The organism is Pseudomonas sp. 05N432 (assembly GCF_056396945.1).
On sequence record NZ_JBFTMM010000001.1, the window covers coordinates 113896 to 169526 of the forward strand.

The following is a 55631-nucleotide window of genomic DNA, read 5'->3' on the forward strand; positions in this document are numbered from 1 at the left end:
GCTGTATGGCTTGCTGCGCGGCAGCGACCCGGCGCGGCAACTGCACGCGGCCGAGGGTTGGTTGAAGGACCATCCGGGCGACCCAAGCTTGCTGCTGACCTTGGGACGGTTGTGTTTGCAAAGCAGCCTGTGGGGCAAGGCGCGGGACTATCTGGAAAGCAGCCTGCGGGTTCAGCGCAACCCCGAGGCCTGTGCCGAGCTCGCACGTCTGCTGGCTCAGTTGGGTGATACCGAGCGCAGCAATCAGCTCTTCCAGGAAGGCCTGGGGCTGCTGGACAAGCGCCTGCTGGCCTCGCCTTTGCCGGTGCCCGCCCGCGCATAAGATGCTGGACGACCGGGTCGCCCGAACGGGCGCCCCGGCGTTTGAATACCGTAAAATTCTTCCTCGTCGCGCCGGGTATAGGCAGCGTCTTACAAGGGACTACATTTGGTCCTGTCTCTTCTGTCGGGAATTCCCTACATCTTTGGCGAAGTCTCCGCACTGCCTTGCCTTGAAAGGCCAGAGGGCTTTCCTCTACCGTAACTGCCTGTCTCTTCTGTTACGGATAAGCCATGTCTTTGGCCTGCACACGTTCCTTGTTTTTCATGGCTTTCATAGCGGGCGCCCTGGCCTTGGGCGCTTCGTACTATCTGGAGTTCTCTATCGGGCTCAAGCCCTGCGGGCTGTGCCTGTTGCAGCGGCTTTTTCTGGCCCTGTTCACGATGGTCTGCCTGATTGCCGCGCTGCACGGGCCCAAGCGCCTGGGCTGTTTACTTTATTGGCTGCTCGGTCTGTTCTGCAGCCTGGCGGGAATGGTGACAGCGTGGCGCCAGGTGGTAGTGCAAAGCGATTCGGTTCAACACGTGTCGGGATGCTCTCCCGGTCTGGAAGGCCTGTTCACCAACATGCCCTGGCAGTGTGTTGTGGAGCGGGTATTCAGCGAAGCGGCTGACTGCGCGGAAATTTCCTGGACGCTGTTCGACCTGAGTATTCCCGAATGGAGTCTGTTGTTTTTTGTCGGAGTGACGATTCTCGGGGCTTATCAGATCGTGCGGCTGGTCTGGTATGCGTATCAGCGACCGCCCAGCGACGGGTCGTCGCACCGGGGCAGGGTGGGTGATTAAACACTTGTATGAACTTTATCTCCTGCGTACCTTGAAGCTCTTGGCGTGCGGGCATAATCTGGCCCGCACGTATCATTGGAATTGTTGCCCGATGGTGCTTTGCCTGGCCAAATCTTGATTTTCAAGTCTTGCGGCGAGTGCGGGCGGCATTACCCATAAGGGAAGAGAGATCACCATGCTCGAAAGTTGTCAGAATGCTCAGGAACGCTGGGGTGGAGTGCATCTGCTGATCGATCGTTGGTTGCAGGAGCGTCACGAACTGGTTCGAGCCTATGATGCTCTCGGCGCCAAGCCCGAGGCTCTGGGCGAAAACCGCAAGCCGTTGCAGGAGTTCTGTGGTGTCCTGGTCGATTACGTCTCTGCCGGCCACTTCGAAATCTACGAACAGCTGACGGGCGAAGCCAAGGCGTTCGGTGATACACGCGGGCTTGAATTGGCTGAAACCATTTACCCGCGCATCGACGTGATCACCGAGAAGCTGTTGGCGTTCAACGATCTCTGCGATGCAGGCAAGTGCGTTGCCGAGAAATTCCAGGAGCTTGGCGGTCTGTTGCACGAGCGCTTCGAACTGGAAGATTGCCTGATCGAAGTGCTGCACACGGCCCACAAGGAAGAAACTCCAGAGCAAGCCTGAGTTTCTCCTCGATACAAACGATCCCTGAAACGGTGCGCACTGCGCACCGTTTTTCGTTTGGGCGATTGCTCAGCCCGTCGCGCCGAGCAGTTCGATTTCAAACACCAGAGGTGTGAACGGTGCGATCAGGTCCCCTGCGCCATCGGCACCGTAGGCTTGCGCGGATGGAATCACCAGGCGCCATTTCGCGCCCACCGGCATCTGTTGCAACGCACTGCGCCAGCCACTGATCACGCTGTCGAGGCTGAACCATTGCGCCTGGTTGTTCTGATCGAACACCGTGCCATCGGGTAGCTTGCCAATGTAGCGAACCTGCACCTTGCCATTGGGCCCGGCCTTGGCGCCGTTGCCCGCGACCAGTTCGGTCAGCAGGATGCCATCCGCCAGTTCGCGAACTCCGGGTTTTGCTTTCTCGGCTGTCAGGAAGCGTTGTTCCTTGTCCAGGGCAACTTCGCTTTGCGGTACGGCGGGTTGCTCGGCCATTTGTGCTTCGTGCTCGGCCAGGATCTGCTCGATTTGCTGATCTTTCAGCGCCAGTGGCTTGCCTTGATAGGCTTGTTGCAAACCTTCCACCAGTGCCTGGATTTGCAGATCGGGAGCCTCCAGGCGCAGACGTTCACCCAGACTGGCACCGAGGCTGTAGGCGAGATCATGGGCGTCAGTTTCCGTGGCTTTTTCTGCGGCTTGAGCCATTGAAAAAAACACGCACAAGGGTAAAAAAAGGTAACGCGACATGGGCACTCTCCAGCCTGAGATGGGGAGGATTATGCCAGTGAGAATGCCGTGACCGGTGAACTGCTTTTAAGTGTGCGCAGAACATTTTCAAATCGCTGCAACGCCCGGCACTCGATACTGTCAACATGCCCTAGCGGCGGTAGCAGCAGAGGTCTAGTATGAGCCGCACTCACGTCAGCCAGGAGGTAAACCATGTCGGCCAATAAGAAGCCTGTAAATACTCCGTTGCACTTACTCCATCAGCTGTCGGGCAGCTTGCTCGAGCATTTGGAAAACGCTTGTTCCCAAGCCTTGGCTGATGCTGAAAAACTGCTCGCCAAACTGGAAAAGCAGCGCGGAAAAGCACAGGAAAAACTGCACAAATCTCGCACCAAATTGCAGGACGCTGCGGCGGCCGGCAAAGCCAAGGCACAAGCCAAGGCCAAAGATGCGGTAAAAGAACTTGAAGACCTGCTCGATGCGCTCAAAGAGCGTCAGTCCGAGACGCGCGGCTACATTCTGCAGCTCAAGCGCGATGCCCAGGAAAGCCTGAAACTGGCTCAGGGTATTGGTCGCGTGAAAGAGGCCGTCGGCAAAACGCTGACCCTGCGTTCGGCCAAGCCAGCCGCTGCTTCTGGCACCACGAAAAAACCGGCTGCCAAACCGGCAGCTGCCAAGGCACCGGCCAAGGCTCCAGCGAAAGCCGCCGCCAAACCTGCAGCGAAAAAACCAGTCGCTGCCAGTGCTGCCAAACCGGCTGCCAAGCCGACCGCTGCCAAACCAGCTGCCGCTAAACCAGCCGCCAAACCTGCTGCTAAAACTGCCGCCGCCAAACCTGCAGTAGCGAAAACTGCCGCAGCAAAACCAGCTGCAAAAACTGCTGCGGCGAAACCTGCTGCTAAACCAGCAGCCAAAACCGCTGCGGTGAAACCGGCCGCCAAGCCAGCTGCTAAACCGGTTGCTGCAAAACCTGCCGCCAAGCCCGCGGCCAAAACCACAGCTGCCAAAGCGCCGGCCAAGCCCGCAGCTAAACCCGCCGTCGCTGCCAAGCCAGCAACGTCCAGCGCTGCCAAACCGGCTGCTGCCAAGCCAGCGACGTCTGCTGCCAAACCAGCAGCCAAGCCGGCGGTGAAAAAGCCAGTCGTGGCCAAACCTGCCATCGCTAAACCAGCCGCAGCAAAACCGGCAACCGCACCAGCGGCTGCCAAGCCTGCGACACCTGCACCGGCAGCTTCACCTGCTCCATCCGCGAGCACGCCAGCCGCTTCGCCTGTACCGGCAGCGGCTGTAAGCACTACCAACACCCCGACCAGCGCTTCCTAAGTGCCGGTCACCGCGACGCGCAGCTGATTCAGCGCGTCGCGGTTCAGGTTGGCGGCGCTCGCCGCCAATCCTTCCAGCCACACGGCCAGGTCTTTGGCTTGACCCTGCGGCCATGCTTGCGCCGCATTTTCCAGACGTGACAACAGTTGCCGTTCGGCTTCCAGCTCCAGCGCTTTGACCTGCGTGCGTAACGTGTTCAGTTCCTCGTCGTCGAGGGCAGCGGCTTTCCATTGCGTACGCAGTTGTCGAAGCGGTTGCACGACGTCTGCATGCCACGGTCCGGCCAGGTGCTGGAGCTGTTGCAGGCGTTGCGCGTTGCATCTCACACCGCGCTGTCCGAGCCAGGCTGCGCACAACAACAGACAAACGTCGGCGCCGGCTGCTTGCAGTTTCAGGCAGGCGTCCTCAACACCCGGTCGGGTGTAGAGGGTCAGGGAAAAGCTCCACAGGTCAGAGGACATAGTGCTACTCGCGCCAGTTGCGAGCGAAGCTGGTAGACTCCGCCGCCATTATGATTCGACTTCAGAACCTGACTTTACAACGTGGCCCGCAACGTCTGCTAGAAGACGCCGAGCTGACCCTGCACGCCGGTCACAAAGCCGGCCTGATCGGTGCCAACGGCGCCGGCAAATCCAGCCTGTTCGCCTTGATCCGGGGCGAACTGCACCCGGACTCGGGTGACTGCTTCCTGCCGGCCGACTGGCGTATCGCCCACATGCGCCAGGAGATCGAGACGCTCGAACGCCTGGCGGTCGACTACGTGCTCGATGGCGACCTGCGCCTGCGTGAGGTGCAACGCGACCTCGCCGCCGCCGAAGCGGCCCATGACGGTGCCGCGCAGGCGCGTCTGCACGCAGAACTCGACAGCGCCGACGGGTACACCGCCGATGCCCGGGCGCGCAAGTTGCTCGCAGGCCTGGGGTTCACCAACGAACAGATGGATCGTCAGGTCGGAGATTTCTCCGGTGGCTGGCGGATGCGCCTGAACCTGGCGCAGGCGCTGATGTGCCCGTCGGACCTGTTGCTGCTCGACGAACCGACCAACCACTTGGACCTCGACGCTATTATCTGGCTGGAAGAGTGGCTCAAGAGCTACCCCGGCACCTTGCTGCTGATTTCTCACGACCGCGATTTCCTCGACGCCGTGGTCGATCACGTGGCTCACGTCGACCAGCGCAGGATTACCCTCTATCGCGGTGGCTACTCGGCGTTCGAACGTGCCCGTGCCGAACGTCTGGCCCAGCAGCAACAGGCCTACGAGAAGCAACAAGCGCAACGTGCGCACATGGAAAGCTACATCGCCCGCTTCAAGGCCCAGGCCACCAAGGCCCGTCAGGCCCAGAGCCGGATCAAGGCGCTGGAGCGGATGGAAGAGTTGTCCGCTGCCCACGTCGATTCACCGTTCGACTTCGTCTTCCGCGAGTCGGTGAAAATTTCCAGCCCGTTGATCGACCTCTCCGACGCCCGTCTGGGTTACGGCGAGCGAGCCGTGCTGGAGAAGGTCAAGCTGCAACTGATTCCTGGCGCACGGATCGGTTTGCTCGGCCCCAACGGTGCCGGTAAATCGACCCTGATCAAAAACCTCGCCGGTGAACTCGAGCCGTTGTCCGGCCGGTTGACTCGTGGCGAAAACACCGTGGTCGGGTACTTTGCCCAGCACCAATTGGATTCGCTGGATTCCAAAGCCAGCCCGTTGCTGCACCTGCAGCGTCTGGCACCGACCGAGCGTGAGCAGACGCTGCGCGACTTCCTTGGTGGTTTCGACTTCCGCGGTGCAAGGATCGACGAGCCGGTACTGAATTTCTCCGGCGGTGAAAAGGCCCGTCTGGCACTGGCGTTGATCGCCTGGGGCCGGCCGAACCTGTTGCTGCTCGACGAACCGACCAACCACCTGGACCTGGAAATGCGCCTGGCGCTGACCATGGCCCTGCAAGAATTCAGTGGCGCAGTACTGGTGGTCTCCCACGATCGTCATCTACTTAAAAGCACCACGGATAACTTCTTCCTGGTGGCCGACGGCAAGGTCGAAGAATTCGACGGCGATCTGGAAGACTACGCCCGTTGGCTGGTCGATTATCGCCAGCGCAATGCGCCGGTGAACAACTCGCCGGTCAATCCGGACAAGACCGACAAGAAAGCCCAGCGTCAGGCTGCCGCTGCGTTGCGTCAGCAACTGGCACCGCACAAGCGCGAGGCCGACAAGCTCGAAGCCGAGCTGGGCAAGTTGCACGAGAAGCTGGCGAAGATCGAAACCAGCCTCGGCGACAGCGCCGTCTACGAAGCAGCCCGCAAGGACGAGTTACGTGATCTGCTGGCCGAACAGGCCAAGCTGAAGGTTCGCGAAGCCGAGCTTGAAGAAACCTGGATGGAAGCGCTGGAACTGCTCGAAAGCATGCAGGCGGAGCTGGAAGCGCTGTCCTGATAGCGGCCTGCCAGCGTTCGGTTATGACGCTGGCGCGGCAGCCAAGAGTTGTCGAGCGGCTTCGGAAAGTAGGCCGGGCTGCCGCCAACGCTGGTCGGCAGTGTCGTTTTTCTGCAAAAAATCGGTAGTCATTAACAGGCCAGCGCATTAGCTTAGACGTCTATAACGAGTCTGAGTCGAGGTGTGTGATGGTGCTTGAGACATGGCTGGCGTTTTTTGCCGCCTGTTGGGTGATCAGCCTTTCCCCGGGCGCTGGCGCCATTGCGTCGATGTCCTGCGGTTTGCAGTATGGTTTCTGGCGCGGCTACTGGAACGCCCTCGGCCTGCAACTGGGGCTGGCGCTGCAGATTGCGATTGTCGCCGCCGGTGTGGGCGCAATCCTCGCCACGTCGGCCACGGCCTTCTACGCGATCAAATGGTTTGGCGTGGCGTATCTGGTGTATCTGGCGGTCAAGCAATGGCGTGCACTGCCCAGCAACATGAGCGATGACGCGGCCATTCGGCAGATCGGCAAACCGCTGGCGCTAGTGTTTCGCGGGTTCCTGGTGAATGTCAGCAACCCCAAGGCGCTGGTGTTCATGCTGGCGGTGCTGCCGCAGTTCATCGACCCGCATGCGCCGCTGGTGGCGCAGTACCTGATCCTGGGCGTAACGATGATCTGCGTCGACCTGATCGTGATGGCCGGCTACACCGGCCTCGCTTCAAAGGTGCTGCGACTGCTGCGCACACCCAAGCAACAACAGCGGATGAACCGCACGTTTGCCGGACTGTTCATCGGTGCGGCCGGGCTGCTGGCGACCATTCGCAGAGCCGCGGTCTAAAACCCGCAAGGCACAAAAAAGGCGACCTCTAGAGGTCGCCTTTTTCGTTTTCGCGCGGGTTTCTCAGCGCAGAATGACCGGCGCAGTGTCCTGCGGCAGGTTATTGCGCAGTGGCGCTTGCCCCGGCTGTTGCTGAACGCCGCGACCGAGTTGCTCGGCCAACTGACGGGCCACGTCCTCACCCAGCGACTTGGACACATCACGTACCACCCGTGGGCGGTTCAGCGACACTTTGACGTCGTTGCCGTTGACCAGCTTGGTGTCCTGGCCTTCACCCATGGCGGTGAACGCCGAGGTGATTTCAAACGTCCGGGTGTTGATCAGGCTGAAGTCCGCCACCAGGTTCAGGCCGAGAATCGCCGAGTAGCTGTCGGTGTTGGCCAGCGAGGTGATGTCGCGGGTGAAGTCGATATCCGACAGGGTGCCGAACAACACATAGTCGGCGCCCTTGTAGTTACCGGCCTTGATCCGCTTGATCACGTCGTAGACGTCTTCCTTGGACTTGGCCGTGTACGGCGTGCCTTGCACCAGCTGGAACATCCCGGACTTGAGAATCTCGCCCTTGATGTCGCCGGTGAACTTGCGAAGCTCGCCTTGCTCGATATAGCTGCTGCTGGCCTCGACCTCGTTGTAGCTCGACGAGCCGCTGGCGTGGTACATGCCCGCCTGCATGTTGCTCTGTGCGGAGACAATGTGGATGTACTGCTCCACCCGCTCTTGGTAGGCGAGGTCGGTGACCGCGATTTTCGGGGCCGCCTGCGCGCCAAACGCGCAGGCCAGGGCCATGATGCCAATCCATGCACGCATTGCTTAACGCTCCGTGGTTTTGCGGATCTCTTTCTCGTCCATCCACTCGGCCAGGCCACTTTCAACGTCGATCAGTTGCAGGCTGAACTTGTAGAAAACGTCCTTGTAATCGCTGCTGCGCTTGACGATCGAGCTGATCGACCCTTCAAGACGGTATTTGGCGGCGATCATGTTGCCGGTCTTGGCCACGGTGCCTTTCTTGTACAGGCCGCTCTGGTTTTGCAGCTTGAGCTGGTCGACCTGGCTCTGCATCGCGGTGTTGTCGCTGGCAAAACGGGCGGTGCCGGTCTTCATCAGCTGAGTCTTGATGCTGGTGGTGATTTCGCGGGTATCGATGTATTCGCTGGTCTTGTTCTTCACGTCGTAGACCTGCACGACCGGGCGGCCCTGCAAGATGCCGGACTGGGCCAGGGAACGGGTCATGGACTCGGCGATCATCTGCAAGTCAGTGGAACCGAACTCGTTGGTCACCAGCTCAACAGCTTTGCTGTCGCCGTAACCGATGTTTTTCCCGCCCAGGACCGGCGAGTTATTGGCGCAACCGCTGGCCAGGAGGGCAACCACGGCGAGGAACGAAAAGCGTGCAAACATGGGAATGTCTCTCTGTCACGAAATAGGGAAAGGCTTAAGGGGTTTTGACTTCAAGGCGGAAGTCAGTGGCCTTGGGCACAGGCGCAATGGCTGGCAGGAACGTGGCCTGCGCGGCATACAGGTTCAGGGTTTTCCAGCTTTCTTCATCGGCCACCGGGAAGCCGTCGTCGCCCAGCCAGACGAAGCGGTAGTACATCGTCATGTTGGTGTGGCTGGTGTTGTTCAGCGCGACCTTGACGGTCAGGAAACCGTTTTCACGGGCGACCCGCATCGCGCCAATGGCGATGTTGTTGAACTTGTTCATCACGACGACTTTGCTCGCGGCACTGCCAGGCGCAGGTGGCGGCGGGGTGGTGCAACCGGCCAGCAGAGCCAGGGCGGCGACAGCAATCAGTTTGAAACGCATGGAGAAGCTCCGCTTAAGGTTGTTTGACGCTGGCCACGACTTGCGGGGTGGCGCTTGGGATCACGTGGGCGGCGACGCCACTGGCGAACACCTGATTGCCCACCGTACGCAGGCTGATCACCTGGTAGCGCTGATCGACCTTGACCGTGATTCGCGAACCGCCCAGAGCATTCGGCAGGCTCAGTTGGTGCTCGCCTTTGGCCAGGCGCAGGCGCACCACCTGGGTGTTGTCGGGCAGGGTGCGCCAGGTGCGGGTATCCGCCCCTTCCATCACCGCCGAGGAAATGCCTACGGCCAGGCCGGCCAGTGGGTTGGTCTCGTTGATCTTCTTTTGCGCCACGGCGCGAGTCACGGCGCGGACGGTGGTGCGCAGGATGATCCCGGGCATATCGTCACGCAGTGCGCGGCGGGACATGGCGGTGGTGCTGTTGAGCTGGGTCAGGTTCTGTTGCTGGCCGTCGACACCGATCTGCGCGTACGTCACGGTCGAGGTGTCGGGCTTGATCACCGGGAATGACAGCGGGGTGATCACCACGTTGTTGCTGATCGGCAGTGGCAACGGAATGCGGATCGAGTCACGGCTCGGCGCCAGGCCGCTTTGCACGACGATCAGGATGTCACTCTCATCGTTCTTGCCGGCCGGCTTGTCCAGGTTCAGCAGCGCTTGTTCGAGCAACGGCGTGTTGGGGCGCAGTTCGGCGGCTTTGCGATAACCCGGCGCGGCCAGGTCTTTTTCACCCAGGGCTTCGTAGACGAAACCCGCCAGGTAATGGCTGAACGCGCTCTGATAGCTGTTCTTCAGGCCAACCACTTCAGGTGCGTCGAGACTCGCCACCGGGTAACCCTGCAGGTCCTTGTACTGAGTCTTGACGCCTTGCTTCTCGGCCTCGTCCTCGCGCTTGAGGTATTCCTTGTCGCGCAGTTCGGCGATCACCGCTTCACGTTCGTGGGTCTTCTTGATTTCAGTGCGGGCACCGTCGAAATCGTTCACGGCCAGCAGGTTCAAGGCCATTTGCGTGGTCAGCATGACTTTTTCGTAGTCATACCCTTCGTAGCGGCGGACCTTGTCATTGACCAGAAAGCTGCCGAACTGGGTCAGGTATTTGTCGGTGTCGAGCTTGACCGACTCTTCCCAGGTACCGACGACCTGGTCCGCGCTTCTCCACGCGGCCTGGCTGCCAGTCAGGTCGCCCTTGGCGCGCAGCAGTTCACCTTTCTCGAAGTAATAGAGCAGGTCCTTGTTTTCACCTGTGTTGTTCTTTTCCAGCAGGGTCAGTGCGGCGTCGACGTTACCGCTGGCCAACTGCTGGTTGGTTTGCTGCAGTTCCGTATCGTAGCTGCGAAAGGCCGAACAACCGGCAAGCAAAGTGACTGCGCTGAGCGCGATCGAGGTGAGGGCGCGGGATGCCATGGGTACTTCTTCCCTGAGTTTAAAAACAGCCGAGCGTGCTGGTCGGGCTGGGTGAACCAATCGACAGGGAAGATGGCTTTCCATGCCAATTCCTCATAACAAGAGGAGCTTAAATACCCGATCGCAATAACGAGGGCGCGGCATTATAAGCGTGGATACTGGCTATGTAATGGCTTTTTAATTTCATTTTTTTCTATGGGTGCCACCATTCGGGAGTGTCCGAATACTCAAACTGTGGACGACAAAGCTTGAGTGGGAAGCATTGAGAGTGAACAATGTGTTACTTCGTATTATCAATTGAGATTCATTCATGACTGCCCCGTCCCGTTTCCTGGCCTGGCTGGTATTCCCTTTGTTTGCCCTGTGCAGTTTCAATCTGCTGGCCGACACGGTGGAAGGTGCGCCACAGGCACTGCATTTACTCGATTACATTGGTGCCGATTATCCGGCTACCGTGGAGGCGGGGCAGGTCATCGATGATGGCGAATACCGCGAACAGCTGGAGTTTCTCGGCGTCTTGCAGGGGTTGATTGCCGCGCTACCGGCCAAACCCGAGCGCGCCGAGCTTGAGCAGGGTGTGAGCCATTTGCGCAACGCGGTGACCCAGCGTCAGGACGGTACGGAGGTGGCCCGTCTGGCGCGGCAACTGGGCGCGAAACTGGCGGTGGCCTATGAAGTCAGCCAGGCACCGATCATTACCCCGGACCCCACGCGGGGTGCCCCGTTGTACGCGCAGCACTGCTCGGTGTGCCATGGCAACGCCGGTGCCGGTGATGGTCCTGCAGGTGTTGGCCTGACGCCGCCACCGGCCAATCTGCGTGATGCCACGCGGCTCGACCGCTTGAGCCTGTACGCGATCTACAGCACGTTGGGGCAGGGCATCGAAGGCACGGACATGCCAGCCTTCGCCGATCAACTCGACGAGCGTCAGCGCTGGGATCTGGCGACCTACATCGCCGCGTTCAGCGCCGATCCGGCTGCGGCTAAAAGTGAAAAGAATTTCAACCTCGCCGACTTGGCCCGACAGACCCCGGCGGAAGTCCTGGCGGCCGAAGGCCCGGAGGCAGCCGCTACGTTCCGCGCCCAGCGCGCCCAACCGCCGCAGGTCAAGCGCGGCCCGGCGCAGTTGCTCGATTACACCGCAGCGACCCTCGACAAGAGCCTGGCCGCGTACCGTGCCGGCGAGCGTGAGCAGGCTTATGACCTCTCGGTAGCGGCGTATCTGGAGGGCTTCGAACTGGTCGAAAGCTCGCTGGACAACGTCAACACCGTGGTGCGTAAAGACACGGAAAAATCCCTGATGGCTTACCGTCAGTCGTTGCAGGACGGGCTGGCTATCGAGCAAGTCGAGCAACGGCTGGCGTTTGCCAAAACAAAGTTGAAGGAGTCCGCGGACCTGCTGGGCAGCGATGGCCTGAGCTGGTCGCTGAGCTATGTCTCCGGCCTGCTGATTCTGTTGCGCGAAGGACTGGAAGCGATTCTGGTCCTGGCTGCAGTGCTGGCGTTCTTGCGCAACACCGGTCAGCAGTCGGTAATTCGCAGCGTCAACATCGGTTGGGGATTGGCGCTGGTGGCGGGTCTGGCGACCTGGGCGCTGGCGGCGTATGTGATCGATGTCAGCGGTGCCCAGCGCGAACTGCTGGAAGGCTGCACCGCATTGTTTGCCAGCGTGATGGTGCTCTGGCTCGGGGTGTGGATGCACGACCGTCGCCACGCGGCGGCCTGGCAGGATTACATCAAGAGCAGCTTGGTCAGCGGCGGTGGGCGTTTCGGGTTTGCCGCGCTGGCGTTTTTCTCGGTCTACCGCGAGCTGTTCGAAGTGGTGCTGTTTTACGAAACCCTGTGGCTGCAAGCCGGCCCGGCCGGGCATAACGCGGTATTGGCAGGTGGCGCTACGGCGCTGGTGCTGTTGATCGGTCTGGCCTGGGTGATCCTGCGCGGCTCGGCGAAACTGCCGCTGGCGCTGTTCTTCGGGATCAATGCCGGTTTGCTCTGCGCGCTGTCGGTGGTGTTCGCCGGGCATGGCGTCAAGGCCTTGCAGGAGGCTGGGATCTTCGGCACTCGGCCGGTGCCATTCTTTGACTTCGATTGGCTGGGGATTCACGCGGACGCCTATTCGCTGGGTGCGCAGGCAGTGGCGATTCTGGCGATTGTGGTGCTGTACAGTCGTAGTCGCATGGCGGAGAAGCAGCGGGTGCAGGCTTCTTAGCAGCATTCGCTGCGCTCACAATCGCGAGCAGGCTCGCTCCCACAGGATTGCGTATGACCTGTGGGAGCGAGCCTGCTCCGGGCGGCGATCCGACAATGCTTTTGGGAAGAGGTAAACGCAATGCGTGTCTGGATCGATGCCGACGCCTGCCCTCGGGCAGCCAAGGACCTGGTGGTGAAGTTCGCCCTCAAGCGCCAATTCGAGGTGGTGATGGTGGCCGGGCAGCCGCAGATCAAGCCGGGCCTGGCCCTGGTGAAGCTGATCGTGGTGCCGAGCGGCCCGGATGCGGCCGACGATTACCTGGTGGAGCACGCAGTACCGGGTGAACTGGTGATCTGCAGCGATGTGCCGCTGGCCGACCGCTTGGTGAAGAAAGGCGTCGCGGCGCTGGACCCGCGGGGCAAGGAGTTCGATGCGCAGAACATGGGCGATCGGCTGGCAGTGCGTAACCTGTTCACCGACCTGCGTGATCAGGGTCAGATGGGTGGTGGTCCCGCGCCGTTTGGTGATCGCCAAAAGCAGGCGTTCGCCAATGCACTGGACCGGATCATCACCCGGCTGGTCCGTTCACAGACTTGAACACGACGCTGATCACTGTGGGAGCGAGCCTGCTCGCGATGGGGTCAGCACATTCAATATTTATATCGACGGATAGACCGCTATCGCGAGCAGGCTCGCTCCCACAATTGGCCCGTGTCAGGCGTCGTTTTCGTGAGTCAGCTCTAGTACCCGATCAACCAGCTTGTTGATCCCTGAAGCCGCTTCGCTGATTGATTGCGCCAGCATATAGGCCGGAGTGCTGACCAGTTTGCGTGCCTTGTCTTCGATGATCTCGCCGACGGCGCAATCGACATGGGTCGCGCCCATACGGGTCATGGCGGCGGCGGTGTCGGCGTCGTTGCCGATGGTGCAGGTCACACCCGGGCCGTAGATTTTCGCCGCCAATGCCGGCGAGATGCAGATCAGGCCAACCGGTTTGCCGGCTTCGGCAAAGGCTTCGGCCAGCGCCAGGACATCTGGCTGAATGTTGCAACCGGCACCTTCGATGGCGAAGTTGGACAGGTTTTTCGCCGCGCCAAAACCGCCGGGCACGATCAGCGCATCGAAGTCTTCGGCATTGGCTTCACGCAGGTCTTTCACGTGTCCGCGGGCGATGCGCGCCGACTCCACCAGCACGTTGCGCGACTCGGGCATTTCTTTGCCCGTCAGGTGGTTGATCACATGCAATTGCGCGATATCAGGGGCAAAACATTGCACCTGCGCACCGCGTTGGTCGAGGCGCAGCAGGGTAATCACGCTTTCATGGATCTCGGCGCCGTCATACACGCCACAGCCGGAAAGTATCACTGCAACTTTTTTGCTCATGGGTTCTTCTCCAGTTTCATGGCGTTAAATGTCCACTAATTTGTCACTCGTTGCCATAGGGTTATTTCGCGGCTACACCTAGGATCAGTCATCACCATTGCGATCAGGTCGCGTCATGGACTTCATTCTGTATGCGGTGCCGTTTTTCTTCGTGTTGATTGCCGTCGAGCTGCTGGCGGACCGCTGGCGCGGGGTGCGTAATTATCGCCTGGCCGATGCGATCAACAGCCTCAGCACCGGCGTGTTGTCGACCACCACCGGCCTGCTGACCAAAGGTGTGGGGCTGGTGACCTACGCGTTTGCCCTGAAGCATCTGGCATTGTTCGAGCTGTCGGCCGAGAGCGTTTGGGTCTGGGTGTTCGCCTTTGTCCTTTATGACTTCTGCTACTACTGGCTGCACCGCATGGGGCATGAGCGCAACATACTCTGGGCGGCGCATTCGGTGCATCACCAAAGCGAGGACTACAACCTCTCCACGGCGTTGCGCCAGACCAGCACCGGGTTCCTGCTGAGCTGGATTTTCTACCTTCCGATGGCGGTGCTCGGCGTGCCGCTAATGGTGTTCGTCAGCGTCGCGGCGCTGAACCTGCTGTACCAATTCTGGGTTCACACCAAACACATTCCCAAGCTCGGCTGGTTCGAATGGTTCTTCGTCACGCCCTCCAACCATCGGGCTCACCATGCGCAGAACGCGCTCTACATGGATCGCAACTACGGTGGGGTGTTCATTATCTGGGACCGGCTGTTTGGTTCGTTCCAGGAAGAGGACGACAACGAACCGGTGATTTTTGGCGTGACCACGCCATTGGCGAGCTGGAATCCGTTGTGGGCGAATGTGCAGTTCTATGCGCAGTTATGGGCCGATGCACGGCGCGCCGAACGCTGGTGGGACAAGCTGCGAATCTGGTTCATGCGTACCGGTTGKCGGCCCGCGGACGTGGCGGCGAAGTACCCGATGAACAAGCCGGACCTGAGTCAGTTCCGCAAATTCGAGGTGCCGCTGGACGGGCGACAGCAGGTCTATATCGCGCTGCAGTTTTGCCTGTATATCGCGCTGGGCAGCTACCTGATGAATCTGGAACGAAGCTTGCCAGCCGCGGCCCTGGTGTTGGGTTGGGGGGCGGTAGCGCTGGGGGTGTTTGTGCTGGGCGTGGCCCTGGAGAATCGCCCACAGGCGTTGAAGCTGGAGTTGCTGCGGCTGGCGCTGAACCTGCCGCTGGTCTGGCTGGCGCCGCTGGTCGGGCTATGGCCGGCCAGCGCGGTGGGCTGGATCGGCCTGCTCAGTTACAGCCTGCTCAGCGGCATCGGTCTCTACTGCTGCAAAAACCGCATCACTCGACTGGCGTCGTAGGCTCGCTGTTCTTGGCCTTTTCAGCTTGCAGGAGCTGATCGTCTTCGTAGATTTTCTTGGCGAGGCGAGCATTCTTGAAACGCCGGCGCAGCCACAGGCAGAAGCCCAGCACCAGCAGGGCGCCGAGTACCCACAGTTCGTACTTCTTGACGCTGCCGAGCATGCCTTCGAGCACCGCGCCAAAGTGATAAGCGGCAGCCGCCAGGGCGCTGGCCCAGATCGCCGCGCCAATCCCGTTGAGTATCAGGTAGCGTCCCGGTGGATAACCCGACAGGCCGATGGCCACGGGCATCACCGTGCGCAGGCCGTAGACGAAGCGAAAGCTCAGCACCCAGATGTCCGGGTGCTTGCGGATATGCTCCAGAGCCCGATCACCCATCAGTTGCCAGCGTGGTTTGCGCGCCAGCAGTTTGCGGCCGTGCTTGCGCCCCAGGAAGTACCACAGCTGATCGCCGGCGTAGCTGCCGAAGAACGCCACGATCACCACCAGGTTGATGTCCATGTATCCGCGGAACGCGAGGAAGCCTGCGAGTACCAGAATGGTTTCGCCTTCGAAGAACGTCCCGAGGAAAAGGGCAAAGTAGCCGAAGTCATGCAGAAATTGTTGGAGCATTGTCTGGGTGCTGGCGAAATGAACGCGCAGCCTAACCCTTCAGGCACATTCAGGAAAGTGTCGAAATGTGTCTCGACGTGAACATTTCCTACAAGGACAATGGTTGCGACTACAGGTCACAGGGGTGCACATAACTGTCATACGTTGGTCATAATGGCCGCTTATAACTGTCACGCTCGCCTGCCAGCGCGGGCTCAGGAGTCTGTCGTGAGCTTTACCCCCGCCAACCGTTTGTTTCCTGCAACCCGCCTGCGTCGCAACCGTCGTGATGACTTTTCTCGCCGTCTGGTCCGTGAAAACGTCCTGACCACCAATGACCTGATTCTTCCGGTTTTTGTGCTCGACGGTGAAAACCGTCGTGAAGCGGTTGCCTCGATGCCGGGCGTCGAACGCCTGACCATCGACCTGTTGCTCGAAGAAGCGGCCCGGTGGGTCGAGCTGGGCATTCCAGCCGTGGCGCTGTTCCCGGTGACCCCGGCCGAACTCAAATCCCTCGACGCCGCCGAGGCGTGGAACCCGGAGGGTATCGCCCAGCGTGCCACCCGTGCCCTGCGTGCACGTTTCCCGGAGTTGGGGGTGATTACCGACGTAGCACTGGACCCGTTCACCACCCACGGGCAGGACGGTATTCTGGATGAAGAAGGGTATGTGCAGAACGACGTCACCGTCGATGCGCTGGTCAAACAGGCCTTGTCCCACGCCGCTGCCGGTGCGCAGGTGGTGGCTCCGTCGGACATGATGGACGGCCGCATCCAGGCGATCCGTGAAGCGCTGGAGCTGGCCGGTCACGTCAACGTGCGGATCATGGCTTACTCGGCCAAGTACGCCAGCGCCTATTACGGTCCGTTCCGCGATGCGGTGGGTTCGGCGCTGAACCTGGGCAAGGCCAACAAGGCGTCCTATCAAATGGACCCGGCCAACGGCAACGAAGCCCTGCACGAAGTGGCGGCGGACTTGTCAGAAGGCGCGGATATGGTCATGGTCAAGCCAGGCATGCCGTACCTGGACATCCTTTACCGGGTCAAAGAAGAATTTAAAGTGCCGACCTTTGTCTATCAGGTCAGCGGTGAGTACGCGATGCACATGGCAGCAATCCAGAATGGCTGGTTGAGCGAAGGGGTTATTCTAGAGTCCCTGACCGCTTTTAAACGCGCTGGAGCTGATGGCATCCTGACTTACTTTGCCGTACGTGCCGCTCAATTGTTACGAGAGCAACAATAGCCCTCCCAGGAACATCCGATGAATACCGAAGGACTTACTGAAGTTGCCGTAAAAGAAGCTCAACCCCTGGTTGAGCCTGTCGTCGAAATCGAGCCAGCGCTGGAGCCTGCCCCGCCCGCGGTGGTGGTAGCCGAAGCGGCGCCGGCGGCACCGGCAGTCGCGATTCCAGGCCTGGATGACAGCAGCCTGTACATCCATCGCGAGCTGTCGCAACTGCAGTTCAACATCCGCGTGCTGGAGCAGGCGCTGGATGAGTCCTATCCGTTGCTGGAACGGCTGAAGTTTCTGCTGATTTTTTCCAGCAACCTGGACGAGTTCTTCGAGATTCGTGTTGCCGGGCTCAAGAAACAGATCACCTTCGCCCGTGAACAGGCCGGTGCCGACGGCCTGCAACCGCATCAGGCGCTGGCGCGCATCAGTGATCTGGTGCACGGTCACGTCGATCGCCAATACGCGATCCTCAACGACATCCTGTTGCCGGAACTGGAGAAACATCAGGTCCGCTTCATCCGTCGCCGCTACTGGACTACCAAACTCAAGACCTGGGTGCGCCGCTATTTCCGCGACGAGATCGCGCCGATCATCACCCCGATCGGTCTCGACCCGACGCACCCGTTCCCGTTGCTGGTGAACAAGAGCCTGAACTTCATTGTCGAGCTCGAAGGTATCGATGCATTCGGTCGCGATTCCGGCCTGGCGATCATCCCGGCCCCGCGTTTGCTGCCGCGTGTGATCAAGGTGCCGGAAGAGGTCGGTGGCACCGGCGACAACTATGTGTTCTTGTCGTCGATGATCCACGCACACGCCGACGACCTGTTCCAGGGCATGAAGGTCAAGGGCTGCTATCAGTTCCGCCTGACCCGAAACGCTGACCTTGCGGTCGACACCGAAGACGTCGAAGACCTGGCCCGCGCGCTGCGCGGTGAACTGTTTTCCCGTCGCTACGGTGACGCGGTGCGCCTGGAAGTCGCGGACACCTGCCCGAAACACCTGTCTGACTACCTGCTCAAGCAGTTTAATCTGAGCGAGACCGAGCTGTATCAGGTCAACGGTCCGGTCAACCTGACGCGGCTGTTCAGCATCACTGGCCTGGACAGTCACCCGGAGCTGCAATACACGCCGTTCACGCCGCAGATCCCGAAACTGCTGCAGAACAGCGAGAACATTTTCAGCGTGATCAGCAAGCAGGACATTCTGCTGCTGCACCCGTTCGAGTCTTTCACCCCGGTGGTCGACTTGCTGCGCCAGGCGGCCAAGGACCCGCACGTGTTGGCGGTCCGTCAGACCCTTTACCGCAGCGGCGCCAACTCGGAGATCGTCGATGCGCTGGTCGATGCGGCGCGTAACGGCAAGGAAGTCACCGCGGTGATCGAATTGCGTGCGCGGTTCGACGAAGAGTCCAACCTGCAACTGGCCAGCCGTCTGCAAGCCGCTGGCGCGGTGGTGATCTACGGCGTGGTGGGCTTCAAGACCCACGCCAAGATGATGCTGATCCTGCGCCGCGAGGCCGGCGAGATTGTCCGCTACGCCCACTTGGGCACCGGCAACTACCACGCCGCCAACGCCCGCCTGTACACCGACTACAGCCTGCTGACGTCCGACGACGCCTTGTGCGAGGACGTCGGCAAACTGTTCAGCCAGTTGATCGGCATGGGTAAAACCCTGCGCATGAAGAAACTGCTGCACGCGCCGTTCACGCTGAAGAAGGGCATGCTCGACATGATTGCCCGGGAGACCCAGTTCGCGCTTGATGGCAAACCAGCCCACATCATCGCCAAGTTCAACTCGCTGACCGACCCGAAGGTCATCCGCGCGTTGTACAAGGCCAGCCAGTCCGGGGTTCGGATCGATCTGGTGATACGCGGCATGTGCTGCCTGCGGCCAGGTATCGCCGGGGTTTCGCACAACATCCACGTGCGCTCGATCATCGGTCGCTTCCTGGAACACACACGGGTCTTCTACTTCCTCAACGGCGGTGAAGAGCAGATGTTCCTGTCGAGTGCCGACTGGATGGAGCGCAACCTCGATAAACGCGTCGAGACGTGCTTCCCGGTGGAAGGCAAGAAGCTGATTACCCGGGTCAAGAAAGAGCTGGAGCTTTACCTCACCGATAACACCCACAGCTGGAGCCTGCAGCCGGACGGCCGTTACATCCGCAACACGCCGACCGGCAACCAGAACCCGCGCAGCGCCCAGGCAACCTTGCTGGAGCGTTTGGGCAGCCCGATTCTGACTGTGAGTTAACGCAGGAGAGGGACCGGCATGATGCAAAAGGGCGATCCGCAAGGATCGCCCTTTTGTTTTCAGTGAACGTTAAGCACGAAGTTAACGCGGGTCAGCCATTCCGCTTCCAGCGCGAAGTCGGCCTGGGTCAGCTGGTTTTCGTCCAGCCAGTTCTCCGGGAACAACACATCCAGGGTGTCACCGTTGGCCTGCAACGAGACCTGCGGCATCTTTTGGGTGCCGCGGATGTGATGGAACAGAATCGCGAAGCGCAGGAGCACGCAGAGGCGAATCAGCTTGATGCCGTCATCGCCAAACTCGGCAAACCTGTCCTTGGGAATGTTGCGGCGGTGGCCGCGTACCAGCAGCGCCAGCATCAGTTGGTCTTCACGGGAAAAACCGGCCAGATCGGAGTGTTCGATCAGGTAGGCGCCGTGTTTGTGGAATTGATAATGGGCGATATCCAGCCCGATTTCGTGGACCTTGGCCGCCCAGCCCAGCAGTTCGCGCCAGACGCCGTCATTCAGGTCCCAGTCGTCGGCCACCTGGTCGAACGCATGAAGCGCTTTGCGTTCGACGCGGTCGGCCTGTTCCACGTCGACGTGGTAACGCTCCATGAGCGAGCTGAGAGTGCGTTCGCGGACGTCTTCGTGGTGATGACGGCCTAGCAGGTCATAGAGCACGCCTTCGCGCAGGGCGCCTTCACAGTGGTCCATGCGTTGCAGTTCGAGGGCGTCGAAGATTGCTTCGAGAATCGCCAGGCCAGCCGGGAAAATCGCCCGGCGATCCGGTTTGATGCCTTCGAAATCGATTTTTTCAACGTCACCGAGTTTGATCAGCCTGCGCTTGAGCCAGGACAGACCTTCGGCATTGACCTCGCCAGTCCCGTGGCCACCCGCCTTCAGCGCCAGACCAATGGCACGGATGGTGCCCGAGGAGCCGATCGCTTCATCCCAGGTCAGGCGGTGCAAGGCATGTTCAATGCTCATGATCTCCAGCCGCGCCGCCGTGTAGGCCTGGGCGTAACGGGCCGGGGTGATCTTGCCGTCGCGGAAATAGCGCTGGGTGTAGCTGACGCAGCCCATTTGCAGGCTTTCACGCAGCAGCGGCTCGAAGCGCTGGCCGATGATGAATTCGGTACTGCCACCGCCGATGTCGGCCACCAAGCGCTTGCCCGGTGTGTCGGCGAGGGTGTGGGAGACGCCAAGGTAGATCAGGCGGGCTTCTTCACGACCGGAGATGACTTCTACCGGGTGACCGAGGATTTCTTCGGCGCGGCGGATGAATTCGCCACGGTTGCGAGCCTCGCGCAGGGCGTTGGTACCGACGATCCGCACGGCGCCCGATGGCATGCCGTTGATCAGTTGGGCAAAGCGTTTCAGGCAATCGAGCCCGCGCTGCATGGATTCTTCGGTGAGTTGGCGCTCTTCGTCGATCCCCGCGGCCAACTGAACCTTCTCGCCAAGCCGCTCGAGAATACGGATTTCATTGTGCAGGGCCTTGGCCACGACCATATGGAAGCTGTTCGAGCCCAGGTCGATAGCGGCGATCAGGGACAGATTCTTGGCTTGGGATTGAGGCATGGTGAGGGGGTCTCGGTCGATAACCTCGACATCCTGCCACGATCAACCGCTGCCGCCAACGCACAGTGATTAAAGCCTTGATCCAGCGCAGCATGCCGTGACCGCTTCGCGCTCAATCGCGAGCAGGCTCGCTCCCACATTGGATTTGTGTCGCCTGCAGGACTGACGGCAACAAAGAACCCTGTGGGAGCGAGCCTGCTCGCGATGGCGGCTTGGCAGGAGCCAGAAAATCAGCCCGCGGCTTCCACGGTACCAATGAAATTCGCCAGCTCTGCCGTCTTCGGATTGGCAAACAACACTTTCGGATCGCCCACCTCATGCACCTTGCCCTGGTGCATGAACACCAGTTTGTCGCCGACTTCACGGGCGAAGCGCATTTCATGGGTGACCATGATCAGCGTCATCCCGTCCCTGGCCAGTTGCCGGACCACGCTCAGCACCTCGTTGACGAGCTCCGGGTCGAGTGCCGAGGTGATTTCGTCGCACAGCAGCACTTTCGGCGACATTGCCAGGGCCCGGGCAATCGCGACACGCTGTTGCTGGCCGCCGGACAGTCGATCCGGGAACGCATCGAACTTCTCCGCGAGCCCGACCCGCTCCAGCATCTGTCGCGCCAGTCCGGCGGCTTTGGTCTTGGAGACTTTCTGCACCACTTGCGGCGCGAGCATGACGTTTTCGCCCACCGTCAGGTGCGGGAACAGGTTGAATTGCTGAAACACCATGCCGACCTTCTGTCGCAGGCTGCGCAGGTCGGCGCGGGCGGCGTCGAGGTATTCGCCGTCGACTTCGATCACCCCGTCGTTGATCGACTCCAGGCCGTTCAAGGTGCGCAGCAGGGTCGATTTCCCCGAGCCGCTGCGGCCGATGATCGCCACCACCTGGCCTTCGTCGACGCTCAGGTCGATGCCTTTGAGCACATGGTGATCACCATAATATTTATGCAGGGCGGAAATTCTAAGCAGAGGCATGCAGTCTCCTTTCCAGGTAGCGGGCACTGAGGGACAACGGGTAGCAGAGCAGGAAGTAACCGAGCGCCACGAGGCCGTAGACCATGAAGGGTTCGAAGGTTGCATTGGCGAGCATGCCGCCGGTTTTGGTGAGTTCGGTGAAGCCGATGATCGAGGTCACCGCCGTGCCCTTGACCACCTGCACCGAGAAGCCCACGGTCGGTGCCACGGCAATGCGCAGGGCTTGCGGCAGGATCACGTAGCGCAGTTGTTCAAAAGGATTGAGCGCCAGGCTCGCCGACGCTTCCCACTGCCCGTTGGCGATCGAGTCGACGCAGCCGCGCCAGATCTCCGCCAGGTAAGCGCTGGTAAACAGCGTCAAGGCAATCGCCGCCGCCAGCCACGGCGAAATCTCGATCCCCAGCAGCGCTACGCCGAAAAACACCAGGAACAGCTGCATCAGCAGTGGTGTGCCCTGGAACAGCTCAATGTAGGTACGGGCGAAGCCTCGTGGCAGAGAGTTTTTCGAGATACGCAGGGTCATGATCAGCAAGCCGATCAGCCCGCCGCCGATAAACGCTACCAGCGACAGCGCCAGAGTCCATTGCAGGCCGGTGAGCAGGTTGCGGACGATGTCCCAGAAGGTGAAATCGCTCATTGGTCGTTCCTCGCAATGTAGCGTCGCCCAATCCAGTTCAGTAGCTGGCGGATCAACAAGGCCATGCACAGGTAGACCAGCGTGGTCAGGGCGTAGGTTTCGAAGGCGCGGAAGTTGCGCGACTGAATGAAGTTGGCGGCAAAACTCAGCTCTTGCGTGGCGATCTGTGAGCACACTGCCGAACCGAGCATGACGATGATGATCTGGCTGCTCAGGGCTGGCCAGACCTTGCCCAGCGCCGGCAGCAGCACCACATGGCGGAAGGCTTCGAAGCGGCTCATCGCCAAGGCTGCCGCAGCTTCCAGCTGGCCACGCGGGATCGCTTGAATGCCCGCGCGGATGATTTCCGTCGAATAGGCGCCGAGGTTGATCACCATCGCCAGCACTGCCGCCTGCCATTCGGAAATTTGCAGGCCCAGCGACGGCAAGCCGAAGAAGATGAAGAACAGTTGCACCAGAAACGGTGTGTTGCGGATCAACTCGACGTAAACCCCGAAAATCCCGGCAAACGGACGGATGTTCCACGCCCGCACCACCGCGCCGACAATCCCCAGGCTCACCCCGAGCAGTGCGCCGATGGCCGTCAGCTCAAGGGTGAACAGCGCACCGCGCAGCAGCAGGTCGGTGTTCTGCACCACCGGTAAAAAGTCGAACTGATAGGCCATGGACAGTTTCCTCGATTAAGCGCCGTCGCGACGATCAGAGATCGGCCGGCAGCGGCTGCTTGAGCCAGGTTTGAGCGTTTTTCTCCAGGCTGCCATCGGTCCTGGCGGTGGTCAGGATCTGGTTGACCTTGTCCAGCAACGCCGGCTCGTTCTTGTTCACACCGACGTAGACCGGCGAATCCTTGAGCTTCAGTTTCAGCGCCGGAATGCGTTTCGGGTTGCGCTCACTGATGGTCACCATCACCACATTGCCGCTGGCGATAAGGTCGACTTGCCCTGCGAGGTAAGCGGCGACAGTCGAGTTGTTGTCTTCGAAGCGCTTGATGGTCACGCCTTGCGGAGCCACGGCAGTCAACTCGATGTCTTCGATCGCGCCGCGGGTGACGCTGACGGTTTTACCCTTGAGGTCATCCAGGCCATTGATGGCGACGTCCGGCGGGCCGAACACCGCGAGATAGAAGGGTGCATAGGCTCGGGAGAAGTCGATGACCTTCTCGCGCTCAGGGTTTTTGCCGAGGCTGGAGATCACCAGGTCGACCTTGCCGGTGGTCAGGAACGGGATGCGGTTGGTGCTGTTGACCGGCGTCAGTTCGAGTTTGACCTTGAGCTGGTCGGCCAGCAGTTTGGCGGTGTCGATGTCCAGGCCGCGGGGTTTCATGTCGGGGCCCACCGAGCCAAACGGCGGGAAGTCCTGAGGCACGGCGACCTTGAGCGTGCCGCGTTTGACCACATCCTCCAGGCCGTCGGCATGGGCGGGGAGCTGACAGAGCATCAGGCTGGCGAACAGGGCAGTGAGCAGGGCGCTGCAACGCTGGATCATGGCAATTCTCCGGATTCGGCAAGTGATTTCTGCGAATCGACAGAGCACAGCCCATGCCAACCTCCGGCGAAATGCCTGCAAAGCTACGGATTTACTGGCGTTGATCGGTCTTACTGGTCTGAACAGTTGCGGATTTTTTCGCACCTTGATCGGGCATTGGTCATAGCGCTCGAACCCCCGTGGGGCACGACTTGCCTGACTCGGCGATTAGCTTTACAACTAGCCGCTCACTGGCTTGGCTCGTCTGAAAAACCATGAATTCGATCTCCCGCGCCGTACCTGAAGTGGCGCTGCATGCCATCCGTAAACTGATTGCCGAACAGGGTTTCGGGCCGGGGGACGTGCTGCCTTCGCAGCGTGATCTGGCATTGCAACTGGGCGTGAGTCGGGCGTCGCTGCGTGAGGCGTTGTCATCCTTGAGTGCCTTGGGAGTGATCAGCGTGCAGCCCGGTAAAGGGGTATTTGTTCAGGCAGTCGAGCCATCCCCGGCGGTATCGGGAGTCAGTTGGCCGTTCGCGGCTCAAGCCTCGCCTGTGGATATCTTTCAGCTGCGCTATGCCCTGGAAGGTTTTGCGGCGGGGTTGGCGGCGGTGACGTTGAGCGCCGATGAGCTTGATGCCCTTGAAGATAACGTCGCCGCGATGCGCGACGAGTTACGTGCCGGGGACTTCGACGCGGCGGCGCGGCTGGACTTCGAATTTCATCGGCGAATCCTGCTGGCCAGTGGCAATCAAGCGATGTTGAGCATTCTGACGGCGAGTGCCGAGCTCTTTCTGGAGAGCCAGAAACTACCGTTTATCCGGGTCGAACGGGCCATGGAAACCTGGCAGGAACACCGCAAGATCCTCCGGGCGCTGGCCCGCCGGGCTTCGGGGGCCGCGCAGAAGGCTATGCAGGAGCATGTGCGCAACGCGGCCCTGCGCACAGGAATCTCCTTCGTGACCCCCGCCACGGCGTGACTTGAGCTATACCCAAACTCATGCACCATCATAGCGAGACTCAATCATCTGCGGCTTCCTGAACGAGGGAAGGGCGGCTATGATGGGCCACGTTTTTTTGCTTACAACCTGGAGACTTCCATGAGCAGCGATCTTATCAAACACGTTAGCGACGCTAGCTTCGAAGCTGACGTACTCAAGGCCGAAGGTGCTGTACTGGTCGACTACTGGGCTGAGTGGTGTGGCCCATGCAAGATGATCGCTCCGGTTCTGGACGAAATCGCTGAAACCTACAAAGGTAAGCTGACCGTTGCCAAGCTGAACATCGACGAAAACCAGGAAACCCCGGCCAAGCACGGCGTACGTGGTATCCCGACCCTGATGCTGTTCAAGAACGGCAACGTCGAAGCGACCAAGGTTGGCGCGCTGTCGAAGTCGCAACTGGCTGCCTTCCTCGACGCCAACATCTAAGCGTCGTTGCAAGCGTCATCCAAAAAGCCCCGCAAATAGCGGGGCTTTTTCGTTATTCAGGGCTAGACGCTCCGAAACTCAGGTGTTACATTCGGCCCCGCACTGGTTTCTCCAGCGCCCCCTGCAAGCCGTCGCCGACGCTCTCCTTTTCGAATAAGTACGCGATCCTGTCGCCTTCTCTGCGGCGCGGCCTCATTAAGCCAAAAGCTTAATTTCCCCCCCCTCCATAAATGATTACGTCATTCCTATATGAATCTGACTGAACTCAAGCAAAAGCCGATTACCGAACTGCTCGAATTGGCCGAACAGATGGGCATAGAAAATATGGCCCGTTCGCGCAAGCAGGATGTGATTTTCTCCTTGCTGAAAAAGCACGCGAAAAGCGGCGAGGAAATCTCCGGTGATGGCGTGCTGGAGATTCTCCAGGACGGCTTCGGCTTTCTCCGCTCTGCAGACGCCTCCTATCTCGCCGGCCCAGACGATATCTACGTCTCGCCGAGCCAGATCCGTCGCTTCAACTTGCGCACCGGTGACACCATCGTTGGCAAGATCCGTCCTCCAAAGGAAGGCGAGCGTTATTTCGCACTGCTCAAGGTTGACACGATCAACTACGATCGTCCCGAGAACGCGAAAAACAAGATTCTCTTCGAGAACCTGACCCCGCTGTTCCCGACCGTGCGCATGAAGATGGAAGCCGGTAACGGTTCCACCGAAGACCTCACCGGTCGTGTTATCGACCTGTGCGCTCCGATCGGTAAAGGCCAGCGCGGTCTGATCGTCGCTCCGCCAAAAGCGGGCAAGACGATCATGCTGCAGAACATCGCTGCCAACATCGCGCGTAACAACCCTGAAGTTCACCTGATCGTGCTGCTGATCGACGAACGTCCGGAAGAAGTAACCGAAATGCAGCGCACCGTGCGCGGCGAAGTGGTTGCCTCGACGTTCGACGAGCCGCCAACCCGCCACGTGCAGGTTGCCGAAATGGTGATCGAGAAGGCCAAGCGCCTGGTTGAACACAAGAAAGACGTGGTCATCCTGCTCGACTCCATCACTCGTCTGGCACGTGCCTACAACACCGTGATCCCGAGCTCCGGCAAGGTCCTCACCGGTGGTGTCGATGCCCACGCCCTGGAGAAGCCGAAGCGTTTCTTCGGTGCTGCACGGAACATCGAAGAAGGTGGCTCGCTGACCATCATCGCTACCGCGCTGGTTGAAACCGGCTCGAAGATGGACGAAGTGATCTACGAAGAATTCAAAGGCACCGGCAACATGGAGCTGCCTCTGGACCGCAAGATCGCTGAAAAGCGCGTCTTCCCGGCGATCAACATCAACCGCTCCGGCACCCGCCGCGAAGAGTTGCTGACTGCCGACGACGAGCTGCAGCGCATGTGGATCCTGCGCAAACTGCTGCATCCTATGGATGAGGTCTCTGCCATCGAGTTCCTGGTCGACAAGCTGAAACAGACCAAGACCAACGATGAGTTCTTCCTGTCGATGAAACGCAAGTAAATCGCGGAAGACCAAAAAAGCCGGGGAAACCCGGCTTTTTGCTATCTGACCTTTGATGAATTGCCTGGTCACTCTTCTGAACGGGTGGGTTCGAGGCTAAACTCATGCCCCCGAACGCCATGGCCAAAACGAGGCTAACGCATGCAGTATCGCGACTTGCGCGACTTTATCAGCGGCCTGGAACAGCGCGGCGAACTCAAGCGCATCCAGGTTCCGGTGTCCCCAGTGCTGGAAATGACCGAGGTCTGCGATCGCACCTTGCGGGCCAAGGGCCCGGCGCTGCTGTTCGAAAACCCGACCGGTTATGACATCCCCGTGCTTGGCAACCTGTTCGGTACGCCTGAGCGCGTTGCCCTGGGCATGGGCGCCGAAGCCGTCAGTGAACTGCGCGAGATCGGCAAACTGCTGGCTTTCCTCAAGGAGCCCGAGCCGCCAAAGGGTCTGAAAGACGCCTGGTCCAAGCTGCCGATCTTCCGCAAAATCATTGCCATGGCGCCGAAAGTCGTCAAGGACGCCATCTGCCAGGAAGTGGTCATCGAAGGCGATGACGTCGACCTGGCGATGCTGCCAGTGCAGACCTGCTGGCCCGGCGACGTCGGCCCGCTGATCACCTGGGGCCTGACAGTCACCAAAGGCCCGAACAAGGATCGCCAGAACCTCGGCATCTATCGCCAGCAAGTGATTGGCCGCAACAAAGTCATCATGCGCTGGTTGAGCCACCGTGGCGGCGCGCTGGACTATCGCGAGTGGTGCGAAAAACATCCGGGCCAGCCATTCCCGGTGTCCGTGGCCTTGGGTGCCGACCCTGCAACCATTCTCGGTGCGGTAACGCCGGTGCCGGACAGCCTGTCCGAGTACGCCTTTGCCGGCCTGTTGCGCGGTAACCGCACAGAGCTTGTGAAGTGCCGTGGCAACGACCTGCAAGTGCCGGCGACCGCCGAGATCATTCTCGAAGGCGTGATTCATCCAGGCGAAATGGCCGATGAAGGTCCGTACGGCGACCACACCGGCTATTACAACGAAGTCGACAGCTTCCCGGTGTTCACCGTCGAGCGCATCACGCACCGTATCAAGCCGATTTACCACAGCACCTACACCGGCCGTCCACCGGATGAACCGGCGATTCTCGGTGTGGCGCTGAACGAAGTGTTCGTGCCGATCCTGCAAAAGCAGTTCCCGGAGATCACCGACTTCTACTTGCCACCTGAAGGCTGCTCGTACCGCATGGCCATTGTGACCATGAAAAAGCAGTACCCCGGCCATGCCAAGCGGGTAATGCTCGGTGTCTGGTCGTTTTTGCGACAGTTCATGTACACCAAGTTCGTTATCGTCACTGACGACGATATCAACGCCCGCGACTGGAACGACGTGATCTGGGCCATCACCACGCGCATGGACCCCAAGCGCGATACGGTGATGATCGATAACACGCCGATCGATTACCTCGACTTCGCCTCGCCGATTTCCGGCCTGGGGTCGAAGATGGGACTCGATGCCACGCATAAATGGCCTGGTGAAACCACCCGCGAGTGGGGCCGGGTAATCGTCAAGGATGAGGCGGTGACACGCCGGATCGATGCCATCTGGAATCAGTTAGGAATAGATTGATGCGTGTAACCTTGCAGCCGTCCGGAGCAGTGCTTGAGATACTGCCCGGCGAGCGGATTCTCGATGGGGCGCGGCGCCTGGGCTATGAGTGCCCGCAAAGCTGCCGTAATGGCAACTGCCACGTTTGCGCGGCGTTGCTGGTCGAAGGTCGGGTCAGACAGACCGGCGATGTGCGCGATCACGGCGAGTTCTACACTTGCATAGCAGAGCCGCTGGAAGACTGCATCGTATTGTGGGATGGCGTCCTTGCGCTGGGAGAACTACCGGTGCGCAGCCTGTCGTGTCAGGTCACTGAATGCGTAGACGTTGGCGGTGATACCTGGCGGGTTCGACTACGGGCGCCGGCAGGCAAGCCGCCGCGCTATCACGCCGGGCAGTACCTGTTGCTCGAGCGCGAGAATGGCGAGAAATCAGCTTTCTCGCTGGCCTCTGCGCCGCATTCAGGACGAGACCTGGAGCTGCATGTGCTGGCGCGCGAAGCCAGCGCGCTCAGCCTGATCGAGCAGTTGCAGCGCAATCGCATGGTGCGCATCGAAATGCCCTTCGGCGATACGCATCTGGCCGAGTTGCCTGACTGTCCGCTGGTATTGATGGCGGCGGGTACCGGCATGGGGCAGATCCACAGCCTGATCGAGCATTGCCGGGCCAAGGGCTTCAAGCATCCGGTGCACCTGTACTGGGGCGTGCGGCGACCGGAAGACTTCTATCAGATCGAGCATTGGGATGAATGGCTGAAGCTGCCTAACCTGTTCCTGCACAAGGTCGTCAGCGATCTGTGCGGTTGGGAAGGGCGTTGCGGCATGCTGCACGAGGCGGTTTGCGAAGATTTCCCCGACCTGAAATCCCTGCATGTGTATGCGAGCGGTTCGCCGGCGATGGTTTACGGCACGCTGGACGCCTTGGTCAACGCCGGGATGGACGCACACCAGATGCGCGCTGACGTCTTCGCCTATGCGCCCCGTCCGCAAGCAAGCAACCCTGCCTAGAAGCGTACGCCGGTGGTGATCATCGCTGCGTTAAAGCCGAGCAGAACCAGCTCGGCGGCGACCGGGCCGTAATGCGCGCCCAGTGATGGAATGATCACGGGCGCGACACCGAAGTGGTTGAGCGGAATCTTGTCCTTGGACTCACCGCTGTAACCCTGGAGTAATCCACCGGTCAGCTTTATATACACCGGATAGTCGGCGCTCTCATAACGCTTCCCCGCATAGGCGTAATACGAACGCTGACTGAACGAGTTACGAAAAGTCACTGCACCAAACAACCAACCGGATGCTTCATTGCGTTCAAGGCCGATCAGGTCCTGATTGTTATTGTGATCGGGGTCTGATGAATAGTGTTTGGTGTAGAGGCTACCTTGCAGGTACCAGAAACCCTTGTCTTCTCGAGCCGGGCTTTCGACTGCCAGCGCCGGGGTGGCCAGCGCCAGCAACAGCAGACCGTACATTTTCAGGTTTTTCATCTTGCGACCTCTGTTGGTAATTCGGCTTGCGCCTGTGGAGGCTGCTATACGCCTGCATTCAAAGAAGGGGCGGCAGGGTATCAGACGAATACGTCAGAAAGATCTGTTAAATGACGGTTGATTCTGAACGGACACAAGGTTTATGCATATTTCATTCGGGTATTTAAGATATTTCCAAAAGAGTATTAGGCTATATATCAGGGCTCCTTCATTGGTGCAGTCCTTGATATAGAAGGGTCATACGTCCTTTAGCACTTTTCGTTTTACGTTTACTGCTATATGTTCTATGACGTTAATCTTGCTTACATCCTGTAATACTTGTGGGACTGAACACCCTTTGCCATGACCGCCATTGAATCTGCTTGTTTGAATCTGGCTTACCCTCCGCGGCTCGATCTGGGCGCGCAGCTGACTCACGAACAATTGCTCAGCTCGATGCAGGCCACCATGGCCCGGCACAAGGGCGGGCCGGTCTGGTTATTCGCTTACGGTTCATTGATCTGGCGCCCGGAATGCACAGCCGTCGAGCGGCTGCGCGGACGCGTGCATGGTTACCATCGCGGCTTGTACCTGTGGTCTCATGAACATCGCGGTACACCGGAAATGCCGGGGCTGGTGTTTGGGCTGGATCGTGGCGGTTCTTGCAGCGGCTTTGCCTATCGGCTGCCGGAAGACCAGTTGGAAGCCTCGCTGTTTGCCTTGTGGCAGCGCGAAATGCCGGTTCCGTCTTATCGCCCGCACTGGCTCAATTGCCGGCTGGAAGACGGCAGCAAGGTTCAGGCATTGGGGTTTGTTTTGGAGCGGCACCTGCCCAGCTATGCCGGCAACTTGCCGGACCATGTGCTGAGCCAGGTGTTCGAAAGCGCTTGCGGGCGTTACGGCACCACTCGCGATTATGTCGAGCAAACCGTCCACGCCCTGCGCAGCCACGCCATGCCAGACCGAAATCTGGAGGCGCGGCTCAAGCGCTGCAAGGCTTAAGCGAGCGCTTCGCGACCCTGACTGGCGACTTGCTTGTGCCACAAGGTCGGTGCCAGGCAAGCCATCGCCAGCAGGCACGCACCAACCAGCAACACGAAGCCGCCATCCCAGCCGAAATGGTCCACGGTGTAGCCCATCGCTGCGCTGGCCGCGACCGACCCGCCCAGATACCCGAACAAACCGGTGAAGCCCGCAGCCGTGCCGGCGGCTTTCTTCGGCGCCAGTTCCAGCGCTTGCAGGCCGATCAGCATCACCGGGCCGTAGATCAGGAAGCCGATGGAGAACAGCGCGATCATGTCGATGGTCGGGTTGCCGGCCGGGTTCAGCCAATAAACCAGAGTCGCCACGGTCACCAGTGCCATGAACACCATGCCGGTCAGGCCTCGGTTGCCGCGGAAGATCTTGTCCGACATCCAGCCGCACAGCAGCGTGCCCGGAATACCGGCCCACTCGTAGAAGAAGTACGCCCACGAGGTTTTATCCACGTCAAAGTGCTTGGCTTCCTTCAAGTAGGTCGGCGCCCAGTCCAGTACGCCGTAGCGCAGCAGGTAGACGAAGACGTTGGCCATGGCGATGTACCAGAGCATTTTGTTGCGCAGCACGTACTTGACGAAGATTTCCTTGGCGCTGAATTCGTCTTCGTGGCTGGCGTCGTAGCCTTCCGGGTAATCGTTCTTGTATTTCTCGATGGGCGGCAGGCCTACCGACTGCGGGGTATCGCGCATCACCATGAAGGCGAACACAGCCACCAGCAACGCTACGGCGGCGGGAACGTAGAACGCCGCGTGCCAGTCGTTGAACAGACCCATGCCAAGCAGGAACAACGGGCCGATCAAGCCACCGCCGACGTTATGCGCGACGTTCCAGACCGACACCACGCCACCGCGTTCCTTCTGCGACCACCAATGCACCATGGTCCGGCCACTCGGCGGCCAGCCCATGCCCTGGGCCCAGCCATTGATGAACAGCAGGATGAACATCATGGTCACGCTGGACGTTGCCCACGGTGCGAAACCGAAAATGAACATGACCCCGGCCGATACCAGCAAGCCGAAGGGCAGGAAGTAACGCGGGTTGGAACGGTCGGACACCAGCCCCATCAAAAACTTCGATAAACCGTAGGCAATCGCGATCGCCGACATCGCCAGGCCCAGCTGGCCACGGGTGTAGCCTTCGTCGATCAGGTACGGCATGGCCAGGGAGAAGTTCTTGCGCAGCAGGTAATAACCGGCGTAGCCAAAGAAAATCCCGGCGAAGATTTGCCAGCGCAAGCGCCGGTAGGTGCTGTCTACGTGTTCTTCAGGCAATGGAGCCTGATGTGCGGCAGGACGAAAGAAAGCAAACATTCAAGAGCTCCAGATTTCTTGTTTTGACTGCGGATGCGAATGTTACAGTTTCGTTACCGAAAAAAGCACCGCTTGTCGCCAAGGAAATCCAGAGAAGTGAACGAAAACGCATGTTCTTTTATGAACATGCGCTCTTCAGGTGGAGAGGGACGATTCGGATAATCAGCTGCCATCCCCGGGCAACAGATGTTCCTGGATCTTCTTGCTGTGGGATTCGACCAAATTCCCCTGGTCGTCGAAGCGCAATACGATCAGCCAGTCATAGACGTCTTCCGGCCAGGATTTCTGCCCGGTCAACGCTTGGCCATCGCCACCGAACGCTTCGATCAGATTGTCGATATGTCCGTGATGCCAGGCGATCAATACAACCGGTGCCTGATTCTTCTTGCCGAGCGATTTGACCAGTTTGTCGACTTCTTCATCGGCATAGGGTTGCTCGATCGGAAGGTGCAGACGCTGGGACAGCGGTGTCAGGGTCAGCCGTGGTCGCGCGCTGGACTTGCTGTCGCTGGTGGCGATCAGGCGTTGCGGTACCAGGTTCTTGCTGCCCAGCTGCAGCGGGTCGAAATAATGTGCATAAGCCTCGGCACGCAGCTCGCCACGAGGGCTGAGCCCCATGCCCTGATCGGGTTTTTCCGCGTGCCGGACGATCAGTACGGTGACATTTTTCAGGCCCGGAACCTCCTTGTTATTCTGATTTGCCAATGTCTGCATTGAAATCAACAGTGCAGGCAAGACCGCCAGACTCAATAACAGCTTGCGCAGCATCATGCTCATCCTCCGTCCTGTGATGGGTAAACAGACTCGAAGCGTAGCAGGGAGTCTGGTTCACCGTACCTGCACCACCACCTTTCCAACAGCCTTGCGCTGGCCTAGATCATTGATGGCGTTGGCAGCTTGAGCCAGCGGGTAAACCTGCGACACCAGAGGCTTGAGCTTGCCTTCGGCGAACCAGCCGAACAGTTGCTGGAAGTTTGCGGCGTTGTCTTGTGGCTGGCGTTGGGCGAAGGCGCCCCAGAACACCCCGAGTACGGCTGCCCCCTTGAGCAGGGCGAGGTTCACCGGCAGTTCCGGGATGCGTCCGCTGGCGAAACCGACCACCAGCAGCCGGCCGTTCCAGGCAATGGCGCGGATCGCCTGGTCGAACAGGTCGCCACCCACCGGATCGTAGATCACGTCGGCACCGTTGCCATCGGTCAGGCGCTTGATTTCGTCCTTGAGGTTGGCTTCGCTGTAGTTGATCAGCTCATCGGCGCCGGCAGCCTTGGCCACGGCAAGTTTCTCGGCGCTGCTGGCGGCAGCGATGACCCGGGCGCCCATGGCTTTACCGATTTCCACGGCGGCCAGGCCGACACCGCCTGAAGCGCCGAGCACCAGTAGGGTTTCCCCCGGTTGCAGGTTGCCGCGCTGTTTCAGCGCGTGCATCGAAGTGCCGTAGGTCATGCTGAAGGCGGCGGCGGTGTTGAAGTCCATCGACGGCGGGATAGGCAGTACGTTGTAGCCCGGCACCGCGACTTGCTCGGCAAAACTGCCCCATCCGGTCAGTGCCATGACCCGGTCTCCCACCTTGAGGTGGCTGACTTTTTCGCCCACCGCGCTCACCACTCCAGCCGCTTCACCGCCCGGCGAAAACGGGAAGGGTGGCTTGAACTGGTATTTGCCCTCGATGATCAGCGTGTCCGGGAAGTTCACCCCGGCCGCATGCACGTCCAGCAGGATTTCGTTCTTCTTGGCGACAGGACTCGCGACTTCTTCCAGCACCAGCGATTCGGCAGGGCCGAAGGCTTTGCACAGCACGGCTTTCATCAGGGCTATTCCTTTGGGAGTGATGGCCGATAAGTGTAGGTGTGTGAGTCAACGGGTCAACGAGCATGCCCGACCCTGATAGGCAGCCATAAGCTTTGTGCTTGGGCTGCGGGTGGTTATGCTAGGCCGCAAACCGGATGAGGAGCGAATTGTGAAAGCGTGGATCATGTTGATGCTGGCCCTGTCTCTGCCTGTGGCAGCGATGGCCGAAGAAGCCAAAGAAGGCGAAGCACCGAAAGTCACCTATATCAGCCTGACCCCACCGTTCGTAGGCAACTATGGGCTCGATGGCACCCCGAAGCTCAAGGTCTACAAGGCTGATGTGGCGTTGCGGGTAAGCGGTGACGAAGCGGTCAAGGCTGTGAAGGCCAACGAGCCGTTGATCCGTAATCAGCTGGTGGCACTGTTTTCTCAGCAAACCACTGAGGCCATGAACAACGTTGAAGCGAAAGAGAAGTTGCGTCAGGAAGCCTTGAAGCAGACCCAGCAAGTGATGAATGACGAGACCGGCAAGCCGATGGTGGACGATCTGTTGTTCAATAACCTGATCATCCAGTAAACAACCTGTGGCGCGGGGGCAAGCCCCTCGCCAGATGATGTATTCAGGACGCCAGGCTTTTGCGAAACCGCTTCAGCGCAATCGCAAAGAACAGCAAGCCAATGGCGCTCAGCGCCAGTAAGTCCGGCCAGACCACGCTGACCCCGGCGTCGCGAAACAGGATTGCGGCGCTGAGGCTGACGAAGTGCGTTGACGGCGAGCCCTGCATCACCCATTGCAGCCATTGCGGCATGCTGTCCAGCGGTGTGCTGCCGCCGGACAGCAGCAGCATTGGAATGATCACCGGAATGGCCAGCAGGCCGAACTGGGGTGTCGAGCGGGCCAGGGTCGCGAGGAAAATACCCAGCGCCGTGCTGGCGAACAGATACACGGCGGTCACCAGCAAAAACAACGTCATGGAACCCGCCAGCGGCACTCCCAGCGCACCTTTGACGATCACCTCCAGCGATGCCCAGGTGCACAGCACCACCACCAGCATGTTGCTCCAGATTTTCGCCAGCATGATTTCCAGTGCTGTCAGCGGCAGCACCAGCAAGTGGTCGAGCGTGCCATGTTCGCGCTCACGCAGCAGTGCCGTGCCAGTCAAGATGATGGCGAGGATGGTGATGTTGTTGACGATCTGAATCACCGCCAGGAACCAGCCGCCTTCCAGATTGGTATTGAACAGCGAACGGGTGGTCAGCAGGGCCGGGGCTTTACCGGCCGGGTCGCTTTGGTCGTTGTAGCTCAACAGTTCGCGCTGGAAAATCCGTGCGATGTAACCCGCGCCCATGAACGCCTGGCTCATGGCCGTGGCATCGACATTGACCTGCACCGCCGGCTGGCGCCCGGCCAACATATCCGCCTGAAAACTGGCTGGCACGTTGATGACAAAGGTGTACTGGCCGCTGTCCATGACCTGATCCAGTTGCCCGTAAGGTAACAACACCGGATGCTGGAATTCCGGAGGTTGCAGGCTCTGGGCCAGTTGTCGCGACAGGTTGCTGTGATCTTCGTCGACGATGGCGACACTGGCGTTATGCACGCCAATCACCGAGCCTGCGGCCGGCATGTAGATCGCCACCGTAAAGGCGTAGAACAGGAACAGCAGCAAGACGCTGTCATGCTGCAGGCTGCTCATTTCCTTGAGGCCAAGGCGCAGAATGTGCGCGAGCTTGTGCATCAGGCCTCCTGCTTTTTCAGCATGACCAGGCTGAGCCCGGTGAACCCGACAAAGAACCCGAACAGCGCCAGGCATTGCGGCCATAACTGCCGCATATCCAGCGCCTTGGTGAAGGTGCCGACGGTAATATCGAGGAAGTAGCCCGCAGGAAACAGCATGCCCATGACTGCCGCCGCGCCATCGAGGGATGAGCGCGGCACGATCAGCCCGGAAAACTGGATGGTTGGCAGGCTGGTGATGATCATGGTGCCGAGGATGGCGGCGATCTGGGTCCGGGTGAACGCCGAAATCAGCAGGCCCATGCTGGTGGTTGCCAGCACGTACAGCAATCCGCCGAAGGCCAGGGTCAACGCACTGCCCTTGAATGGCACGCCAAAGAGCCAGCGGTTCATGGCCGTCAGGACTGCGAGGTTAATCAGGCTCAACACCAAATACGGCGCTTGTTTACCCAGCAAAAACTCCAGGCGGGTCAGGGGCGTGGCGTAGAAATTGGTGATCGAGCCGAGTTCTTTCTCCCGCACGATCCCCAGTGCGGTGAGCATGGCCGGGATGAACGCGAGGATCAGTGCCATCACCCCGGGCCCGATGGCGTTGACGCTGACCACATCCTGGTTGTAGCGGAAACGGGTTTCCAGTTTGGCGGCTGGCTGTCGATTCAGCGCAGGGCTGCTCTGCTCGGCCAGTTGTTCAATGTTGGCCAGGTGCACGGCCTCCACATAGTTGCGACTGGTCTCGGCGCGAAATGGCATGCCGCCATCAAGCCAGGCCGCCACGGTCGGTTGGCGACCGGCGAACAGGTCGCGACCAAAGCCCGGAGGGATCTCCAGCGCCAATTTGATTTCCGAGCGCTGAAGACGGCGATGCAGTTCCGCGGCATCGTGGATCGACGGCTGCTCGCTGAAGTAGCGAGAGCCGCGAAAAGCTTCCAGGTAGGCGCGGCTTTGCGGCGTCTGGTCCTGGTCGTAGACGGCGAAGGCGAGTTTTTCCACGTCCAGGGAAATGCCGTAGCCGAAGATCACCATCATGAAAATCGCCCCCAGCAGGGCGAAGGCCATTCGTACTTTGTCCCGAAGCAATTCCTTGCCTTCGCGACTGGCAACCGCCACCAGGCGCCCGAGGCTGAAGCCGCGATCCTTCAACGGCATGACAGGCTTGATTGTCGCGTCGGTGGGGACGGCAGGCATTGGTGGCTCGGCGGGGCCTTGAGCGTGTTCCAGGCAGGTAACAAATGCCGCTTCCAGTGTCTGCCCCCGGAATTGCTGTTGCAGTGCCGCCGGGGTATCGCAGGCGAGTACCTTGCCAGCGTGCATCAGCGAAATGCGGTCGCAGCGCTGGGCTTCGTTCATGAAGTGGGTCGAGAGAAAGATCGTTACGCCTTGCTCGCGCGACAACTCGATCAGCAGCCGCCAGAAATCGTCCCGTGCTGCCGGGTCCACGCCGGAGGTCGGTTCGTCGAGGATCAGCACTTCCGGGCGATGCAGCACCGCCACCGCCAGCGACAAACGCTGGCGCAGGCCCAACGGCAATGCACCGGATTGCTGTTCGGCGACGCTGCCCAGGTTGAAGCGCTGGATCAGCTCGTCGATGCGCCGGGCGCTGTCGGCTTTGGGCAAGTCGAACAGCCGCGCATGCAAATCGAGGTTCCGCCGCACGCTGAGCTCGCCATACAACGAGAAGCTTTGAGACATGAAGCCGACCCGTTTGCGGGTGGCCAGGTCCTTGGCATTCACCGGGTTACCCAGCAGCGAGGCGCGGCCTTCGCTGGCCGGTATCAGCCCGGTGAGGACTTTCATGGTGGTGGTTTTGCCGCAGCCGTTGGAGCCCAGGAAGCCGAAAATCTCCCCGCGTCCGATGGCAAAGCTGACCTTGTCTACTGCGGTGAAATCACCGAAGCGCAGGGTCAGGTCGTGGGCTTCGATGGCAATGTCGGTGCTGGCGCGGGTTCTGGGTGCGATGACCAGTGATTGCTTGTCGTGGTCGCGGTTACCTTGAAAATGGGTGAACGCTTCATCGAGTTTGGCGCTGGCGGTGACAGCGACCAGTTCGTGCGTCATGCCGGTTGCGATCAGCTTGCCGCCGTCGAGCATCAGGCAGTGTTCGAATTGCTCGGCTTCTTCCATGTAGGCGGTGGCGACCAGCAATGTCAGCTGCGGACGTTGCTGGCGCACGTCGTCGATCAGCTCCCAGAAGCGCCGCCGTGACAAGGGATCGACGCCGGTGGTGGGTTCGTCGAGGATCAGCAAATCCGGCTCATGGATCAGCGCACAACAGAGTCCGAGCTTTTGCTTCATGCCTCCCGATAGCTTGCCTGCGGGACGATCGGCAAAACCCAGCAGATCGGTGGCCAGCAGCAGGCTATGCATGCGCTGCTCGAAGTCAGCTTTCGAGAGCCCGAACAGGGTGGCAAAAAAGTGGATGTTCTCGCGGATCGACAGTTCGGGGTACAGATTGCCGCCCAGGCCTTGAGGCATGAACGCAATGCGAGCGTAGAGGCTGTTGCGATGAAGGCGATCCTGGATTGAGCCGCCGAGCACCTCCAGTTGGCCTTGTTGCAGGGTCTTCACACCGGCGATCAGCCCCAGCAGGCTCGATTTGCCGGCGCCATCCGGGCCGATCAGCCCGCAGCGAGTGCCGGCCGGCAGGCTGAACGCGATGTCGGCCAGTGCCTGCTGCTTGCCATAACGGTGCTGGAGGCCGGAGATGTGCAGCGCCGGAGCGGTCATTGCAGATTGGCCGGCCAGTCAACAGGGGCGGTGCGTACATAACCGGCACCGGGCATGCCCGGTTTGGCCTGGGGCATGGCACTCGGGTCAGTCAGTCGCAGCTTGACGCGAAACACCAGCTTTTGCCGCTCGTCGCGCGTTTCGACCTCTTTGGGGGTGAACTGCGATTTGGCCGCCACGAAACTGATTTTTGCCGGCAGCGGATGGCCGGGCAGGGCGTCGAGCAGGATCCGGGCTTCATCGCCGACGGTCAGGCGTCCGGTGACGGACGCTGAGAGGTAAAGATTCATGTACTGATCATTCGGATCGATCAGCATTAATACGCGTCCGCCCGCACCGAGCACCTCGCCGGGCTCGGCCATGCGGAGCTGGATGACGCCGTCGATCGGCGCCCGCAAACTGCTGTCGTCGATTTCGCTGGTCAACTGGGCGACCTGCGCCTGAGCTGCGCCAATGGCGGCCCCGACGGCCGAAACCTGGGCGCGGGCCGCAGCGACGGCGGCATTGGCGGTGTCGAAGCGCGCCTGTTGTTGATCGATGATCTGGCCGCTGGCGTAACCGCGCCTGAACAGTTCCTGGGAGCGTTTGAGTTCCTGTTGGGCGAGCAATTGCTCACTCTGGCGCAACTGCACATTGGCCTGGGCGGCAGAAAGGTTCTCCCGGGCACGCAGTACTTCGGCTTCGGCCTGGTTGCGCTGGGCTTCGAGGGTGCGGGTGTCCATGCGCGCCAGCAATTGCCCCTTGATCACCTTGTCGCCTTCATTGACGCGCACTTCGGCCAGTCGCCCGGGCGTTTTACTGGCGATCTGCACTTCGGTGGCTTCGAGGCGTCCGTTGCCGACATACAGGCCTTCAGGCAGGCGGTCATGCATCGATTTCCAGTAACCAAAGCTCCCGGCGGCCAGCAGCAGAATGATCAGAGAGCTGGCGAAAAAAATCGAAGAACGGCTGTGCGTTGACATTCGGGCATCCTGCGACGGTAACGTCCTAGTTTGAACGGGCGAGCGCCGAGGCGACTTGATGTCCGTCAACTGAAGGCCAAGCCTGACCCGATTGACCAGGTGGCCGGCCGGTTCTGCATTATTTAGCGCAGGTCGAGCACCGCCGCCCATTGCTCGGCGGTCACCGGCATCACTGACAATCGCGAACCTTTCTGTACCAGCGGCATCTCCGACAGTGCCGTCTGCAGTTTCAGATAGTCGAGCTTCAGCACTTTGGGAAATGTCTCGACGTGACCCACATTGATCGCGCTCCAGGCATTTTTCTCAGGCGTGGCCTTCGGGTCGAAGTAAACACTCTCCGGTTCCAGCGCCGTAGGGTCCGGGTACGCCGCTTCGATGATTCGCCCGATCCCGGCGATGCCCGGCTCGGGGCAGCTGGAGTGGTAAAAGAAGAACTCGTCGCCGACCGCCATGGCCCGCAGGAAGTTGCGTGCCTGATAGTTGCGAACGCCGTCCCAGCGGGCTTCGCCGAGCCTCTCCAGGTCATTGATCGAGAGCTCGTCAGGCTCGGATTTCATAAGCCAGTAGGCCATCTTTTTTTGCTCCGAAAGCGGTGGTCGGGAACGTTGTCCGGCGATTTTATGACAAACCGACGGTCGGTTGACGCCAGCGTTTGCGTGTCGCTTCACGTTACCGCAAAATGCCGGACTTTTAAGCGAGACGCGGCAAGCACGGCCTAGTAGCTCGTACGGCTGGTTCGTTAGTTCAAATTCGGATGCCAGAAGCCTATAGCCAAGGCGCTGCGACGAGTCATAGCCCGCTATGGCGAGGAACAGCAACGCCGGCTATGGGCTTCTGGCGCCGAAGTTGACTAACAGAACCAGCCACACGAGCTGCCGGCGCAACCGTTGCTGTCATCGTGTGCGACATGCCTTGAGGGGGGCAATCGATGAAACGCAAACCGGATTTACTGTGGATTTTAGTGATTGTGTTCGGCCTGGGCGTCGTAACCACGGGTTATGCGCAAAGCCTCTGGGCGAACAAGACTGATGCACCGATCGAAGTCGCGCAACAACAGAAACAACCTCTAAAGCCGCACAAGCGCTAAAACCGCTGCAAGCGACGCCGCTGATGGCAGTGGCGTCCAGATCTAATCCGCGAAATACCACTTCCTGTCAGTCACCGTTCCTTGCATCGGTACATCCCAGCTCGCTTGATCCAGTTTTTCGACTTTCTGGCATTCATGGGCCAGGCCCAGCAGCGTTGGTTTGCGCCAGGTCTTGCGACGCGCCAGATAGGCCAGGCTACGATCGTAGAAACCGCCCCCCATCCCCAGGCGCCCGCCGTGTTCATCAAAGCCGACCAACGGCAACAACACCAGGTCCAATGCCCAGACCTTGCGTTGCTTGGCCTGGTTGACCCGTGGTTCGAGAATGCGAAAGCGGTTAGGCCGCAGCTTTTCACCGGGGCGAATGCGCTGAAAGACCATCTTGGTTCGCGGCCAGGCGCTGAGTACGGGCAGGTAAGTCGCCTTGCCCCGGCGTTGAGCGGCGCGCAGCAGCAGGCGCGGATCGATTTCACCGTCGGTGGGCAGGTACAGGGAGATATGTTTTGCGCGGCGGAACAGCGGATGTTGCGCCAATTGCCGATACAGCCCGCGAGCGGCCTGGCGTTGCTCACTGTTGCTCAGTGCGCGCCGGGCCTGGCGTAGCATGCGTCGAAGTTGCGGGCGGGATAGCGGCGCAGGTTCGGTCATCGTCGTGGGCTGTTCGAGTGTCGAGGGCACCAGGCGGTGACATCGTAAAAAGCCGATGCCGGTAAAAAACCGGCATCGGCTTGAATCCAGGCTCCCCGGATGAACCGCTGTCGACTTAGCCCTTGAACCCGAAAGTTCAAGGTGGAAGATGCAGTAGGCTTTAAGGCTTTCCGTCTAGCGGACATGCACACCAGCCCAACGTGCAACTTCCAGGGTAGTGCGAATCGGCTCAGGGACATCGTCAACTGGCAAGCACCCCAGGGAGTGGCGCGAGTATACCGCAACCACCTTCGGGAATCAGCCCTTGCTGACATCCGGATCGGTGGCGAGCACCAGATCCACCCGATCAAGCAGATCACGCACCTGCTCGCGGGTCGAGCCACTGGCCTGTACATCGGGACGCTCTCGCGTATGCAACAGATCGTGGGTGATGTTCAGCGCGGCCATCACGGCGATGCGATCGGCGCCGATGACTTTGCCGCTGCTGCGGATTTCGCGCATCTTGCCGTCCAGGTAACGGGCGGCGCTCACCAGATTGCTGCGCTCTTCCTGGGGGCAAATGATCGAGTACTCTTTATCGAGGATCTGCACGGTAACGCTATTGCTTGAACTCATGAGTCTTGCTCCAGGGCCTTGAGGCGCGAAATCATCGATTCGACCTTACGCCGGGCGATTTCGTTTTTTTCAATGAGGTGCGCGCGTTCCTCGCGCCAGGTCTTTTCCTGAGCTAATAAGAGTCCGTTCTGGCTCTTAAGTTGCTCGACTCGGGTAATTAGCAGCTCGAGCCTGGCCATCAGCGCTTGCAAGTCGGTGTCTTCCATACGTGTTCCACAGGATTTGTCTGATGGGTGGTAACTGGCGGACAGCCTTTAATAGTCTTGGCGAGTCTGTCGATGTAGGATACAAGGCCTTCATTCTAGACATAGCGCCGCTTGGCGCCTAGCTGCCCATGCCCATTCAGAATTCTCCGTATCAAGCCTTCGCCACCCTGCTGAGTACCAGCGGCCATCCTGTCTCGCCTGCCGAACTGCACGGCCTGCTGCTCGGACGCAGTTGCGCTGGCGCGGGCTTTGAAGCCGATGGCTGGCTGGTCGATGCCTCCGAGCTGCTCGAAGGCGAACCACAAGACAACGTCCGCAACGCCCTGATCGGCCTGCAAGAGATGGTCAAGGGCGAGCTGACCAGCGACGACATGACCGTCGTTCTGCTGTTGCCGTCCGACGACGCACCGCTCACCGAACGTGCCGCCGCACTGGGCCAGTGGTGCCATGGCTTCCTCAGCGGTTTCGGCCTGAACTGCCGTGACAGCAGCATGCTGAGCGCTGAAGCCACCGAAGTCCTGCAGGATCTCGCGGCTATTGCTCAGGTGCAAGATGCGCTGGAAGAGTCCGACGACGGCGAAAGTGACTATATGGAAGTCATGGAGTACCTGCGGGTCGCGCCATTGCTGCTGTTCACCGAGACCAAGAAACCGGCGCAAGCCGCTGCTGCCAAACCTTCTCTGCACTGATCGTTTGCAAGGGACTTCCATCTGCCCATGATTCATATCCCTAAATCGGAATACACCCGCCGCCGCAAGGCGTTGATGGCGCAGATGGAACCCAACAGCATCGCAATCCTGCCGGCCGCCGCCGTGGCGATCCGCAATCGCGACGTCGAGCATGTTTACCGACAGGAGAGCAATTTCCAGTACCTCAGCGGTTTCCCCGAGCCTCAGGCCGTCATCGTGCTGATACCCGGTCGTGAGCATGGCGAATACATCCTGTTCTGCCGTGAACGCAACGCCGAACGTGAACTGTGGGACGGCCTGCGGGCCGGGCAGGAAGGCGCGATTCGCGATTTTGGTGCCGACGATGCCTTTCCGATCACCGACATCGACGACATCCTGCCGGGCCTGATCGAAGGTCGTGACCGGGTGTATTCAGCCATGGGCAGCAACCCGGAGTTCGACCGTCACCTGATGGAATGGATCAACGTGATCCGCTCCAAGGCGAACCTGGGCGCTCAACCACCGAACGAATTCGTTGCGCTGGATCATCTGCTGCACGACATGCGCCTGTATAAATCGGCGGCAGAAGTGAAGGTGATGCGCGAAGCCGCACGGATCTCCGCGCAGGCGCACATTCGTGCCATGCAGGCCAGCCGTGCCGGCTTGCATGAGTTCAGCCTGGAAGCCGAGCTTGATTACGAGTTCCGTAAAGGTGGGGCGAAAATGCCGGCATATGGTTCGATCGTCGCCGCCGGGCGCAACAGCTGCATCCTGCATTACCAGCAGAATGACGCGCTGCTCAAGGACGGCGATCTGGTGCTGATCGATGCCGGTTGCGAGATCGACTGTTACGCCAGCGACATCACCCGCACCTGGCCGGTCAACGGCAAGTATTCGCCGGAACAGAAGGCGATCTACGAGTTGGTGCTGGAAGCGCAAGCCGCCGCGTTTGCCCAGATCGCTCCCAACAAGCACTGGAACCAGGCGCACGAGGCGACGGTTCAAGTGATTACTGCTGGCCTGGTGAAGCTCGGTTTGTTGCAGGGCGATGTCGATGAGTTGATCGCCAGCGAAGCCTACAAGGCGTTTTACATGCATCGGGCCGGCCATTGGCTGGGCATGGATGTGCATGACGTCGGCGAGTACAAGGTCGGCGGTGAATGGCGGGTGCTGGAAGTCGGCATGGCGCTGACCGTCGAGCCGGGTATCTATATTGCCCCGGGCAATCTGAACGTGGCGAAGAAATGGCGCGGCATTGGCGTGCGCATCGAGGATGACGTGGTGGTAACCAAACAGGGCTGTGAAATTCTGACCAGCGGCGTGCCGAGAACGGTCGCCGAGATCGAGGCCTTGATGGCCGCTGCACGGACCCAGGCGGCATGAGCCGAGTCAATCTGGCAATTATCGGTGGCGGTCTGGTGGGCGCCAGCCTGGCGTTGGCCTTGCAGGCCGGTGCCCGCGCCCGCGGCTGGAAGATCGTGCTGATCGAACCGTTCGCTCCCGGCGACGGCTACCAGCCAAGCTACGACGCGCGCTCTTCGGCGCTGTCTTTCGGCGCTCGGCAGATTTATCAGCGGTTGGGCGTGTGGCAGGAAATCTCCCGCCGCGCCGAGCCGATCAAACAGATCCATGTGTCCGACCGTGGACGCTTCTCCACCGCGCGACTGTCGGCCATGGAAGAGGGCGTTCCGGCCCTCGGCTACGTGGTGGAAAACGCCTGGCTGGGCCAATGCCTCTGGCAGGGGCTGGACAAGGACGTGATCAGTTGGCGTTGCCCGGCCGAAGTTACGCGCATGGAACCGCTGGAAGACGGCTACCGCCTGACCCTCAACGATGAAACCCTACTGGAGTGCGAACTCGCGGTGCTGGCCGATGGCGGTCGTTCGGGCTTGCGCGAGCAACTCGGGATCGGCGTCAAAAAGCGTCCGTACAACCAAAGTGCGTTGATCGCCAACATCACTCCCAGCGAAGCCCACAACGGCATGGCGTTCGAGCGCTTCACCGATGACGGCCCGATGGCCTTGCTGCCGCTGCCGGAAAACCGCTGCGCGCTGGTCTGGACTCGCCTGGGCATGGATGCGCAGCGTCTGGCGGCACTCGATGAACGCAGTTTCCTCAGCGAGTTGCAGGGCGTGTTCGGCTATCGCCTCGGCACGCTCAAGCAGGTCGGCGCGCGGAATCTATACCCATTGTCGCTGATCGAGGCCGAAGAGCAGGTGCGTCCGCATCTGGCCGTGCTGGGCAACGCTGCCCACAGCCTGCACCCGATTGCCGGTCAGGGCTTCAACCTGTCGCTGCGCGATGCCCAGGCTTTGGCCGAAGCGCTGCTCGCCAGCCCGAGTGCACCAGGCGACTTCGCCACCTTGCAGGCTTACCGCGAACGCCAGCGTTTGGACCAGAACCTCACCGTGGGCTTCTCCGATCAGGTCACCCGGTTGTTCGGCAGCACCCGGCCACTGGTTTCGCTGGGGCGCAACATCGGCCTGTTGGGCCTCGACCTGTTGCCGCCGGCCAAACGCTGGTTCGCCCGGCAAGCCATGGGGTTGGGAACACGCTCCGATGGCTGAGTGGTTACCCCGGTGTTTCGATACTCAGGACGGCGCGGGCAGCGTGGTCGATAAAACCCTTTACGTGCGGCTCAAGCCGCAAGCGAGACAGGCTTAAAGCATGGAAATGCGCGCAGATCTGCTGATTGTCGGGGCCGGAATGGTCGGGAGCGCGTTGGCGCTGGCGTTACAGGACAGCGGGCTGGAAGTCCTGCTGCTCGACGGCAGTCCCATGAGCGTCAAGCCCTTCGATGCGCAGTCGGCATTCGAGCCTCGAGTGAGCGCCTTGTCGGCCGCCAGTCAGCGGATCCTCGAGCGTCTGGGCGTGTGGGACGGTGTCGTCAGCCGGCGTAGCAGCCCTTATACCGATATGCACGTCTGGGACGGCAGCGGCACCGGGCAGATTCATTTCTCGGCCTCCAGCGTCCACGCCGAGGCACTCGGGCATATCGTCGAAAACCGGGTGGTGCAGGATGCACTGCTTGATCGCCTGCATGATTGCGACCTCGGCCTGCTGGCCAATGCGCGCCTGGAGCAGATGCGCCGTTCCGGCGACGACTGGCTGCTGACCCTGGCCGATGGCCGCACGCTGCGTGCACCGTTGGTGATCGCGGCGGACGGTGGCAACTCTGCGGTGCGTCGTCTTACGGGTGTCGCGACCCGCGAGTGGGATTATCTGCATCACGCCATTGTCACCAGCGTTCGCTGCTCGCTGCCGCATCAGCTGACCGCCTGGCAGCGTTTTACCGACTACGGTCCATTGGCGTTCCTGCCCTTGGAGCGTGACGGTCAGCAAGACTGGTGCTCGATTGTCTGGTCGACCACCCCGAGCGAAGCCGAGCGTTTGATGGCGCTGGACGACGAAGGTTTTTGCCGTGAGCTGGAACGCGCCTTCGAAGGGCGTTTGGGCAGCGTGCTGAGCGCCGACCCGCGACTTTGCGTGCCGTTGCGTCAGCGTCACGCCAAGCGTTATGTGGCTGAGGGGCTGGCGCTGATCGGCGATGCCGCGCACACCATTCACCCGCTGGCCGGGCAGGGCGTCAACCTCGGTTTCCTCGATGCGGCGGTTCTGGCGGAAGTGCTGTTGCAGGCAGCCAGCCGTGGCGAGCGCCTGGCGGACGTGAAAGTCCTCAGCCGCTACGAGCGTCGACGCATGCCGCACAACCTGGCGTTGATGGCGGCGATGGAAGGTTTTGAGCGCTTGTTCCAGGCTGACCCTTTGCCGCTGCGCTGGTTGCGTAATACCGGGTTGAAAATGGTCGACCAGATGCCCGAAGCCAAGGCGCTGTTCGTGCGCGAAGCGCTTGGATTGATCGGGGATCTGCCAGAGCTGGCCAAGGCCTGACATTTTGTGTCGGAGCTGATGCCCTCATCGTCGGAACGCCGCCCGGAGCAAGCTCGCTCCCACAGGGGAGTGCATTCCAATGTGGGAGCGAGCCTGCTCGCGATGAGGGCGGCACATTCACCATCAACCCCTGATGGTGCAACATCTGGTAACTCCTCCAGGCCGTGATCGGTTGAGAAGCTAAATGTGAGTCCTTATCATTTCGACTCATTTTTGATTTCGAGAGACCGCTCCCATGTTGGCACCGAAGCGTCTACTGACAGCCCTCGCCCTGACCCTGATCGGCACCACTGCCCAGGCCGCCGACGAGGTGGTGGTCTACTCCTCGCGTATCGACGAGCTGATCAAACCGGTCTTCGATGCCTACACCCAAAAAACCGGCGTAAAGGTGAAATTCATCACCGACAAGGAAGCGCCGCTGATGCAGCGCATCAAGGCCGAAGGCCAGAACGCCACCGCCGACCTGCTGCTGACCGTCGATGCCGGCAACCTCTGGCAGGCCGAGCAAATGGGCATCCTGCAACCGTTCACCTCCAAGGTGATCGACACCAACATCCCGCTGCAATACCGCGCCGCGTCTCATGCCTGGACCGGCTTGAGCCTGCGGGCGCGGACCATCGCCTATTCCACCGACCGGGTAAAACCCTCGGACCTCAGCACTTATGAAGCGTTGGCCGACAAGCAGTGGGAAGGTCGGCTGTGCCTGCGTACCGCGAAGAAGGTCTACAACCAGTCGTTGACCGCGACCCTGATCGAAACCCACGGTGCCGAAAAAACCGAAGAGATCCTCAAGGGTTGGGTGCGCAACCTGTCCACTGACGTGTTCTCTGACGACATCGCCGTACTGCACGCTATCAGCGCCGGGCAATGCGACGTCGGTATCGTCAACACGTACTACTACGGCCGTCTGCACCAGCAGAAGCCGGACCTGCCGGTCAAGCTGTTCTGGCCGAACCAGGCTGACCGCGGCGTACACGTGAACCTGTCGGGCATTGGCCTGACCAAACACGCCCCGCACCCGGAAGCCGCCAAGGCGCTGGTGGAATGGATGACCACACCTGAAGCGCAAAAGATCTTCGCCGACGTTAACCAGGAATTCCCGGCCAACCCGACGGTGAAACCGTCCGCGGAAGTCGAAGCCTGGGGCACGTTTAAACCGGACACCCTGCCGGTTGAAGTGGCGGGTCTGCGTCAGGCAGAAGCCATTCGCCTGATGGACCGCGCCGGTTGGAACTGACTCGTGGCGAGGGAGCTTGCTCCCGCTCGGCCGCGAAGCGGTCGTAATCCGGCAATCGAGTTCCACCTGAATATTCGCGGTGGCTGATTTTAGGGTCGCTTCGCCCAAGCGCGGACAGACCCCGCGGGAGCAAGCTCCCTCGCCACAATATGAAGCTGGCTGTATTACTGCGTCGGCTCCGCACTTTTTAGAGACTTTCCTTGGCCCATCCCGCCCAACGCCGTTGGTATCCGCTGGTTTTCGTCGTTGCCGCCCTGGTGCTGCTGCCGCTGAGTGTGTTGCTGCTGTCATGGCAAGCTGTCGACCTGCAGATCTGGTCGCACCTGTGGGACACCCAGATGCCGCGCCTGCTGGGCAACACCCTGACGCTGATCCTCGGCGTCGGGGTGGGTGTCACGCTGTTGGGCGTGAGCCTGGCGTGGTTGACCAGCCTCTGCGAATTCCCCGGACAACGTTGGCTGGATTGGGCGCTGATGCTGCCGTTTGCGATCCCGGCTTATGTGCTGGCGTTCGTTTACGTCGGACTGCTGGATTTCGCCGGTCCTGTGCAAACCCTGCTTCGCGAGTGGTTTGGCAGCGGCTTGCGATTGCCGCGCGTGCGCTCCACCGGTGGGGTGATTCTGGTATTGGTGCTGGTGTTCTATCCCTACGTCTACTTGCTGGCGCGCACGGCGTTTCTGGCCCAGGGCAAAGGCCTGATGGAGGCTGCGCGCGTGCTCGGCCAATCACCGTGGCAAGCATTCTGGCGCGTGGCCTTGCCGATGGCCCGGCCAGCGATTGGAGCGGGTGTTGCTCTGGCGTTGATGGAGACGCTGGCGGATTTCGGGGCGGTATCGGTGTTCAACTTCGATACCTTCACCACGGCGATTTACAAAACCTGGTATGGCTTCTTCAGCCTGTCGAGCGCTGCACAACTGGCCAGCCTGTTGCTGTTGGTGGTGATGTTGCTGCTGTACGGCGAGCGCCGTGCGCGTGGCGCCAGTCGGGCGAGTAACGAGCGGCCACGGGGCCGGGCGCTTTATCACCTGCGCGGGTTCAAGGCTGTGGCCGCCAGCAGCTGGTGCGGGCTGGTGTTTGCCTGCGCCTTTGTCATTCCATTGCTGCAACTGGTGGCGTGGTTCTGGCAGCGCGGGCGCTTCGATCTGGATGAGCGTTACGCCGGGCTGATCATCCATACGTTGTACCTGGGCGCCATGGCGGCGCTGATCACCGTCAGCGTCGCGCTGGTGTTGGCGTTTGCCCGGCGCCTGGCACCGACCCGGATGATTCGCTCCGGAGTCAGCCTGGCCAACATCGGCTACGCCTTGCCCGGTTCGGTGCTGGCGGTATCGATCATGCTGGCGTTCAGTTACCTGGACCGTGAGCTGGTGGTGCCGCTGTCGGGCTGGCTTGGCGGCGCGGGCAAACCGTTGCTGCTGGGCAGTCTGTCGGCGCTGTTGCTGGCGTATCTGGTGCGCTTTATCGCGGTGGCGTACGGGCCGTTGGAAAATAGCCTGGCGCGAATCCGTCCGTCGTTGCCAGAAGCTGCACGCTGTTTGGGTGTCAGTGGGCCACGACTGTTTTTCAAGGTGTATCTGCCGTTGTTGCTGCCCGGAACGTTGAGCGCAGTGCTGCTGGTGTTCGTCGACGTGCTCAAGGAAATGCCCGCGACCTTGCTGATGCGCCCGTTTGGCTGGGACACGCTGGCGGTGCGGATCTTTGAAATGACCAGCGAAGGCGAGTGGGCACGGGCGTCGTTGCCGGCGCTGACACTGATTCTGGTGGGCCTGTTACCCGTCATCGGCTTGATTCGACGTTCGGCACATCAAAACGGCTAGGTGCCAGTCCTACACCTTGCGGCTACAATGCGCGGCATTCGGTGCGGATCGTCCTTCAGACCGGGTCGCTGAAATAGGCTGAAAGCCTTCTACTTCAAGGCTTTCAACCATACAGCGCCTGTCCGTACCTTCGCCACGCCCGGAAGGAGAAACCCATGGGACAGCGTACGCCTCTGTATGACCTTCATCTCGCACTTGGCGCGAAGATGGTCGATTTTGGCGGTTGGGATATGCCATTGCATTACGGCTCACAGGTCGAGGAACACCATCAGGTGCGCCGCGACTGTGGGGTTTTCGATGTCTCCCATATGACCGTAATCGATGTCAGCGGCCCTCAGGCCAAGGCCTGGCTCCAGCATTTGCTGGCCAATGATGTCGAACGTCTGCACAGCGTCGGCCGTGCCTTGTACAGCACCATGCTCAATGAGCGGGGCGGGGTGGTCGACGACATGATCGTTTATCGCCTGGAAGACGCTTACCGCCTGGTGGTGAACGCCGCCACCCGTGATCAGGACATGGCCTGGATGCAGGCCCAGCTCGGCGACTATCAGGTACAACTGCACGAGCGTAGCGAGTTGGCGATGCTGGCGATTCAAGGTCCGCAGGCGCGGCAAAAGATCGCCGAACTGGTGACCCAGTCCCGTGGCACGCTGATCCAGCAGCTCAAACCGTTTGAAGGTCAGTGTGACGGTGACTGGTTCATCGCCCGTACCGGTTACACCGGTGAAGACGGTCTGGAGATTGCCCTGCCGGCCGATCAGGCGCCGGGATTCTTCAATGATCTGGTGGGTGCAGGCATATCGCCGATAGGCCTCGGCGCTCGTGACACGCTGCGTCTTGAGGCCGGGATGAACCTCTACGGCCAGGACATTCATCAGGATGTCTCACCGCTGGCTTCCAATATGGCCTGGAGCATTGCCTGGGAACCGGCCACTCGTCAGTTCATCGGCCGCGCAGCGCTGGAGGCTGAACGGGCCGCCGGGGTGAAGCAAAAACTGGTTGGTCTGGTGCTCGAAGAGCGTGGGGTTTTACGTGCCCATCAGGTGGTTCGCATCGCTGATGTTGGCGAAGGGGAGATCACCAGTGGTAGTTTCTCTCCTACGCTTAGCAAATCGATTGCCTTGGCACGGGTGCCGATGGCGACCGCCGACCGGGCTGAAGTGGAAATTCGTGGCAAGTGGTACCCGGTTCGGGTGGTCAAACCGACCTTCGTACGACACGGCAAAACCCTGATCTAACTTTCTCTGGCGGGCCAGCACCGCTGACATTTCTTCTTGAGGATACAGAACATGAGCGATATCCCTACCGACCTGCGTTTTGCCGAAAGTCACGAGTGGGCGCGTCTGGATGAAGATGGCGGCGTAAAAGTCGGCATTTCAGACCATGCTCAGGAAGCTTTGGGCGATGTGGTGTTCGTCGAGCTGCCGGAAATCGGCAAAGTCTTCGCTGCCGGTGAAGCTGCGGGCGTAGTCGAGTCGGTCAAGGCGGCTTCGGATATCTACTCGCCGGTCTCCGGTACAGTCATCGCCGTTAACGAAGAGTTGGCCAACAGCCCGGAGCTGGTCAACAGCGCGCCATACGACAGCTGGTTCTTCAAACTCGAGCCGACTGATACCTCTGAGCTGGACAAGTTGCTCGACCCTACAGGCTACAAGCACGCCATCGGCGAGTAATTGCTGCCGGAAATGAAAAAGCCTCGAGTGATCGAGGCTTTTTTGTGGGCGCGATTTACGCGTTTTGCAATACAGTCTTCACCGCGGCCACTGAACGCTCTACATCGCTTTTGCTCATGGCCGTGAACATCGGCAGCGAGACGATCAGGCGACCGACACGCTCGGACACCGGGAACATGCCTTCCTTGAAACCGCGTTCGCGGTAAAGGCTCAGCAGGTGGATCGGCGGGTAGTGGTAGCCGATGCCGACGCCCAGTTCCTGCATTTGCTCCATGAAGGTCGCGCGGGCCGGTTTGCCGTCCTTGCGCTCTGGCAACACCAGCTGGAACAAGTGCCAGTTGCTGTTGGTGAAGTCTGCCGGTGGCAGCTGCGCACCGTATTTGGCTTCGAAATCGCTGCCGAAGCAGGCGAAGTAGTGCTTGGCCAGTTCACGGCGGTGAGCGGTGATGGCTTCAATGTGGGCGAACTGGCCCAGGCCAATGGCTGCTGCCACGTCGGTCATGTTGAACTTGCCGCCCAGCACATCGACATCCAGGCCGTCGAAGCCGGTACGGGTCACGCCTTGCAGGCGATATTTCTCGGCCAGGCGCACTTCTTCAGCGTTGTTCAGAACCAGGCAACCACCTTCCGAGGAGGTGACGTTCTTGTTCGCCTGGAAGCTGAACGACACGAAGTCGCCGGTGGAGCCGATGCGCTGACCATTCCAGCTCGAACCCAATGCCTGGGCGGCGTCTTCGATAATGCGCAGGCCGTGTTTCTTGGCGATCGCGTACAGGCGGCTCATGTCCACCGGCAATCCGGCGAGGAACACCGGGATAATGGCCTTGGTACGCGGGGTAATGGCAGCTTCGAGCTGGTCCAGATCGATATTGCGGGTGATCGGGTCGATGTCGGCGAACACCGGGGTGGCGCCGACTTCGAGAATCACGTTAGCCGTGGCGACCCAGGAAATCGGCGTGGTGATGACTTCGTCACCGGCACCGATCCCGGCGATGCGCAGGGCGATCTCCATGGTGCAGGTCCCGGAGTTGAACGTGCGCACCGGACGGCCGCCAAAAAACTCCGAGAGCTGGGCTTCGAACGCCTGCACCTTGGGCCCGCTGGTGATCCAGYCGGAGCGCAAGACATCGCCGACAGCGGCAATTGTGGCTTCATCGATAGTAGGTTTGGAAAACGGCAGAAAAGGCAGTTGGCTCATGACGATCAGTGCACCCGATTGGCTGACGGTAGATATATGCGCCGCACATGATGAGCCTGATTGAGCAAAGACGCCATGCCGAGTGCACAGGGGGAGCTATGCTGCTTTGATCGAGTTGCATCGACGTTGAGCGCCATTCAAGAGAGAGCCCGTCATGTCCCAGTTGCCATCCTTGAGCCAGTTACGAGATCCGAATGCCTTTCTGCGGCGCCACCTGGGGCCGGACACCGCCGAGCAGCAGGCGATGCTCGACAGCCTCGGGCTCGGCAGCCGCGTCGAACTCATCGAGCAGACGGTGCCGCCGGGAATTCGCCTCAATCGCGTACTGGACTTGCCGCCTGCGCTCGATGAAGAGGCCGCGTTGGCAAAGCTGCGCGGCTATGCCGAACAGAATCAGGTCTGGACCAGCCTGATCGGCATGGGTTACCACGGCACCCTGACACCTGCGGTGATCTTGCGCAACGTGCTGGAAAATCCCGGTTGGTACACCGCTTACACGCCCTATCAGCCGGAAATTGCTCAGGGGCGACTCGAAGCACTGCTCAATTTCCAGCAATTGACCATCGACCTGACGGGCCTGGAACTGGCCAACGCCTCGTTGCTCGACGAAGCCACGGCAGCGGCCGAAGCCATGGCGCTGGCCAAGCGTGTCGCGAAGTCGAAAAGCAATCTGTTCTTCGTCGACGAGAACTGTCATCCACAAACCATTTCCGTGGTGAAGACCCGCGCTGAAGGCTTTGGCTTCGAGCTGATCGTCGACGCTGTGGATAACCTGAAACAGCATCAGGTATTCGGCGCGCTGCTGCAGTACCCCGATACCCATGGCGAAATCCGCGACCTGCGCCCGCTGATCGATCACTTGCATGCGCAGCAGGCGCTGGCCTGCGTTGCGGCTGATCTGCTGAGCCTGTTGTTGCTGACGCCGCCAGGTGAAATGGGCGCTGACGTGGTATTCGGCTCGTCCCAGCGCTTTGGTGTGCCGATGGGCTACGGCGGCCCTCACGCAGCGTTTTTCGCCAGCCGCGATGAATACAAACGAGCGATCCCCGGGCGGATCATCGGCGTTTCGAAAGATGCTCGCGGCAATGTCGCGTTGCGCATGGCCCTGCAAACCCGCGAGCAACACATCCGCCGCGAGAAGGCCAATTCGAACATCTGCACGGCCCAGGTGTTACTGGCCAATATCGCCAGTTTTTACGCGGTCTACCATGGCCCGCAGGGGCTTAAACGGATTGCGCAACGGGTACACCGGCTAACGTGCATTCTCGCCGCCGGGCTCGAGCGCAACGGCATCCCCCGGCTCAACCAGCATTTCTTCGACACCTTGACCCTGGAAGTCGGCGGCAGCCAGACCGCAATCATCGACAGCGCCAAAGCGGCGCAAATCAATTTGCGGATTCTTGGGCGCGGGCAGGTTGGCTTGAGTCTCGACGAGAGCTGTGATGAGCGCACCGTAGCGAAGCTGTTTGATGTGTTCCTGGGCGCCGATCACGGGCTTGATGTTGCCGAGCTGGATGGCGAGCCGCTGGTCTCCGGGGTTCCCGACAGCTTGTTGCGGACCACGTCGTATTTACGCCATCCAGTGTTCAACGCTCATCACAGCGAAACCGAGATGCTGCGTTACCTCAAGCAACTGGAGAACAAGGACCTGGCGCTCAACCAGTCGATGATTCCGCTGGGCTCCTGCACCATGAAGCTCAATGCCAGCAGCGAGATGATCCCGATCACCTGGCCAGCGTTCGCCAACCTGCACCCCTTTGCGCCGAGAGAGCAGGCGGTGGGTTATTCGCTGATGATCAGCGAACTGGAAAGCTGGCTCTGCGCGATCACCGGTTTTGATGCGATCTGCATGCAGCCCAACTCCGGCGCCCAAGGTGAATACGCCGGGTTGCTGGCGATCCGCAAATACCATGAAAGCCGTCAGCAAGGTGCACGGGACATCTGCCTGATTCCCGCTTCTGCCCATGGCACCAATCCGGCCTCGGCGCAGATGGCCGGGATGCGGGTGGTGATCGTCGACTGCGACGATGCCGGTAACGTCGACCTTGATGACTTGAAAGCCAAGGCGACGGCTGCCGGCGACAAGCTTTCCTGCCTGATGGCCACTTACCCTTCGACCCACGGGGTGTATGAAGAGGGCATCAGCGAAATCTGCGAAGTTATCCACAGCCACGGCGGCCAGGTGTACATGGATGGCGCCAACCTCAATGCGCAAGTCGGACTGGCTCGGCCGGCGGATATCGGCGCCGACGTTTCACACATGAACCTGCACAAGACCTTCTGCATTCCCCATGGCGGAGGCGGGCCGGGGATGGGGCCGATTGGCATACGGGCGCATTTGGCACCGTTCGTTGCCAATCACCCGGTGGTGCCGATCGAGGGGCCCCATCCGCAGAATGGCGCAGTCAGCGCGGCGCCCTGGGGCAGTGCGAGCATTTTGCCGATCAGCTGGATGTACATCGCGATGATGGGGCCGCAGTTGGCGGATGCCAGTGAAGTGGCGATTCTTTCGGCCAATTACCTGGCTAAACAGTTATCCGGTGCGTTTCCGGTGCTCTATACCGGGCGCAACGAGCGGGTGGCGCACGAATGCATCCTCGACTTGCGACCGCTCAAGGCGCAGACCGGTATCAGCGAAGAAGACGTTGCCAAGCGGCTGATGGATTACGGTTTCCATGCGCCGACCATGTCTTTCCCGGTGCCGGGAACGTTGATGGTCGAGCCTACTGAAAGCGAATCCAAGGCGGAACTGGATCGCTTTATCAGCGCGATGCTGAGCATTCGCGCGGAAATTGCCGAGGTGCAGAATGGCAATTGGTCTGCCGAGGACAATCCGCTGAAACGCTCGCCGCATACGTTGGCGGACATTACCGGCGTCTGGGATCGGCCCTACAGCATCGAACAAGCGGTGACCCCGGATGCGCACACCAGGCTGCATAAATACTGGCCGACGGTGAACCGCGTGGACAACGTTTACGGGGATCGCAACCTGTTCTGCGCCTGCGTGCCGGTGGATGAATACCGCTGACATGCGTAAATCAAATAATGTGGGAGCGAGCCTGCTCGCGATGACGATGTAACAGTCAGCAAAAATGTTGAATGTTATGACCCCATCGCGAGCAGGCTCGCTCCCACAGTGGATCGCATTTTTACAGCAACAGAATTATTCCGGGGCG

54 protein-coding genes and 1 other RNA gene (2 of these 55 only partly in view) are annotated in these 55631 nt (G+C 60.3%); 28 read left to right on the forward strand and 27 right to left on the reverse strand.

Translation table 11 applies throughout. From position 1 onward, the window contains the following. From AC1DHT_RS00540 to rsd, 3 genes are all read left to right on the forward strand, one after another. A protein-coding gene (locus AC1DHT_RS00540) for a heme biosynthesis protein HemY (RefSeq protein ID WP_427538818.1) crosses the window boundary here: on the forward strand, positions 1–322 show its 3' end. 917 nt of this gene lie to the left of the window's left edge; 322 of the gene's 1239 nt are visible here — the last part of the coding sequence; its start codon lies beyond the left edge, outside the window; it ends in the stop codon at positions 320–322. 230 nt (positions 323–552) lie between these two features. Then, complete coding sequence (locus AC1DHT_RS00545; protein WP_427538815.1) at positions 553–1104, forward strand: disulfide bond formation protein B; 552 nt, start codon at positions 553–555, stop codon at positions 1102–1104. A 175-nt stretch (positions 1105–1279) separates the two neighbouring features. Then, complete coding sequence (gene rsd / locus AC1DHT_RS00550) at positions 1280–1738, forward strand: sigma D regulator (RefSeq protein ID WP_145014189.1); 459 nt, start codon at positions 1280–1282, stop codon at positions 1736–1738. 69 nt (positions 1739–1807) lie between these two features. On the opposite strand, the gene AC1DHT_RS00555 is transcribed toward rsd, so the two are convergent. Next, the gene (locus AC1DHT_RS00555) at positions 1808–2473 is read right to left on the reverse strand and encodes an FKBP-type peptidyl-prolyl cis-trans isomerase (RefSeq protein ID WP_427538812.1); all 666 of its coding nucleotides are present in this window, start codon (positions 2471–2473) and stop codon (positions 1808–1810) included. Between the two features lie 192 nt (positions 2474–2665). Here AC1DHT_RS00555 and AC1DHT_RS00560 point away from each other — a divergent pair, with 192 nt between their 5' ends. Further along, positions 2666–3775 carry an AlgP family protein gene (locus AC1DHT_RS00560; protein WP_427538809.1) on the forward strand — a complete coding sequence of 370 codons (1110 nt, stop codon included), beginning with the start codon at positions 2666–2668 and terminating at the stop codon, positions 3773–3775. On the opposite strand, the gene AC1DHT_RS00565 is transcribed toward AC1DHT_RS00560, so the two are convergent. Then, positions 3772–4236, reverse strand: coding sequence for a TIGR02444 family protein (locus AC1DHT_RS00565; protein WP_427538806.1), 465 nt, complete (start codon positions 4234–4236; stop codon positions 3772–3774). The genes AC1DHT_RS00560 and AC1DHT_RS00565 overlap by 4 nt on opposite strands. 50 nt (positions 4237–4286) lie before the next feature. Here AC1DHT_RS00565 and AC1DHT_RS00570 point away from each other — a divergent pair, with 50 nt between their 5' ends. After that, entirely contained in the window at positions 4287–6197 is a 1911-nt protein-coding gene (locus AC1DHT_RS00570) for an ATP-binding cassette domain-containing protein (RefSeq protein WP_427538803.1), read from the forward strand. 188 nt (positions 6198–6385) lie between these two features. After that, positions 6386–7018 (forward strand): LysE family transporter, encoded by a 633-nt coding sequence (locus AC1DHT_RS00575; RefSeq protein ID WP_427538800.1) that lies wholly within the window; start codon positions 6386–6388, stop codon positions 7016–7018. 63 nt (positions 7019–7081) lie between these two features. Here AC1DHT_RS00575 and AC1DHT_RS00580 read toward each other — a convergent pair whose 3' ends face one another. The 4 genes from AC1DHT_RS00580 to AC1DHT_RS00595 are packed head-to-tail and all read right to left on the reverse strand — an operon-like array spanning position 7082 to position 10233. After that, positions 7082–7825, reverse strand: coding sequence for a penicillin-binding protein activator LpoB (locus AC1DHT_RS00580; RefSeq protein WP_054594597.1), 744 nt, complete (start codon positions 7823–7825; stop codon positions 7082–7084). Positions 7826–7828: 3 nt separating this feature from the next. Beyond that, on the reverse strand, positions 7829–8416 hold the full coding sequence (gene lpoB / locus AC1DHT_RS00585) for a penicillin-binding protein activator LpoB (RefSeq protein WP_427538797.1): 588 nt from the start codon (positions 8414–8416) through the stop codon (positions 7829–7831). Positions 8417–8450: 34 nt separating this feature from the next. Next, a complete protein-coding gene (locus AC1DHT_RS00590) occupies positions 8451–8822 on the reverse strand; it encodes a YcfL family putative periplasmic lipoprotein (RefSeq protein ID WP_427538794.1) in 372 nt (123 codons plus the stop codon). 13 nt (positions 8823–8835) lie between these two features. Next, entirely contained in the window at positions 8836–10233 is a 1398-nt protein-coding gene (locus AC1DHT_RS00595; RefSeq protein ID WP_427529707.1) for a COG3014 family protein, read from the reverse strand. A gap of 310 nt (positions 10234–10543) precedes the next feature. Between AC1DHT_RS00595 and AC1DHT_RS00600 the strand changes: the two genes are divergently transcribed. Both AC1DHT_RS00600 and AC1DHT_RS00605 read left to right on the forward strand, forming a co-directional pair. Continuing rightward, positions 10544–12442, forward strand: coding sequence for an FTR1 family protein (locus AC1DHT_RS00600; protein WP_427538791.1), 1899 nt, complete (start codon positions 10544–10546; stop codon positions 12440–12442). 120 nt (positions 12443–12562) lie between these two features. Next, entirely contained in the window at positions 12563–13021 is a 459-nt protein-coding gene (locus AC1DHT_RS00605) for a YaiI/YqxD family protein (RefSeq protein ID WP_427538788.1), read from the forward strand. Positions 13022–13138: 117 nt separating this feature from the next. On the opposite strand, the gene elbB is transcribed toward AC1DHT_RS00605, so the two are convergent. After that, positions 13139–13807, reverse strand: coding sequence for an isoprenoid biosynthesis glyoxalase ElbB (gene elbB, locus AC1DHT_RS00610; RefSeq protein WP_427538785.1), 669 nt, complete (start codon positions 13805–13807; stop codon positions 13139–13141). Between the two features lie 115 nt (positions 13808–13922). On the opposite strand from elbB, the gene AC1DHT_RS00615 reads away from it, so the two are divergent. Next, positions 13923–15158, forward strand: coding sequence for a sterol desaturase family protein (locus tag AC1DHT_RS00615; RefSeq protein WP_477761217.1), 1236 nt, complete (start codon positions 13923–13925; stop codon positions 15156–15158). On the opposite strand, the gene AC1DHT_RS00620 is transcribed toward AC1DHT_RS00615, so the two are convergent. Further along, positions 15139–15771 carry a DedA family protein gene (locus AC1DHT_RS00620; protein ID WP_427529717.1) on the reverse strand — a complete coding sequence of 211 codons (633 nt, stop codon included), beginning with the start codon at positions 15769–15771 and terminating at the stop codon, positions 15139–15141. The two genes, AC1DHT_RS00615 and AC1DHT_RS00620, sit on opposite strands and share 20 nt — an antisense overlap. Positions 15772–15978: 207 nt before the next feature. Here AC1DHT_RS00620 and hemB point away from each other — a divergent pair, with 207 nt between their 5' ends. Together hemB and ppk1 are read left to right on the forward strand one after the other, a co-directional pair. Beyond that, positions 15979–16992 (forward strand): porphobilinogen synthase, encoded by a 1014-nt coding sequence (gene hemB, locus AC1DHT_RS00625; RefSeq protein ID WP_427538779.1) that lies wholly within the window; start codon positions 15979–15981, stop codon positions 16990–16992. A gap of 18 nt (positions 16993–17010) precedes the next feature. Further along, positions 17011–19236: a polyphosphate kinase 1 gene (gene ppk1, locus AC1DHT_RS00630; protein WP_427538776.1), complete on the forward strand. Its 2226-nt coding sequence runs from the start codon at positions 17011–17013 to the stop codon at positions 19234–19236. Positions 19237–19295: 59 nt separating this feature from the next. On the opposite strand, the gene ppx is transcribed toward ppk1, so the two are convergent. From ppx to AC1DHT_RS00655, 5 genes are all read right to left on the reverse strand, one after another. After that, positions 19296–20798: an exopolyphosphatase gene (gene ppx, locus AC1DHT_RS00635; RefSeq protein WP_427538773.1), complete on the reverse strand. Its 1503-nt coding sequence runs from the start codon at positions 20796–20798 to the stop codon at positions 19296–19298. A 230-nt stretch (positions 20799–21028) separates the two neighbouring features. Beyond that, complete coding sequence (locus AC1DHT_RS00640; protein ID WP_427529723.1) at positions 21029–21766, reverse strand: amino acid ABC transporter ATP-binding protein; 738 nt, start codon at positions 21764–21766, stop codon at positions 21029–21031. Next, on the reverse strand, positions 21753–22403 hold the full coding sequence (locus tag AC1DHT_RS00645) for an amino acid ABC transporter permease (protein WP_103317849.1): 651 nt from the start codon (positions 22401–22403) through the stop codon (positions 21753–21755). The genes AC1DHT_RS00640 and AC1DHT_RS00645 overlap by 14 nt, the downstream gene beginning before the upstream one ends. After that, positions 22400–23068: an amino acid ABC transporter permease gene (locus tag AC1DHT_RS00650; protein WP_347928300.1), complete on the reverse strand. Its 669-nt coding sequence runs from the start codon at positions 23066–23068 to the stop codon at positions 22400–22402. The genes AC1DHT_RS00645 and AC1DHT_RS00650 overlap by 4 nt, the downstream gene beginning before the upstream one ends. A 34-nt stretch (positions 23069–23102) precedes the next feature. Next, entirely contained in the window at positions 23103–23888 is a 786-nt protein-coding gene (locus AC1DHT_RS00655) for a transporter substrate-binding domain-containing protein (protein WP_427538769.1), read from the reverse strand. 254 nt (positions 23889–24142) lie between these two features. Between AC1DHT_RS00655 and AC1DHT_RS00660 the strand changes: the two genes are divergently transcribed. From AC1DHT_RS00660 to AC1DHT_RS00680, 5 genes are all read left to right on the forward strand, one after another. After that, complete coding sequence (locus tag AC1DHT_RS00660; RefSeq protein ID WP_427538766.1) at positions 24143–24847, forward strand: FadR/GntR family transcriptional regulator; 705 nt, start codon at positions 24143–24145, stop codon at positions 24845–24847. A 120-nt stretch (positions 24848–24967) separates the two neighbouring features. Further along, entirely contained in the window at positions 24968–25297 is a 330-nt protein-coding gene (gene trxA / locus AC1DHT_RS00665) for a thioredoxin TrxA (protein ID WP_003206727.1), read from the forward strand. A 249-nt stretch (positions 25298–25546) separates the two neighbouring features. Continuing rightward, positions 25547–26806, forward strand: a complete 1260-nt coding sequence (gene rho / locus AC1DHT_RS00670) for a transcription termination factor Rho (protein WP_007899384.1) — start codon at positions 25547–25549, stop codon at positions 26804–26806. A 141-nt stretch (positions 26807–26947) separates the two neighbouring features. Then, positions 26948–28414: a 4-hydroxy-3-polyprenylbenzoate decarboxylase gene (ubiD, locus tag AC1DHT_RS00675; RefSeq protein WP_123426241.1), complete on the forward strand. Its 1467-nt coding sequence runs from the start codon at positions 26948–26950 to the stop codon at positions 28412–28414. Further along, on the forward strand, positions 28414–29400 hold the full coding sequence (locus AC1DHT_RS00680) for a CDP-6-deoxy-delta-3,4-glucoseen reductase (RefSeq protein WP_427538763.1): 987 nt from the start codon (positions 28414–28416) through the stop codon (positions 29398–29400). The genes ubiD and AC1DHT_RS00680 overlap by 1 nt, the downstream gene beginning before the upstream one ends. On the opposite strand, the gene AC1DHT_RS00685 is transcribed toward AC1DHT_RS00680, so the two are convergent. After that, positions 29397–29876: a sn-glycerol-3-phosphate transporter gene (locus tag AC1DHT_RS00685; protein ID WP_427538760.1), complete on the reverse strand. Its 480-nt coding sequence runs from the start codon at positions 29874–29876 to the stop codon at positions 29397–29399. The genes AC1DHT_RS00680 and AC1DHT_RS00685 overlap by 4 nt on opposite strands. A 342-nt stretch (positions 29877–30218) precedes the next feature. On the opposite strand from AC1DHT_RS00685, the gene AC1DHT_RS00690 reads away from it, so the two are divergent. Beyond that, entirely contained in the window at positions 30219–30857 is a 639-nt protein-coding gene (locus tag AC1DHT_RS00690) for a gamma-glutamylcyclotransferase (RefSeq protein WP_427538757.1), read from the forward strand. Here AC1DHT_RS00690 and glpT read toward each other — a convergent pair. The 3 genes from glpT to AC1DHT_RS00705 form a co-directional block, all read right to left on the reverse strand. Then, positions 30854–32203, reverse strand: coding sequence for a glycerol-3-phosphate transporter (gene glpT, locus AC1DHT_RS00695; RefSeq protein WP_054594577.1), 1350 nt, complete (start codon positions 32201–32203; stop codon positions 30854–30856). The two genes, AC1DHT_RS00690 and glpT, sit on opposite strands and share 4 nt — an antisense overlap. Positions 32204–32365: 162 nt before the next feature. Continuing rightward, positions 32366–32980, reverse strand: a complete 615-nt coding sequence (locus tag AC1DHT_RS00700; protein ID WP_427538754.1) for a flagellar basal body-associated protein FliL — start codon at positions 32978–32980, stop codon at positions 32366–32368. A 51-nt stretch (positions 32981–33031) separates the two neighbouring features. Further along, positions 33032–34009: an NADPH:quinone oxidoreductase family protein gene (locus AC1DHT_RS00705; protein WP_427538751.1), complete on the reverse strand. Its 978-nt coding sequence runs from the start codon at positions 34007–34009 to the stop codon at positions 33032–33034. A gap of 151 nt (positions 34010–34160) precedes the next feature. Here AC1DHT_RS00705 and AC1DHT_RS00710 point away from each other — a divergent pair, with 151 nt between their 5' ends. After that, positions 34161–34568: a flagellar basal body-associated protein FliL gene (locus tag AC1DHT_RS00710; protein ID WP_427538748.1), complete on the forward strand. Its 408-nt coding sequence runs from the start codon at positions 34161–34163 to the stop codon at positions 34566–34568. A 43-nt stretch (positions 34569–34611) separates the two neighbouring features. Here AC1DHT_RS00710 and AC1DHT_RS00715 read toward each other — a convergent pair whose 3' ends face one another. The 4 genes from AC1DHT_RS00715 to AC1DHT_RS00730 all read right to left on the reverse strand — a co-directional run bounded on the left by AC1DHT_RS00715 (position 34612) and on the right by AC1DHT_RS00730 (position 39987). Next, complete coding sequence (locus AC1DHT_RS00715; protein WP_427538745.1) at positions 34612–35730, reverse strand: ABC transporter permease; 1119 nt, start codon at positions 35728–35730, stop codon at positions 34612–34614. Then, on the reverse strand, positions 35730–38453 hold the full coding sequence (gene rbbA / locus AC1DHT_RS00720) for a ribosome-associated ATPase/putative transporter RbbA (protein ID WP_427538742.1): 2724 nt from the start codon (positions 38451–38453) through the stop codon (positions 35730–35732). Before rbbA ends, AC1DHT_RS00715 begins: the two co-directional genes overlap by 1 nt. Continuing rightward, complete coding sequence (locus AC1DHT_RS00725) at positions 38450–39415, reverse strand: HlyD family secretion protein (protein WP_427538739.1); 966 nt, start codon at positions 39413–39415, stop codon at positions 38450–38452. The genes rbbA and AC1DHT_RS00725 overlap by 4 nt, the downstream gene beginning before the upstream one ends. 122 nt (positions 39416–39537) lie before the next feature. After that, entirely contained in the window at positions 39538–39987 is a 450-nt protein-coding gene (locus AC1DHT_RS00730) for an EVE domain-containing protein (protein ID WP_427538736.1), read from the reverse strand. A gap of 356 nt (positions 39988–40343) precedes the next feature. On the opposite strand from AC1DHT_RS00730, the gene AC1DHT_RS00735 reads away from it, so the two are divergent. After that, positions 40344–40502, forward strand: coding sequence for a hypothetical protein (locus tag AC1DHT_RS00735; RefSeq protein WP_178098566.1), 159 nt, complete (start codon positions 40344–40346; stop codon positions 40500–40502). A 42-nt stretch (positions 40503–40544) separates the two neighbouring features. Here the strand turns inward: AC1DHT_RS00735 and AC1DHT_RS00740 are convergent, their stop codons facing one another. From AC1DHT_RS00740 to AC1DHT_RS00755, 4 genes are all read right to left on the reverse strand, one after another. Beyond that, complete coding sequence (locus tag AC1DHT_RS00740; protein WP_103317899.1) at positions 40545–41150, reverse strand: 5-formyltetrahydrofolate cyclo-ligase; 606 nt, start codon at positions 41148–41150, stop codon at positions 40545–40547. 88 nt (positions 41151–41238) lie between these two features. Then, positions 41239–41417: non-coding RNA, 6S RNA (ssrS, locus tag AC1DHT_RS00745), on the reverse strand. Positions 41418–41447: 30 nt separating this feature from the next. After that, positions 41448–41765, reverse strand: a complete 318-nt coding sequence (locus AC1DHT_RS00750; RefSeq protein ID WP_019694181.1) for a cell division protein ZapA — start codon at positions 41763–41765, stop codon at positions 41448–41450. Next, entirely contained in the window at positions 41762–41971 is a 210-nt protein-coding gene (locus AC1DHT_RS00755; RefSeq protein WP_007982902.1) for a TIGR02449 family protein, read from the reverse strand. The genes AC1DHT_RS00750 and AC1DHT_RS00755 overlap by 4 nt, the downstream gene beginning before the upstream one ends. A gap of 128 nt (positions 41972–42099) precedes the next feature. Between AC1DHT_RS00755 and AC1DHT_RS00760 the strand changes: the two genes are divergently transcribed. From AC1DHT_RS00760 to gcvH, 8 genes are all read left to right on the forward strand, one after another. Next, positions 42100–42660, forward strand: coding sequence for a YecA/YgfB family protein (locus tag AC1DHT_RS00760; RefSeq protein WP_427538732.1), 561 nt, complete (start codon positions 42100–42102; stop codon positions 42658–42660). Between the two features lie 27 nt (positions 42661–42687). Then, complete coding sequence (pepP, locus tag AC1DHT_RS00765) at positions 42688–44022, forward strand: Xaa-Pro aminopeptidase (RefSeq protein WP_427538729.1); 1335 nt, start codon at positions 42688–42690, stop codon at positions 44020–44022. Then, positions 44019–45206 carry a 2-octaprenyl-6-methoxyphenyl hydroxylase gene (ubiH, locus tag AC1DHT_RS00770; RefSeq protein WP_427538726.1) on the forward strand — a complete coding sequence of 396 codons (1188 nt, stop codon included), beginning with the start codon at positions 44019–44021 and terminating at the stop codon, positions 45204–45206. Before pepP ends, ubiH begins: the two co-directional genes overlap by 4 nt. 106 nt (positions 45207–45312) lie before the next feature. After that, positions 45313–46530, forward strand: a complete 1218-nt coding sequence (locus AC1DHT_RS00775; protein ID WP_427538948.1) for a 2-octaprenyl-3-methyl-6-methoxy-1,4-benzoquinol hydroxylase — start codon at positions 45313–45315, stop codon at positions 46528–46530. 235 nt (positions 46531–46765) lie between these two features. Then, a complete protein-coding gene (locus AC1DHT_RS00780; RefSeq protein ID WP_427538723.1) occupies positions 46766–47767 on the forward strand; it encodes an extracellular solute-binding protein in 1002 nt (333 codons plus the stop codon). A 200-nt stretch (positions 47768–47967) separates the two neighbouring features. Then, positions 47968–49584: an ABC transporter permease gene (locus AC1DHT_RS00785; RefSeq protein ID WP_427538720.1), complete on the forward strand. Its 1617-nt coding sequence runs from the start codon at positions 47968–47970 to the stop codon at positions 49582–49584. Between the two features lie 155 nt (positions 49585–49739). After that, positions 49740–50822, forward strand: coding sequence for a glycine cleavage system aminomethyltransferase GcvT (gene gcvT, locus AC1DHT_RS00790; protein WP_427538717.1), 1083 nt, complete (start codon positions 49740–49742; stop codon positions 50820–50822). 51 nt (positions 50823–50873) lie between these two features. Further along, a complete protein-coding gene (gene gcvH, locus AC1DHT_RS00795) occupies positions 50874–51257 on the forward strand; it encodes a glycine cleavage system protein GcvH (RefSeq protein WP_427538714.1) in 384 nt (127 codons plus the stop codon). Between the two features lie 55 nt (positions 51258–51312). Here gcvH and AC1DHT_RS00800 read toward each other — a convergent pair whose 3' ends face one another. Continuing rightward, positions 51313–52455: a DegT/DnrJ/EryC1/StrS family aminotransferase gene (locus AC1DHT_RS00800; RefSeq protein ID WP_477761218.1), complete on the reverse strand. Its 1143-nt coding sequence runs from the start codon at positions 52453–52455 to the stop codon at positions 51313–51315. Between the two features lie 154 nt (positions 52456–52609). Here AC1DHT_RS00800 and gcvP point away from each other — a divergent pair, with 154 nt between their 5' ends. After that, entirely contained in the window at positions 52610–55483 is a 2874-nt protein-coding gene (gcvP, locus tag AC1DHT_RS00805) for an aminomethyl-transferring glycine dehydrogenase (RefSeq protein WP_427538708.1), read from the forward strand. Between the two features lie 135 nt (positions 55484–55618). Here gcvP and AC1DHT_RS00810 read toward each other — a convergent pair whose 3' ends face one another. Next, positions 55619–55631 carry the 3' portion of a DUF2388 domain-containing protein gene (locus tag AC1DHT_RS00810; protein WP_427538705.1) on the reverse strand. It continues 326 nt past the right edge of the window, so 13 of the gene's 339 nt are visible here — the last part of the coding sequence; the start codon falls outside the window, past its right edge; it ends in the stop codon at positions 55619–55621.

What these genes read in the sequence shown, in the direction of transcription:
- AC1DHT_RS00545 (WP_427538815.1), top strand. Translation starts at nt 553, where the DNA reads ATGTCTTTGGCCTGCACACGTTCCTTGTTTTTCATGGCTTTCATAGCG.
- rsd (WP_145014189.1), top strand. Translation starts at nt 1,280, where the DNA reads ATGCTCGAAAGTTGTCAGAATGCTCAGGAACGCTGGGGTGGAGTGCAT.
- AC1DHT_RS00555 (WP_427538812.1), bottom strand. Translation starts at nt 2,473, where the DNA reads ATGTCGCGTTACCTTTTTTTACCCTTGTGCGTGTTTTTTTCAATGGCT.
- AC1DHT_RS00560 (WP_427538809.1), top strand. Translation starts at nt 2,666, where the DNA reads ATGTCGGCCAATAAGAAGCCTGTAAATACTCCGTTGCACTTACTCCAT.
- AC1DHT_RS00565 (WP_427538806.1), bottom strand. Translation starts at nt 4,236, where the DNA reads ATGTCCTCTGACCTGTGGAGCTTTTCCCTGACCCTCTACACCCGACCG.
- AC1DHT_RS00570 (WP_427538803.1), top strand. Translation starts at nt 4,287, where the DNA reads ATGATTCGACTTCAGAACCTGACTTTACAACGTGGCCCGCAACGTCTG.
- AC1DHT_RS00575 (WP_427538800.1), top strand. Translation starts at nt 6,386, where the DNA reads ATGGTGCTTGAGACATGGCTGGCGTTTTTTGCCGCCTGTTGGGTGATC.
- AC1DHT_RS00580 (WP_054594597.1), bottom strand. Translation starts at nt 7,825, where the DNA reads ATGCGTGCATGGATTGGCATCATGGCCCTGGCCTGCGCGTTTGGCGCG.
- lpoB (WP_427538797.1), bottom strand. Translation starts at nt 8,416, where the DNA reads ATGTTTGCACGCTTTTCGTTCCTCGCCGTGGTTGCCCTCCTGGCCAGC.
- AC1DHT_RS00590 (WP_427538794.1), bottom strand. Translation starts at nt 8,822, where the DNA reads ATGCGTTTCAAACTGATTGCTGTCGCCGCCCTGGCTCTGCTGGCCGGT.
- AC1DHT_RS00595 (WP_427529707.1), bottom strand. Translation starts at nt 10,233, where the DNA reads ATGGCATCCCGCGCCCTCACCTCGATCGCGCTCAGCGCAGTCACTTTG.
- AC1DHT_RS00600 (WP_427538791.1), top strand. Translation starts at nt 10,544, where the DNA reads ATGACTGCCCCGTCCCGTTTCCTGGCCTGGCTGGTATTCCCTTTGTTT.
- AC1DHT_RS00605 (WP_427538788.1), top strand. Translation starts at nt 12,563, where the DNA reads ATGCGTGTCTGGATCGATGCCGACGCCTGCCCTCGGGCAGCCAAGGAC.
- elbB (WP_427538785.1), bottom strand. Translation starts at nt 13,807, where the DNA reads ATGAGCAAAAAAGTTGCAGTGATACTTTCCGGCTGTGGCGTGTATGAC.
- AC1DHT_RS00620 (WP_427529717.1), bottom strand. Translation starts at nt 15,771, where the DNA reads ATGCTCCAACAATTTCTGCATGACTTCGGCTACTTTGCCCTTTTCCTC.
- ppk1 (WP_427538776.1), top strand. Translation starts at nt 17,011, where the DNA reads ATGAATACCGAAGGACTTACTGAAGTTGCCGTAAAAGAAGCTCAACCC.
- ppx (WP_427538773.1), bottom strand. Translation starts at nt 20,798, where the DNA reads ATGCCTCAATCCCAAGCCAAGAATCTGTCCCTGATCGCCGCTATCGAC.
- AC1DHT_RS00640 (WP_427529723.1), bottom strand. Translation starts at nt 21,766, where the DNA reads ATGCCTCTGCTTAGAATTTCCGCCCTGCATAAATATTATGGTGATCAC.
- AC1DHT_RS00645 (WP_103317849.1), bottom strand. Translation starts at nt 22,403, where the DNA reads ATGAGCGATTTCACCTTCTGGGACATCGTCCGCAACCTGCTCACCGGC.
- AC1DHT_RS00650 (WP_347928300.1), bottom strand. Translation starts at nt 23,068, where the DNA reads ATGGCCTATCAGTTCGACTTTTTACCGGTGGTGCAGAACACCGACCTG.
- AC1DHT_RS00655 (WP_427538769.1), bottom strand. Translation starts at nt 23,888, where the DNA reads ATGATCCAGCGTTGCAGCGCCCTGCTCACTGCCCTGTTCGCCAGCCTG.
- AC1DHT_RS00660 (WP_427538766.1), top strand. Translation starts at nt 24,143, where the DNA reads ATGAATTCGATCTCCCGCGCCGTACCTGAAGTGGCGCTGCATGCCATC.
- trxA (WP_003206727.1), top strand. Translation starts at nt 24,968, where the DNA reads ATGAGCAGCGATCTTATCAAACACGTTAGCGACGCTAGCTTCGAAGCT.
- rho (WP_007899384.1), top strand. Translation starts at nt 25,547, where the DNA reads ATGAATCTGACTGAACTCAAGCAAAAGCCGATTACCGAACTGCTCGAA.
- ubiD (WP_123426241.1), top strand. Translation starts at nt 26,948, where the DNA reads ATGCAGTATCGCGACTTGCGCGACTTTATCAGCGGCCTGGAACAGCGC.
- AC1DHT_RS00680 (WP_427538763.1), top strand. Translation starts at nt 28,414, where the DNA reads ATGCGTGTAACCTTGCAGCCGTCCGGAGCAGTGCTTGAGATACTGCCC.
- AC1DHT_RS00685 (WP_427538760.1), bottom strand. Translation starts at nt 29,876, where the DNA reads ATGAAAAACCTGAAAATGTACGGTCTGCTGTTGCTGGCGCTGGCCACC.
- AC1DHT_RS00690 (WP_427538757.1), top strand. Translation starts at nt 30,219, where the DNA reads ATGACCGCCATTGAATCTGCTTGTTTGAATCTGGCTTACCCTCCGCGG.
- glpT (WP_054594577.1), bottom strand. Translation starts at nt 32,203, where the DNA reads ATGTTTGCTTTCTTTCGTCCTGCCGCACATCAGGCTCCATTGCCTGAA.
- AC1DHT_RS00700 (WP_427538754.1), bottom strand. Translation starts at nt 32,980, where the DNA reads ATGAGCATGATGCTGCGCAAGCTGTTATTGAGTCTGGCGGTCTTGCCT.
- AC1DHT_RS00705 (WP_427538751.1), bottom strand. Translation starts at nt 34,009, where the DNA reads ATGAAAGCCGTGCTGTGCAAAGCCTTCGGCCCTGCCGAATCGCTGGTG.
- AC1DHT_RS00715 (WP_427538745.1), bottom strand. Translation starts at nt 35,730, where the DNA reads ATGCACAAGCTCGCGCACATTCTGCGCCTTGGCCTCAAGGAAATGAGC.
- rbbA (WP_427538742.1), bottom strand. Translation starts at nt 38,453, where the DNA reads ATGACCGCTCCGGCGCTGCACATCTCCGGCCTCCAGCACCGTTATGGC.
- AC1DHT_RS00725 (WP_427538739.1), bottom strand. Translation starts at nt 39,415, where the DNA reads ATGTCAACGCACAGCCGTTCTTCGATTTTTTTCGCCAGCTCTCTGATC.
- AC1DHT_RS00730 (WP_427538736.1), bottom strand. Translation starts at nt 39,987, where the DNA reads ATGGCCTACTGGCTTATGAAATCCGAGCCTGACGAGCTCTCGATCAAT.
- AC1DHT_RS00735 (WP_178098566.1), top strand. Translation starts at nt 40,344, where the DNA reads ATGAAACGCAAACCGGATTTACTGTGGATTTTAGTGATTGTGTTCGGC.
- AC1DHT_RS00740 (WP_103317899.1), bottom strand. Translation starts at nt 41,150, where the DNA reads ATGACCGAACCTGCGCCGCTATCCCGCCCGCAACTTCGACGCATGCTA.
- AC1DHT_RS00750 (WP_019694181.1), bottom strand. Translation starts at nt 41,765, where the DNA reads ATGAGTTCAAGCAATAGCGTTACCGTGCAGATCCTCGATAAAGAGTAC.
- AC1DHT_RS00755 (WP_007982902.1), bottom strand. Translation starts at nt 41,971, where the DNA reads ATGGAAGACACCGACTTGCAAGCGCTGATGGCCAGGCTCGAGCTGCTA.
- AC1DHT_RS00760 (WP_427538732.1), top strand. Translation starts at nt 42,100, where the DNA reads ATGCCCATTCAGAATTCTCCGTATCAAGCCTTCGCCACCCTGCTGAGT.
- pepP (WP_427538729.1), top strand. Translation starts at nt 42,688, where the DNA reads ATGATTCATATCCCTAAATCGGAATACACCCGCCGCCGCAAGGCGTTG.
- ubiH (WP_427538726.1), top strand. Translation starts at nt 44,019, where the DNA reads ATGAGCCGAGTCAATCTGGCAATTATCGGTGGCGGTCTGGTGGGCGCC.
- AC1DHT_RS00775 (WP_427538948.1), top strand. Translation starts at nt 45,313, where the DNA reads ATGCGCGCAGATCTGCTGATTGTCGGGGCCGGAATGGTCGGGAGCGCG.
- AC1DHT_RS00780 (WP_427538723.1), top strand. Translation starts at nt 46,766, where the DNA reads ATGTTGGCACCGAAGCGTCTACTGACAGCCCTCGCCCTGACCCTGATC.
- gcvT (WP_427538717.1), top strand. Translation starts at nt 49,740, where the DNA reads ATGGGACAGCGTACGCCTCTGTATGACCTTCATCTCGCACTTGGCGCG.
- gcvH (WP_427538714.1), top strand. Translation starts at nt 50,874, where the DNA reads ATGAGCGATATCCCTACCGACCTGCGTTTTGCCGAAAGTCACGAGTGG.
- gcvP (WP_427538708.1), top strand. Translation starts at nt 52,610, where the DNA reads ATGTCCCAGTTGCCATCCTTGAGCCAGTTACGAGATCCGAATGCCTTT.